General features: G+C 45.3%; 52 protein-coding genes, 1 tRNA gene, 1 pseudogene and 2 riboswitches (1 of these 56 cut by a window edge). Of the genes and pseudogenes, 25 read left to right on the forward strand and 29 right to left on the reverse strand.

The annotated features are described in order from the left end of the window. The coding region (hepT, locus tag DFP81_RS18635; RefSeq protein WP_425453673.1) for a type VII toxin-antitoxin system HepT family RNase toxin at nucleotides 1-206 on the reverse strand (206 nt) is incomplete at its 3' end. Nucleotides 207-318: 112 nt separating this feature from the next. Continuing rightward, complete coding sequence (gene mntA / locus DFP81_RS16560; RefSeq protein ID WP_115899001.1) at nucleotides 319-696, reverse strand: type VII toxin-antitoxin system MntA family adenylyltransferase antitoxin; 378 nt, start codon at nucleotides 694-696, stop codon at nucleotides 319-321. A 312-nt stretch (nucleotides 697-1,008) separates the two neighbouring features. On the opposite strand from mntA (DFP81_RS16560), the gene DFP81_RS16565 reads away from it, so the two are divergent. The 3 genes from DFP81_RS16565 to DFP81_RS18465 are packed head-to-tail and all read left to right on the forward strand — an operon-like array spanning nucleotide 1,009 to nucleotide 3,694. Further along, nucleotides 1,009-1,332, forward strand: coding sequence for a helix-turn-helix domain-containing protein (locus tag DFP81_RS16565; protein WP_425453671.1), 324 nt, complete (start codon nucleotides 1,009-1,011; stop codon nucleotides 1,330-1,332). Next, on the forward strand, nucleotides 1,322-2,671 hold the full coding sequence (locus DFP81_RS16570) for a type II toxin-antitoxin system HipA family toxin (protein WP_115899003.1): 1,350 nt from the start codon (nucleotides 1,322-1,324) through the stop codon (nucleotides 2,669-2,671). Before DFP81_RS16565 ends, DFP81_RS16570 begins: the two co-directional genes overlap by 11 nt. An 18-nt stretch (nucleotides 2,672-2,689) precedes the next feature. Further along, nucleotides 2,690-3,694 (forward strand): YecA family protein, encoded by a 1,005-nt coding sequence (locus DFP81_RS18465; protein WP_115899004.1) that lies wholly within the window; start codon nucleotides 2,690-2,692, stop codon nucleotides 3,692-3,694. A 53-nt stretch (nucleotides 3,695-3,747) separates the two neighbouring features. On the opposite strand, the pseudogene DFP81_RS16580 reads toward DFP81_RS18465, so the two are convergent. Beyond that, a pseudogene (locus DFP81_RS16580) lies at nucleotides 3,748-3,918 on the reverse strand (transposase); the annotation flags it as partial. Nucleotides 3,919-4,065: 147 nt separating this feature from the next. Here DFP81_RS16580 and DFP81_RS18135 point away from each other — a divergent pair. Further along, nucleotides 4,066-4,278 (forward strand): hypothetical protein, encoded by a 213-nt coding sequence (locus tag DFP81_RS18135; protein WP_147299460.1) that lies wholly within the window; start codon nucleotides 4,066-4,068, stop codon nucleotides 4,276-4,278. On the opposite strand, the gene hepT (DFP81_RS18585) is transcribed toward DFP81_RS18135, so the two are convergent. From hepT (DFP81_RS18585) to DFP81_RS16595, 3 genes are all read right to left on the reverse strand, one after another. Further along, nucleotides 4,275-4,565, reverse strand: coding sequence for a type VII toxin-antitoxin system HepT family RNase toxin (hepT, locus tag DFP81_RS18585; protein WP_342769968.1), 291 nt, complete (start codon nucleotides 4,563-4,565; stop codon nucleotides 4,275-4,277). The genes DFP81_RS18135 and hepT (DFP81_RS18585) overlap by 4 nt on opposite strands. Before the next feature lie 112 nt (nucleotides 4,566-4,677). Next, entirely contained in the window at nucleotides 4,678-5,055 is a 378-nt protein-coding gene (mntA, locus tag DFP81_RS16590; protein WP_115899005.1) for a type VII toxin-antitoxin system MntA family adenylyltransferase antitoxin, read from the reverse strand. Between the two features lie 23 nt (nucleotides 5,056-5,078). Continuing rightward, nucleotides 5,079-5,945 carry a YicC/YloC family endoribonuclease gene (locus DFP81_RS16595; RefSeq protein WP_115899006.1) on the reverse strand — a complete coding sequence of 289 codons (867 nt, stop codon included), beginning with the start codon at nucleotides 5,943-5,945 and terminating at the stop codon, nucleotides 5,079-5,081. A 161-nt stretch (nucleotides 5,946-6,106) separates the two neighbouring features. Here DFP81_RS16595 and rph point away from each other — a divergent pair, with 161 nt between their 5' ends. The 4 genes from rph (at nucleotide 6,107) to DFP81_RS16615 (ending at nucleotide 10,941) form a co-directional block, all read left to right on the forward strand. Continuing rightward, nucleotides 6,107-6,829 carry a ribonuclease PH gene (gene rph, locus DFP81_RS16600; RefSeq protein ID WP_115899007.1) on the forward strand — a complete coding sequence of 241 codons (723 nt, stop codon included), beginning with the start codon at nucleotides 6,107-6,109 and terminating at the stop codon, nucleotides 6,827-6,829. A gap of 240 nt (nucleotides 6,830-7,069) precedes the next feature. Further along, nucleotides 7,070-7,867, forward strand: a complete 798-nt coding sequence (locus tag DFP81_RS16605; RefSeq protein ID WP_115899008.1) for a substrate-binding periplasmic protein — start codon at nucleotides 7,070-7,072, stop codon at nucleotides 7,865-7,867. A 19-nt stretch (nucleotides 7,868-7,886) separates the two neighbouring features. Next, entirely contained in the window at nucleotides 7,887-10,319 is a 2,433-nt protein-coding gene (locus DFP81_RS16610; protein WP_181903123.1) for a putative bifunctional diguanylate cyclase/phosphodiesterase, read from the forward strand. A gap of 109 nt (nucleotides 10,320-10,428) precedes the next feature. After that, the gene (locus tag DFP81_RS16615; protein ID WP_245959200.1) at nucleotides 10,429-10,941 is read left to right on the forward strand and encodes a hypothetical protein; all 513 of its coding nucleotides are present in this window, start codon (nucleotides 10,429-10,431) and stop codon (nucleotides 10,939-10,941) included. 92 nt (nucleotides 10,942-11,033) lie between these two features. Here the strand turns inward: DFP81_RS16615 and ushA are convergent, their stop codons facing one another. From ushA to DFP81_RS16650, 7 genes are all read right to left on the reverse strand, one after another. Continuing rightward, the gene (gene ushA / locus DFP81_RS16620) at nucleotides 11,034-12,641 is read right to left on the reverse strand and encodes a bifunctional UDP-sugar hydrolase/5'-nucleotidase UshA (RefSeq protein ID WP_115899010.1); all 1,608 of its coding nucleotides are present in this window, start codon (nucleotides 12,639-12,641) and stop codon (nucleotides 11,034-11,036) included. A 217-nt stretch (nucleotides 12,642-12,858) separates the two neighbouring features. Continuing rightward, entirely contained in the window at nucleotides 12,859-13,968 is a 1,110-nt protein-coding gene (locus DFP81_RS16625) for an ABC transporter ATP-binding protein (protein ID WP_115899011.1), read from the reverse strand. 65 nt (nucleotides 13,969-14,033) lie between these two features. Then, nucleotides 14,034-14,918: a carbohydrate ABC transporter permease gene (locus tag DFP81_RS16630; RefSeq protein ID WP_115899012.1), complete on the reverse strand. Its 885-nt coding sequence runs from the start codon at nucleotides 14,916-14,918 to the stop codon at nucleotides 14,034-14,036. Continuing rightward, nucleotides 14,908-15,840 carry a carbohydrate ABC transporter permease gene (locus DFP81_RS16635; RefSeq protein ID WP_115899013.1) on the reverse strand — a complete coding sequence of 311 codons (933 nt, stop codon included), beginning with the start codon at nucleotides 15,838-15,840 and terminating at the stop codon, nucleotides 14,908-14,910. The genes DFP81_RS16630 and DFP81_RS16635 overlap by 11 nt, the downstream gene beginning before the upstream one ends. Before the next feature lie 71 nt (nucleotides 15,841-15,911). Further along, nucleotides 15,912-17,159 (reverse strand): ABC transporter substrate-binding protein, encoded by a 1,248-nt coding sequence (locus DFP81_RS16640; RefSeq protein WP_115899014.1) that lies wholly within the window; start codon nucleotides 17,157-17,159, stop codon nucleotides 15,912-15,914. Between the two features lie 283 nt (nucleotides 17,160-17,442). After that, on the reverse strand, nucleotides 17,443-18,894 hold the full coding sequence (locus DFP81_RS16645) for an ATP-binding protein (RefSeq protein ID WP_181903124.1): 1,452 nt from the start codon (nucleotides 18,892-18,894) through the stop codon (nucleotides 17,443-17,445). Beyond that, nucleotides 18,881-19,630, reverse strand: a complete 750-nt coding sequence (locus DFP81_RS16650) for a response regulator (RefSeq protein WP_115899016.1) — start codon at nucleotides 19,628-19,630, stop codon at nucleotides 18,881-18,883. The genes DFP81_RS16645 and DFP81_RS16650 overlap by 14 nt, the downstream gene beginning before the upstream one ends. A gap of 191 nt (nucleotides 19,631-19,821) precedes the next feature. On the opposite strand from DFP81_RS16650, the gene DFP81_RS16655 reads away from it, so the two are divergent. Next, nucleotides 19,822-20,790: a carbohydrate kinase family protein gene (locus tag DFP81_RS16655; RefSeq protein WP_115899017.1), complete on the forward strand. Its 969-nt coding sequence runs from the start codon at nucleotides 19,822-19,824 to the stop codon at nucleotides 20,788-20,790. A gap of 72 nt (nucleotides 20,791-20,862) precedes the next feature. Here the strand turns inward: DFP81_RS16655 and DFP81_RS16660 are convergent, their stop codons facing one another. The 10 genes from DFP81_RS16660 to DFP81_RS16705 all read right to left on the reverse strand — a co-directional run bounded on the left by DFP81_RS16660 (nucleotide 20,863) and on the right by DFP81_RS16705 (nucleotide 32,080). Continuing rightward, a complete protein-coding gene (locus DFP81_RS16660; protein ID WP_245959201.1) occupies nucleotides 20,863-21,594 on the reverse strand; it encodes a 3'-5' exonuclease in 732 nt (243 codons plus the stop codon). After that, nucleotides 21,595-23,451, reverse strand: a complete 1,857-nt coding sequence (locus DFP81_RS16665) for a DUF294 nucleotidyltransferase-like domain-containing protein (RefSeq protein ID WP_115899018.1) — start codon at nucleotides 23,449-23,451, stop codon at nucleotides 21,595-21,597. Nucleotides 23,452-23,467: 16 nt separating this feature from the next. After that, nucleotides 23,468-24,031: a TMEM165/GDT1 family protein gene (locus DFP81_RS16670; protein ID WP_115899019.1), complete on the reverse strand. Its 564-nt coding sequence runs from the start codon at nucleotides 24,029-24,031 to the stop codon at nucleotides 23,468-23,470. A gap of 10 nt (nucleotides 24,032-24,041) precedes the next feature. Continuing rightward, a riboswitch (yybP-ykoY riboswitch) is annotated at nucleotides 24,042-24,231 on the reverse strand. 76 nt (nucleotides 24,232-24,307) lie between these two features. Continuing rightward, nucleotides 24,308-25,891 carry a BCCT family transporter gene (locus tag DFP81_RS16675; RefSeq protein WP_115899020.1) on the reverse strand — a complete coding sequence of 528 codons (1,584 nt, stop codon included), beginning with the start codon at nucleotides 25,889-25,891 and terminating at the stop codon, nucleotides 24,308-24,310. Between the two features lie 443 nt (nucleotides 25,892-26,334). After that, nucleotides 26,335-27,513: a radical SAM family heme chaperone HemW gene (gene hemW / locus DFP81_RS16680; protein WP_115899021.1), complete on the reverse strand. Its 1,179-nt coding sequence runs from the start codon at nucleotides 27,511-27,513 to the stop codon at nucleotides 26,335-26,337. Then, nucleotides 27,510-28,118, reverse strand: coding sequence for an RdgB/HAM1 family non-canonical purine NTP pyrophosphatase (gene rdgB / locus DFP81_RS16685; RefSeq protein ID WP_115899022.1), 609 nt, complete (start codon nucleotides 28,116-28,118; stop codon nucleotides 27,510-27,512). Before rdgB ends, hemW begins: the two co-directional genes overlap by 4 nt. A gap of 89 nt (nucleotides 28,119-28,207) precedes the next feature. Further along, nucleotides 28,208-28,798, reverse strand: coding sequence for a methionine biosynthesis protein MetW (gene metW, locus DFP81_RS16690; RefSeq protein ID WP_115899023.1), 591 nt, complete (start codon nucleotides 28,796-28,798; stop codon nucleotides 28,208-28,210). Next, the gene (gene metX, locus DFP81_RS16695) at nucleotides 28,798-29,955 is read right to left on the reverse strand and encodes a homoserine O-succinyltransferase MetX (protein ID WP_115899024.1); all 1,158 of its coding nucleotides are present in this window, start codon (nucleotides 29,953-29,955) and stop codon (nucleotides 28,798-28,800) included. The genes metW and metX overlap by 1 nt, the downstream gene beginning before the upstream one ends. Nucleotides 29,956-30,155: 200 nt before the next feature. Continuing rightward, a complete protein-coding gene (rsmD, locus tag DFP81_RS16700; protein WP_115899025.1) occupies nucleotides 30,156-30,764 on the reverse strand; it encodes a 16S rRNA (guanine(966)-N(2))-methyltransferase RsmD in 609 nt (202 codons plus the stop codon). Continuing rightward, complete coding sequence (locus DFP81_RS16705; RefSeq protein ID WP_115899026.1) at nucleotides 30,764-32,080, reverse strand: insulinase family protein; 1,317 nt, start codon at nucleotides 32,078-32,080, stop codon at nucleotides 30,764-30,766. Before DFP81_RS16705 ends, rsmD begins: the two co-directional genes overlap by 1 nt. Nucleotides 32,081-32,257: 177 nt before the next feature. On the opposite strand from DFP81_RS16705, the gene ftsY reads away from it, so the two are divergent. The 4 genes from ftsY to rpoH all read left to right on the forward strand — a co-directional run bounded on the left by ftsY (nucleotide 32,258) and on the right by rpoH (nucleotide 36,270). Further along, nucleotides 32,258-33,517 (forward strand): signal recognition particle-docking protein FtsY, encoded by a 1,260-nt coding sequence (ftsY, locus tag DFP81_RS16710; RefSeq protein WP_115899027.1) that lies wholly within the window; start codon nucleotides 32,258-32,260, stop codon nucleotides 33,515-33,517. A gap of 78 nt (nucleotides 33,518-33,595) precedes the next feature. Beyond that, nucleotides 33,596-34,267: a cell division ATP-binding protein FtsE gene (gene ftsE, locus DFP81_RS16715; RefSeq protein WP_115899028.1), complete on the forward strand. Its 672-nt coding sequence runs from the start codon at nucleotides 33,596-33,598 to the stop codon at nucleotides 34,265-34,267. Further along, nucleotides 34,268-35,275, forward strand: a complete 1,008-nt coding sequence (ftsX, locus tag DFP81_RS16720; RefSeq protein WP_115899029.1) for a permease-like cell division protein FtsX — start codon at nucleotides 34,268-34,270, stop codon at nucleotides 35,273-35,275. 128 nt (nucleotides 35,276-35,403) lie between these two features. Further along, nucleotides 35,404-36,270 carry an RNA polymerase sigma factor RpoH gene (gene rpoH / locus DFP81_RS16725; RefSeq protein ID WP_115899030.1) on the forward strand — a complete coding sequence of 289 codons (867 nt, stop codon included), beginning with the start codon at nucleotides 35,404-35,406 and terminating at the stop codon, nucleotides 36,268-36,270. Nucleotides 36,271-36,364: 94 nt separating this feature from the next. On the opposite strand, the gene DFP81_RS16730 is transcribed toward rpoH, so the two are convergent. The 6 genes from DFP81_RS16730 to metK form a co-directional block, all read right to left on the reverse strand. Further along, a complete protein-coding gene (locus DFP81_RS16730) occupies nucleotides 36,365-37,225 on the reverse strand; it encodes an energy transducer TonB (RefSeq protein WP_115899031.1) in 861 nt (286 codons plus the stop codon). Between the two features lie 5 nt (nucleotides 37,226-37,230). Beyond that, nucleotides 37,231-38,181 carry a glutathione synthase gene (gshB, locus tag DFP81_RS16735; RefSeq protein WP_115899032.1) on the reverse strand — a complete coding sequence of 317 codons (951 nt, stop codon included), beginning with the start codon at nucleotides 38,179-38,181 and terminating at the stop codon, nucleotides 37,231-37,233. Between the two features lie 134 nt (nucleotides 38,182-38,315). After that, entirely contained in the window at nucleotides 38,316-38,798 is a 483-nt protein-coding gene (locus DFP81_RS16740) for an OmpA family protein (protein ID WP_245959202.1), read from the reverse strand. A gap of 119 nt (nucleotides 38,799-38,917) precedes the next feature. After that, nucleotides 38,918-40,450, reverse strand: coding sequence for a TolC family outer membrane protein (locus tag DFP81_RS16745; protein WP_115899034.1), 1,533 nt, complete (start codon nucleotides 40,448-40,450; stop codon nucleotides 38,918-38,920). Nucleotides 40,451-40,558: 108 nt separating this feature from the next. Next, on the reverse strand, nucleotides 40,559-41,290 hold the full coding sequence (locus DFP81_RS16750; RefSeq protein ID WP_115899035.1) for a 16S rRNA (uracil(1498)-N(3))-methyltransferase: 732 nt from the start codon (nucleotides 41,288-41,290) through the stop codon (nucleotides 40,559-40,561). A gap of 97 nt (nucleotides 41,291-41,387) precedes the next feature. Beyond that, nucleotides 41,388-42,551, reverse strand: a complete 1,164-nt coding sequence (metK, locus tag DFP81_RS16755) for a methionine adenosyltransferase (RefSeq protein ID WP_115899036.1) — start codon at nucleotides 42,549-42,551, stop codon at nucleotides 41,388-41,390. 77 nt (nucleotides 42,552-42,628) lie between these two features. Continuing rightward, a riboswitch (SAM riboswitch) is annotated at nucleotides 42,629-42,704 on the reverse strand. A 212-nt stretch (nucleotides 42,705-42,916) separates the two neighbouring features. Between metK and tkt the strand changes: the two genes are divergently transcribed. From tkt to DFP81_RS16815, 12 genes are all read left to right on the forward strand, one after another. After that, nucleotides 42,917-44,917 (forward strand): transketolase, encoded by a 2,001-nt coding sequence (gene tkt, locus DFP81_RS16760; protein ID WP_115899037.1) that lies wholly within the window; start codon nucleotides 42,917-42,919, stop codon nucleotides 44,915-44,917. 100 nt (nucleotides 44,918-45,017) lie between these two features. Further along, entirely contained in the window at nucleotides 45,018-46,037 is a 1,020-nt protein-coding gene (locus DFP81_RS16765) for a type I glyceraldehyde-3-phosphate dehydrogenase (RefSeq protein ID WP_115899038.1), read from the forward strand. A 50-nt stretch (nucleotides 46,038-46,087) separates the two neighbouring features. After that, on the forward strand, nucleotides 46,088-47,251 hold the full coding sequence (locus DFP81_RS16770; RefSeq protein ID WP_115899039.1) for a phosphoglycerate kinase: 1,164 nt from the start codon (nucleotides 46,088-46,090) through the stop codon (nucleotides 47,249-47,251). Nucleotides 47,252-47,515: 264 nt separating this feature from the next. Next, complete coding sequence (fba, locus tag DFP81_RS16775) at nucleotides 47,516-48,583, forward strand: class II fructose-bisphosphate aldolase (RefSeq protein WP_115899040.1); 1,068 nt, start codon at nucleotides 47,516-47,518, stop codon at nucleotides 48,581-48,583. A 112-nt stretch (nucleotides 48,584-48,695) separates the two neighbouring features. Beyond that, nucleotides 48,696-48,780, forward strand: a tRNA-Leu gene (locus DFP81_RS16780). A 175-nt stretch (nucleotides 48,781-48,955) separates the two neighbouring features. Continuing rightward, nucleotides 48,956-50,047 carry a substrate-binding domain-containing protein gene (locus tag DFP81_RS16785; protein ID WP_115899041.1) on the forward strand — a complete coding sequence of 364 codons (1,092 nt, stop codon included), beginning with the start codon at nucleotides 48,956-48,958 and terminating at the stop codon, nucleotides 50,045-50,047. Then, nucleotides 50,044-52,629: a nitrogen regulation protein NR(II) gene (locus tag DFP81_RS16790; RefSeq protein ID WP_115899042.1), complete on the forward strand. Its 2,586-nt coding sequence runs from the start codon at nucleotides 50,044-50,046 to the stop codon at nucleotides 52,627-52,629. The genes DFP81_RS16785 and DFP81_RS16790 overlap by 4 nt, the downstream gene beginning before the upstream one ends. Further along, complete coding sequence (gene mtnN, locus DFP81_RS16795; RefSeq protein ID WP_115899043.1) at nucleotides 52,622-53,320, forward strand: 5'-methylthioadenosine/S-adenosylhomocysteine nucleosidase; 699 nt, start codon at nucleotides 52,622-52,624, stop codon at nucleotides 53,318-53,320. The genes DFP81_RS16790 and mtnN overlap by 8 nt, the downstream gene beginning before the upstream one ends. Nucleotides 53,321-53,367: 47 nt before the next feature. Beyond that, on the forward strand, nucleotides 53,368-54,312 hold the full coding sequence (locus tag DFP81_RS16800) for a hypothetical protein (protein ID WP_115899044.1): 945 nt from the start codon (nucleotides 53,368-53,370) through the stop codon (nucleotides 54,310-54,312). 105 nt (nucleotides 54,313-54,417) lie between these two features. Next, complete coding sequence (trmA, locus tag DFP81_RS16805; protein ID WP_115899045.1) at nucleotides 54,418-55,521, forward strand: tRNA (uridine(54)-C5)-methyltransferase TrmA; 1,104 nt, start codon at nucleotides 54,418-54,420, stop codon at nucleotides 55,519-55,521. Nucleotides 55,522-55,744: 223 nt separating this feature from the next. Beyond that, entirely contained in the window at nucleotides 55,745-56,974 is a 1,230-nt protein-coding gene (serA, locus tag DFP81_RS16810; RefSeq protein WP_115899046.1) for a phosphoglycerate dehydrogenase, read from the forward strand. 437 nt (nucleotides 56,975-57,411) lie between these two features. Next, nucleotides 57,412-57,671: the beginning of an extracellular solute-binding protein gene (locus DFP81_RS16815; protein ID WP_115899047.1), read on the forward strand. 853 nt of this gene lie beyond the right edge of the window; 260 of the gene's 1,113 nt are visible here — the first part of the coding sequence; it begins with the start codon at nucleotides 57,412-57,414; its stop codon lies off the right edge, out of view.

Here is a 57,671-nt window from a genome sequence, read left to right on the forward strand (position 1 = left end):
AGTGTTTGATAGTCATGCACGGCAATATTGCGAAGCCCGACCATTTTCTGAAGGCTTAGGGCTAGTGGGGCAGAAATAAAGCCAGCTTTTTTGAGTAATTCAAAGCTGTCGCGGCTGCTTTGGGGGATGCCTGTTTGGTGCTGCTTGTTAAGTATATTAGCGGCATCAATGCTTGCTTCGCAGGCGCGCTGAAGGTTCAGGATTATAGAATCTTGGCTGGTGTAATCGGTATCGAACTGCTCTCTTGCAGAGAGTAAACTTCTCGAATGCGTTTCAAACAGCGGTCAATCGTTGCTAACTTATTGATAATTAAGTCATTCATTTCAAGTACTCCTGCAGAATATCCGCTCGCTCTTCATTCAAGTGTTGATACATGGACATGACCTGCATTTCAAACTTAGTTTGCTCGTTTCCGCTACCGAAAAGCAGCTCGCCATTCATGATGACTTGGTTCTGTAAGACCGTTGAGGCGGTTAATAAGTCTACCAAGTCGACATCCTTATCGAGTTTGATGGCAAGGGTTTGCTCTAGGTCGAAACGTGCTACTGGATCTAATTTTTTCTTAAGCAGCACGGCAATATCTATATCACTTGAAGGCGCGGCATTGCCGTCTGCTTGAGAGCCAAACAAATAGACTAGCCGAACCGTTGGCATCAGCTGTTTTATTGCTTGTGTTAGATTCTCTCTGTCCAGCATTACGCCACCTTTCGTTTTATTGATTATTCAATATTTTGGATCTGCTCATTGAGTAGCGGCCTAGACCCTAACAAACTCAATGAGTTATCGAAAATAAACCGTTCAAAAATGCCTGTTTGCCCACCAAACTGCCCACCACTTGCCTATGGCTTTTACTAAATCTTAGTGGTTAGCAATGGAAAAACAGTGCCGTTTTTATGCTGCTGTTAGAGCTAAAACATAGCAGTTTTGAAGGGCTTTATCGAGTGATTTTTCAACACCTCATCCGTTGGTGGATACAATAGTATCCAATTTCTGTTTTATTTCGCTATAATGGATATAACTGTATCCACTCGGTCTTTGCGGATGAATTTTACCTTACTTGATGATGCCGATGTAAGCCAAGCCTATGCGGCTTATTTACGTGAGTTACGCAAGCAGGCAAAGCTGTCACGAGCGGCGCTTGCTGAGCGAAGCTGCGTGCCTGCGGCCACCATTAAGAAATTTGAGCTGACTGGGCAAATTTCATTTCGCCAATTGCTGTTGTTATGGCAGACCCTTGATTCGCTAGATAGGCTTTATCAGCTCACACAACCTAGCAAAGAACGCGCTGCTATGCCCACGAGTATTGATGAGGTGCTAAAAGATGAGTTTTAAACCGATTCAGAAGCTTAATGTTACTCGTACGCTAAGCTCAGGTGAGCAGATCTCTGTTGGAGTCTTGGCGCAGAATCGGCAAGGCGTTTTTTTTCAGTATGCAGACAGCTATTCACAGCAGTTTGGCAATTTATCACCGTTTACCTTGCAAGCGAATACGCAAGTTCAAGCTGCACCTAAAGCGCCGCACCAAGGTGTACATGGCGTATTTGGAGATTGTTTGCCCGATGGCTGGGGCATGCTGTTACAAGATCGTATTTTTCGGCAAAAGGGCATCCTACCTAATCAATTAACGGCGATGGATAGACTGGCCTTTGTCGGTGATAAAGGCATGGGAGCATTGTCTTTTTCTCCGGTGTCTGAGTTTTCAGCCACCACGCATGCGGATATTGATTTAGCAACCTTGGGCTTAGAAGCACAAACGCTGTTCGATTCTTCGATGTCAGATTATATTGATGATAATCACGATGAGTTAGATGGACATACGCAACAGGTGTTGGCCGCATTAGTCGCTGGCGGTAGTTCGGGTGGGGCAAGACCTAAGGCACAAATTTATATGCCTACTGGAGAAACTCAGCATTGTCGAACCTTTGCAAAGCCTGGTGATGAAGCGTGGCTGATTAAATTTACTTCTAAAAATCTCGCACTCGGCCATGAAGAAGGTTTGTGCGAGGCGGTCTATTTACAAATGGCTGAACAAGCTAAGTGTCAACCACCGCTATGGCAACTCATTGAAGCACCACCTACAAGCGGTGCGTCTGCCTGGTTGGCGCTTAAGCGTTTTGATTATGTCACTCAACAGACCAATTTAAGCGGTAATCGCAGTTCAGGTCGCCTGCATATGCACAGCGCTTGCGGGCTACTGGATGCAGACTTTCGAACGCCAAGTTTAGATTACATTGATTTGATTAAAGCCAGCCGTCAGTTGTGTAAATCACCAGCCGCCGGGCAGCTGCAATTTCGCCGCGCCGTTTTTAATCTACTGTCGTCTAATCAAGACGACCACAGTAAAAACTGGGCGTTTTTGCAAGCGGATGACGGTCAATGGGATCCTGCACCTTTTTACGATGTTACCTACAGCCCACATCCATTCAACGAACACGCCACTGCTTTCGGAGGTTATGGCAAAGCGCCACCGCTTAAGGTGATGCAAAAACTTGCTACCAGTGCTGGCTTTTCGAATTGGAATGATGCAAGGCAAGTCATTGAAGAAGTTGCAGAAGCCATCAGCCAATTTACGTATCTGGCACAGCAGCAAGGGATCAGTAAAACAACAGTGTCTGCGATTGCTAAGACATTGGATCAGCGCAAACAGGAAAATGCAGCGCTTTTTCTATAACAATAAGAAGGGACAGCTATGAAGCTCGGTCGTAACGATCCTTGCCATTGTGGCAGTGGTAAAAAATTTAAACGTTGTTGTATGGGCAGCGTTTCCAAGCAACATGCCCAAGTCTTCGATGATGTTGAAACCATGCTGGCAATGAACCCAAATTCGAGCCTTGATGAACTCAATGCTGCTTTACAACACAAAGTTCAGGATCGTAATAATCAACCTCATCCCGATTTTTGTGGTGTAACGCCAACGCAAATGGCCAATTGGCTGTATGCGCCTTTTGCTGAATTACAGTGGGTGACAATCAGCACACCCAACTCTCTCTCAGCCAGCCCAGTGATGCGCTATTTAGCTCTCATTCTTGATGAGGCCATGGCCCAAGAAGGCTCCTTCAAAGCGACCAGTAAAGGTAACTTACCGGCTAAATTAGTCAAACAGGCCAGTGAGTTATTGCCTGAGTTTGCCGTTGCTCAATTCGAACGTGATATAAGTATCAGTGAGTTTGCGGGCAGCAACGAAGACAAGTTCAATGCCTTGCACTACAGCCGAGTGCTAGCCGAAATTAGTGGCATTATTTATCGGCGCAGTGGTCGCTACCATGTAAAAAAATCAGCGCAAAAACAGTATCAAGCGCTAGGCATACAGACCTTTTTCAAACCTATGTTAGAGGCCGCCATCAGCAAATATAATTGGGGCTATTTGGACGGTTTTGAGTTTGATGCCGACTTGCGAACCTTTTGGCTGTTTATGTTGTGGCGCATTCAAAGCCACAACAAGGTGGATCAATTGGTAGAAGAAGTGATGACAGCTTTCCCCGACTTACTACAGGGTTTCCCAGCAGATAATTATTTCTCGCCGGAAAGAAACCTAAGCATGCTCATCGAATCACGGTTTATTGAGCGATTTTTACAGTTTTGGGGATTTGTGAGCATTGATCCAAGGCGTTTTTTAAACACGGAACCTATTGGTAGAACGGTACAGGTACTGCCTTTATTAAAACAAACTTTTCAATTCACAATAAATACATAGCAAGGTCATCGTGAGCGAATATCAATACTATAAATTTGAGCGTCTGGATGGGTAGATTCACCACGGATCTCTGAGCGGAGTTGTCTCACCCATTTATCCATAGTGGATTTGCCCACTCCCATCGCTTCAGCCGCTTCTGCAACACTATAATTTTGTTCTGTAACAAGCTGTGCCGCTTCTAAACGGAATTCAGGGCTAAAATTAGGTTTTCTTGGTTTAGTCATTTGTTCACCTGTAAAGTTATGAGATGGTTTTATCATCTCTAATCAGGTGGCCAAATTCACTATGCCACTACAGATATCGTAAAGCAGTTTTTTTATGCCAAAGCCTTAAAGGTTTATGCTCAAAATGCTGAGGTGGGGAACGCCTTTGTGTTTCCAGGAAGTGGCCCTTTTCATTCTGTTCATATGATAGAGCGAGGTGAAAAAGGAGCCATTCTCGATGAAGATTACCCACCAATTCGTTGTTTCTATCTTGATCCTATGGAGCTTATTGTATGTTATACAACAGGCCAGAAATTAATTGAGCTGAGTCGTAGCCTAATGAACTTAGCTTATGATGAGCAACGGACAGTAGTGGACTAAGCTGTTTTTTTAACGGCCTCAACAAACTCTTCAAAGTCACTCAGCCTATGCTCCACTACATGCTTCACTATCTCTAAGTTAAGTGTTTGATAGTCATGCACGGCAATATTGCGAAGCCCGACCATTTTCTGAAGGCTTAGGGCTAGTGGGGCAGAAATAAAGCCAGCTTTTTTGAGTAATTCAAAGCTGTCGCGGCTGCTTTGGGGGATGCCTGTTTGGTGCTGCTTGTTAAGTATATTAGCGGCATCAATGCTTGCTTCGCAGGCGCGCTGAAGGTTCAGGATTATAGAATCTTGGCTGGTGTAATCGGTATCGAACTGCTCTCTTGCAGAGAGTAAACTTCTCGAATGCGTTTCAAACAGCGGTCAATCGTTGCTAACTTATTGATAATTAAGTCATTCATTTCAAGTATTCCTGCAAAATGTCAGCTCGTTCCTCGTTCAAATGCTGATACATGGACATGATCTGCATTTCAAACTTAGCCTGTTCGCTCTCGCTGCCGAAAAGTAGCTCGCCATTCATGATGACTTGGTTCTGTAAGACCGTTGAGGCGGTTAATAAGTCTACCAAGTCGACATCCTTATCGAGTTTGATGGCAAGGGTTTGCTCTAGGTCGAAACGTGCTACTGGATCTAATTTTTTCTTAAGCAGCACGGCAATATCTATATCACTTGAAGGCGCGGCGCTGCCGTCTGCTTGAGAGCCAAACAAATAGACTAGCCGAACCGTTGGCATCAGCTGTTTTATTGCTTGTGTTAGATTCTCTCTGTCCAGCATTACGCCACCTTTCGTTTTATTGATTATTCAATATTCTGGATCTGTTCTCTCATTTGTTCAATCAGAACTTTCAACTCTACGGCGCTTTGGGTGGTTTCAACGACGATGGATTTTGAGGAAAGAGTGTTGGCTTCGCGGTTGAGTTCTTGCATGAGGAAGTCGAGGCGGCGGCCGATTGGGCCTTTTTGTTGTAGCTGACGACGGACTTCTTTAGTGTGTGTGGCAAGGCGATCCAGCTCTTCGGCTACATCGGCTTTTTGTGCCAGTAGGACGATTTCGGCTTCTACGCGCATGGGGTCGAGGTCGGCTTTGGCGGCTTCGAGTTTGTCGATCAGGTTTTGTTTTTGTGCGGCGATGATTTCTGGCAATTTGGCTTGCACGTCTACGACAATTTGGTCGATGGCGTCTAGACGTTGTTCGATGATGGCTTTCAGTTGTTCGCCTTCGCGTAAGCGTACTTGAATCAGCTCTTCGACCCCTTTTTGAAAGAGTTCACTAACGGCCTTTTTCATCATATCGAAGTCGTTGCCTTCGTTATCCAAAATGCCGGGCCATTGTAATACTTCGAGTGGGTTAGCTGGATTTAAGTCTTTAAACCAAGTGCCTAATTCATTGATGGCTGTTGCTAATGCTTGGGCATTGTTGGCATTGATATTAAGGCTAGACGCGGCTTTGTCGACGGCTTGAAAGCGCAACTGACACTCTAATTTCCCGCGATTGAGTTTTTTGCGCAGCACATCACGAAAGGCAAATTCAAGTTCACGAAAGCTCTCAGGTAAGCGAAAATGTGGCTCTAGGTAACGTTGGTTTACTGAGCGAATTTCCCAGCTGATGGTGCCCCAATCGTATACAGCTTCTTGGCGAGAGAAGGCGGTCATGCTTGCAGTCATGTTAAATACCCAAAATTAAATAGCATATTGATAAAAGAGCCGAAAAAGCCCGAGCGAATAGTGTACCTGATGAGTAATAGTTTCATAGGGAAGGGGCGCAATTTTGTGTAGGTTCGTTATAATTGGCGCTTTGCAATGGTTCAACTAATAGAGAGACAAATATGCGTCCGAGCGGAAGAGAAGCAGACCAATTACGCCCCCTGAAAATCACACGCAACTTTACCAAACATGCCGAAGGGTCAGTATTGATCGAGTGTGGTGATACTAAGGTTATTTGTACCGCAACTGTGGTCAATGGCGTACCACGTTTCTTGAAAGGTAAGGGCCAAGGTTGGATTACAGCGGAATACGGTATGTTGCCACGCTCAACAGGAAACCGTATGGACCGCGAAGCAGCACGTGGTAAGCAAAATGGTCGCACGGTTGAGATCCAACGTTTGATTGGCCGCTCTTTACGTGCCGCAGTGGATCTTAAAAAGCTTGGCGAACATACCATCACGATTGATTGTGATGTGATTCAAGCAGACGGCGGTACTCGCACCGCATCTATTACCGGCGGCTTTGTTGCGTTAGCGGACGCAATGCGTGTGCTTGTTGAAAACAAAAAGATCAAACAAAACCCCATCGTTTCGCAAATCGCGGCCATTTCAGTTGGTGTTTATAAAGGGGTGCCGGTTTTAGATTTGGATTACCCTGAAGACTCTAATGCAGAAACAGACATGAACGTTATTATGAATGATAAAGGCGGCTTTATTGAGATCCAAGGAACAGCTGAAGGTGAAGCGTTTAGCGATGAGCACATGGTAGGCATGTTGGCAGTGGCTCGCAAAGGGATCGCTGAAATTATTGAGCTACAACGCAAAGCACTGTTTGATGGTGAGTAATTAAGAAAGAGGAATTTTTTGCCTTCTTTAACTGTCTAACAGAAAATTTTTTGTTTAAGAAAATCAGCTACGGCTGATTTTTTTTTGGCTAATATTTAAGTTGTCCCTAATTTTCTCGCATTGTTGGTAATAATCTGTGCCTTAGACTTGAGCGTCGGTTATTTATCAGTCATATTGGATGTCATGCATGTAGCTCATGGAAGTATTGTTAGATTAATGAGATAGAAGGAAGTTTCTGGCATGAAGTATCTTAATAAATCTATGATAAATGGTTTGTTACTGATAATAGGGCTGTGTTGCCAAGGTGCCAGCGCAAAGACACAACACATTGTCTTATATGGCGTGCACTTCCCTCCCTATATGATTGACGCATCCATAATGCCCGCGACAGAGAGCGAGAATAAGGGGCAAGCAGTATATGGCATGGATGTAGATCTAGTTCGTCAAGCGTATGCCACTCAAGGGGTAACGGTGACGTTCCAATTGATGCCGTGGAAGCGCAGCATGAGAAATGTAGCGGCAGGGGTTGGGTTGGGCGCAGTGTCTTGTCGACCCTTACTATCTAGAAAAAAATTCGCATTCTTTTCCCAGAAAATTAGCCAATTTCCCAGTGTGTTTGTTACACGTAACGGGTATTTTGAGGCCGGTGCTTATCCAATGAGTATTGCTAAAACTGAGCAAACTATGGCGATGAATGGCTGGGCTCAAGCAACATTATTAGAGCAAGCTCATATTGCTTACCACACCGTCGGCAGTGTGGAGCAGGGTCTTAACTTACTTTTGCATCGTGATCAGAATGTGTTTCTCACGGCGCGAGCTGGTGCAGAGTTTGAGGCTCGTCGGTTGGGCATAGAAGATCAATTAAGTTTCTATGAGGTGAGTGATTTAACGAAGCACTATTACACGGTGTGCTTTAGTAAGCAGTATCCAAATGCCGAGAAATGGCGTGACATTTTAGATAAAGGATTAGATGAAGTGAGGAAAAACGGCGAGTGGCAAGCTATTGTTGGGCGTTATCGCCCTGCGACGGTGCAGTAACATGAAGGAGAAAAGTAGCATGTTAGCACTTCGTAAGAGGCTCTCTTATAAGCAAGCCAAGTGGGCATTGGGCTTGATGTTATTGTTGAGTGTCGTCATGAGTTCATTTCAGATCTTCTCGGATTGGCGAGAAGAAAAGGCCAGTATTCATCAGCGTATTACAGCGGCCTTCAATGCGGTAGAAAGTGCGACTACAGAAGCGGCATACACACTAAATTCCAGACTTGCCGAGCAAATATTAACGGGGTTAATTCAGTCGAATGTGTTTCGTGAGGTGACCCTAAAAGATGATTTAGATAATCAACTCGCGTATTTATATCGACCTGCGAAAGCGTCGCCTTTTCAATGGATATCAGAGTTTTTATTCAGTGACTTAACAAAAAATCTCGAATTTCCCCTGCAGTACGATAACCAGCTAACAGTTGGTACCGTTATTGGCGTTGTGGATGTGGGCGCGGTTACTAGCAGCTTTGTGTCGCGTAGCTTACGGTTAATGGGCACCATATTAGTCATGACATTGCTATTTGGTGTAGCGATGATGACGTTGTTTTACCTACAAACATCTCGCCCATTAAATCGCTTCATTGCAAAGCTGTCTTTATTAAGTGATAACACCTTGGGTAATGATACTTTGAAGTTCGAAGAAGCTTCACGCAATGATGAGCTGGGGGTTTTGGCGAGAACATTTTTAGCCTTATGGCACCAACAGAAGTATGTTGAAAATAAATTAGAAAAGAGCGAAGCATATTTTAAAGCTGTGTTGCATCAGTCTAGCGAGTGTATGCTACTGGCGAATTTGAAAGGCCGTATTTTAGACTGTAATAGTGAAGCTTGTTATTTATTGGGTTATGACCAAGATGCATTATTAACCCTAAATATTCAGGATATTGATCCAAGGCATCGGCTGCCGTCAGTTGCTGTGGACTTCAAGGAAGCAGAAGAGGTTCAAGTCTTTGAAAGCGAATTTTTACGCAGTGATGGTCACTATATTCCTGTAGAAGTACGTAGCAATGTTATTTCTCTTGATGGCAAGCCTCACTTCTTAGCTTCTATGCGAGACATTACAGAGCGTAAAAAAGATCAGGAAAAAGTGAAGTATCTGGCCTATTACGATGCGTTGACAGAACTTCCTAACCGACGCTTTTTCAATGAACGACTGGAACAGGCCGTTGATAACGCCACACACCTTGGAGTGATTGGTGGTCTGTTGTTTATCGACCTGGATCGTTTTAAAAATGTTAATGATTCATTCGGGCATCATGCGGGTGACACAGTCTTGGTACGAACGGCAAAACGAGTGCAGGCCTTATTGTCTGAGCAAGATATGGTGGCTCGTATCGGTGGGGATGAATTTGTCGCTTTATTGCCTGATTTGTCTTCGGATGATGAGAAGGCAAGGGAAAAAGTCACGCGCTTGGCCAATGAAATATTAACGGCATTGAGTCGGCCGATTCATTTGAATCACACGGAAATATTATTAAGCGCGAGTATTGGTATTAGCTTGTTTCCGTTAGAGCAATCGGACGCGATGAGCATACTACAGAAAGCCGATACAGCTATGTATCAAGCCAAAGAAAGTGGTCGCGGCAGTTTGTACTTCTATAATGACGAGATGAGAAATTCAGTCGCTGAGCGACTTGCCATGGAAAAAGCGCTGCATTATGCCTTAGAAAGAGATGAGTTTTATTTGGTGTATCAACCCCAAGTAGACGGCAACGGTAACATCCTTGGCTTCGAAGCATTATTACGTTGGCACAGTAAAGAGCTTGGCCAAGTACCTCCTAGTCGTTTTATTCCCATTGCTGAAGAAACGGGCTTTATTGCTGAGTTAGGTCAATGGGTGTTAGACACAGCATGTCAGCAACTAAAAAAATGGCAAGAAGCAGGTTTGCCGCCATTATTTAAAGCGTTGGCCATCAATATCAGTCCTTCTCAGTTTGCGAAAGACAGTTTTGTAGAGACTATTGAACAGGTGATTGAACGGACTTGCATTGACCCAAGTTTGTTGGATCTAGAGATCACGGAAGGCATGCTGGTAGAAAGCATTAGCTCTGTGGCCGCTAAAATGCGCAGCCTTAAGAAGCAACAGGTGCATTTTTCAATTGATGATTTTGGGACCGGTTATTCTTCCCTTCGCTACTTACAGCATTTACCCCTAGATCAATTGAAAATTGATCAGTCGTTTGTCAGGGACATATCGCACGACCCAAACAGTCACGTCATTATTAACACAATAGTGTCTATGGCCCGCCATATGAACCTGTCCGTTCTGGCGGAAGGCGTGGAATATGTTGAGGAAAAAAACATTTTGACTGGCATTGGTTGTACACGTTTTCAAGGCTATTACTTTTCTCGTCCAGTGGATGTTCAAAGCGCGACAAACTTGTTGGCCAACGCCTCGTGTTTGCCATTGGAGCTTGTTCCTCAAGAGGCGGAAGCGGTTGCTGATTAAGCCTTGTGTGGCGGTTAATGTTAGCTATTGTGCGCGTTTTTGATCCTCACAATGAGAGACTTCTCTGGCATCATCTTGACTACCTAACAATAAGAATAAGGAGGTAGCGGTGAAACAATGGATGCTAGCAGGTGGGTTGCTCATGGGGCTCAGTTCGGGGCTATTGGCGGCGCCAGTAGATGGACAGTGGTACTTGCAGGATGCGGGCACTACTCAAGATAAACTGGATGCTGCGGTAGACAGTGTTGCCAAAGAAATGAATTTCTTTGTGCGTATGGTGGCTCGACCCATTTTGGAGAAAGAAGCCAGAATTTGCCATCAATGGCAGTTAGCGACACAAACGACACAGTGGCAGTGGCAATGTGACGAAGAGCAAGCAGAGACGATTCCCCTTACGGCAAATCGTTTTAAAACAATAGGGGATGATGATCGTGATATTTTTGCGACATTCCACCAAACTTCGAATCAAGTAGACGTAATATTAGAGTCTGAACGTGGTAAACGTACTAACACATGGAAGCGGTTAGACGCGAATACATTGGAGTACACGGCCAAGTTAGAGTCGGAGAAATTACCTAAGCCGTTAACTTGGACCTTGACCTACACTCATACAAAACCGTAAGTTTTTATGCAAGACACAGATAAATAAAAAGAGCAGCTCACTGTGTGGTCTGCTCTTTTTTTCGTTTGTACGCTGAACACATGCTTTGGTTGTTAGCGCTTAATAGCACCTGTTGGCGCGTAGTCTTGTGTCGCCAAAGGAGAATGGCTGTGGATATAGTCTTTCAAGACATCTGCGTCGGTGTAGCCGGAGTTCACAAAGCCTGGATGTTGGGTGATTTTAGGGTAGCCATCGCCGCCACTGGCTGAAAAGTCATTGAGTGCGACTCGATACTGACGAGTTGAATCTAGCGCTTGACCCGCCACCTTAATGTTTGTCGCTTGGCCATTTTCGAGCGTCAATGATACTCCTTGAATTTGTGCAAAGCCGCCGGTACCAGGCGGAATAGACGCCACGGCAGATAAATAGTCGGTTAGCTCCTGTGCGGAAAAGTCGACGTAGGACACCAGATTGCCAAACGGTTGGACTTGAAGCACACTTTTGTAGGTAATAATGCCTTTTGGCAGATCATCTCGAATGCCTCCTGAGTTCATAATACCAATGTCAGCCTTGGTCTTTTCCATCATGGCACGGGTAATTAAGTTGCCTAAATTGGTAGCGCGATAACGCACACTGTGACGATCACCAATAAAGCGTCCTTCTGCCTTACCTAGCTTAACGCTGAGCTCTTTTTGGCCTTTATCTTGATATGGGGTCAGCAAGGCAATCATGCTGGGATCTTCGGCGATTTTGTCATCCAGCAGAACCCGTTGGCTGATGTCTTTTTTGGTTACGCTTTTCTTCTGTAAGTTAATTGGAATTAACTGGTAGTGAGAAGATTCAATGGCGCCGTTTTTAATCATAAGATCAAGGCGACCTAAGTATTTCCCCCACTCATGCGCTTGCAGAATCAAGGTGCCATTTTGTACGTCAGGCTTGAATAATGGGTCTTGAGAGTGACCTCCAACAATAACATCAATACCAGGTACAGCTCGGGCGAGTGCTACATCCCCTGGGGCGTTGCTACCGTGCTGACCATTATCATAATGACCCATATGAGTCACCGCGATGATGAGATCGGCTTGCTCAGCGAGTTTAGGAATCAGCTTTTTGGCGACCTCGATCGGAGAGCGAATTTCGACGCCTTTTAGGTTTTCTGGGTTGCCTTGCTTGACCGTATCGTCTGTGGTGAAGCCAACCACAGCCACTTTAAGGTCACCTTCTTGGAAAATTTTATAAGCTTGAAACAATGGTTTGCCAGTTTTCTCATCAAATACATTGGCCGATAGGAATGGAAAACCAGCCCAAGCTTGTTGTTCTCTTAGAACCGCCAGAGGGTTGTCGAACTCATGATTACCGATCGCCATAGCGTCGTAGCCGAGTAGACGCATGCCTTTAAAATCTGGCTCTGCGTTTTGCAAATCCGACTCAGGCACCCCTGTATTAATATCGCCACCCGAGAGCAACAGTAGGTGACCATCATCAAGAGCCACTTCTTCACGAATGTTATCGACTAAGGTTTTGCGGGCCGCCATGCCGTACTCACCTTGGCGGTTTTTCCAGAAATGCCCATGGTGATCATTGGTGTGTAAAATAGTCAGATGGTATTCCTTGTCAGGCTGCCAATCTGGCTGCCGCGGAGTCATTACGGTACAACCTGCGATGAGAGCGATAACACTAAAAATGATGAGATGTTTGATAACGTGTGAGAGCCGTTTCATGTCTTGCTTCCTTTAAAGTCTTGATAAGGCGCGTAGAAGATTTATAGGCAAGGTAACGTAAATAGACGACGAATTCGAGACACAATGGTGTAAAGAGGGCGAGGTTTGTTTAGCGGCAGGAAAAAGATAAGTAATAACAGGAAGCTAACATAAAAAAAGCCAACCCGAAGGTTGGCAAAAATTACGCTTAGTTACTATCAAAATGAAGCCAACAGCATTAGATATCTAAACGCTGGCCGGTTTTCGGGTCAAAAATAACCGCTTTAGATGTATCAAACATCATATCGATGACACTGCCTGATTCCGCAAGGTAACCCGGGTTAGAGCGACAATTTATCTCGGCATCATTGATGCGAGTGATGATCATGGTATCGGCTCCCATTGGCTCTGTGACTTCCACTTCAACGCCTGTGGTCATGACAAATTCTTGGCCTTCTTTGTGTGGTTGAGGCTCAGTGATCATTTCAGGGCGAAGGCCAAGCAAAACGGTTTCTCCGATACGCTGAGTTAATGAATCTGGTCTAGGAAATGGGATGGCGGAGGTGCGATGGGCTGCCAACTCTAGCATCGGCGTGCCATTCTGCTCGATGACCTTTGCTGGGATGAAGTTCATTGCCGGAGATCCCATAAACCCTGCGACAAATAAGTTTGCCGGATTGTCATAAATCTCTTGTGGTGTGCCTAGCTGTTGTACCTCGCCATCTTTCATGACGGCAATACGGTCAGCGAGCGTCATCGCTTCGATTTGATCGTGGGTTACATAGACTATGGTTGTGCCCAATTTTTTGTGTAATTTTTTAATTTCGGTACGCATTTCGACGCGCAATTTGGCATCAAGGTTAGACAGTGGCTCGTCAAATAAGTAAAGCTGAGGACGACGCGCTAGCGCCCGTCCCATGGCGACACGCTGACGTTGTCCACCCGATAACTGAGCAGGTTTGCGATCCAATAAGTGGCTGATCTGCAGCAGTTCTGCGACCCGTTGTATCTCTGTGTCCCGTTCTGCTTTCGGGACTTTGCGCATTTCTAAGCCAAACGAGATGTTTTGCTCAACCGTCATATTAGGGTAGAGCGCGTAGGATTGAAAAACCATAGCAATGTCGCGGTCTTTCGGGCTGGTGTAGGTGACGTCTTTATCGGCGATTAAAATGCGCCCTTCAGTAACTTCTTCCAATCCGGCGATAGAGTTCATGAGGGTCGATTTACCGCAACCTGATGGTCCCACTAAGATAAGAAATTCACCCGCCTCGATGGAGATGTTAATACCCTTTAGGATTTCTGTTTTGCCGTAGCTTTTTTTAACGTTATCTATGGTTAGGTTTGCCATGTTATTACTCCAAATTCAGTCTATATTACCCGCGCAGTGAAAAGGTGTAGGCGCGGGTATCTTGGTTAGCCTTTGACGGCACCGGCGGTTAGGCCGCGCACAAAATATTTTCCTGCGAAGACATACACGACAATGGTCGGCAAGGCAGCGATGATCGCAGCGGCCATATCCACGTTGTATTCTTTGCCACCAAAACTGGTGTTCACCAAGTTGTTGAGTGCAACCGTAACCGGTTGAGAGTCAAAGCCAGAAAAGGCGACACCAAACAAGAAGTCATTCCAGATTTGTGTAAATTGCCAAATCACAGTCACCACAATAATCGGCGTAGAGACGGGCAAAATAATGCGATAGAAAATCGTGAAGAACCCAGCGCCATCAAGACGTGCGGCTTTCACCAGTTCGCCAGGAATGGACTGGTAAAAATTACGGAAGAACAGGGTAGTGAAAGCAACACCGTAGACCACATGCACAAAGATTAACCCTGTGGTCGAACTGGCAATGCCTAACCAGCCTAAGGTTTGCGCCATAGGCAGTAACACGACTTGAAAGGGAATGAAGCAACCGAGTAGCAAGGCCGCAAAAAATAAATTGCTGCCACGGAATTTCCATAGGGAGATCACGTAGCCGTTAATTGCACCCAACAAGGTCGATATTGCGACTGCCGGAATAACAATTTTAAAGGAGTTTAAAAAATACGGTGAGATGCCGGTACAAGTACTACCAGTACAAGCGCCAGACCAAGCTTTGCTCCAGGAATCAAAATTCAACGAGCCCGGCAAAGATAGCAGTGTTCCATTGCGCACTTCTTCCGCGTCTTTTAACGAGGTTAGTAACATAATAATCAATGGCATAAGGTAGAAAAACGCCATGATCAACAGCACGGAATATAAAGCAATACGCAAGAGTTTCGTGACACCAGATGTGTTACGAGCGGTGCTATTATTTTTCATTTTTATTCCCTCGTAACTCAGAGTACAAGTAGGGTACTAGGATCGCCAAGATGCAACCTAACATAACCATGGCGGACGCTGAGCCCATGCCAATTTGGCTGCGAGTAAAGGTGTAGGTGTACATGAAGTTGGCCGGTAAATCAGAGGCGTAGCCTGGGCCGCCATTGGTCAAGGCTTGAACCAAGTCGAAGCTCTTGATAGCAATATGCGACAAAATCACTAAGGCGCTGAAAAACACCGGTTTTAGTGAGGGCAAAATAATACGGCGATAAGTGGTAAAAGTGCTGGCACCATCAAGGTGAGCGGCTTTAATTAAGTCACCATCTACGCCTCGAAGTCCGGCCAAGAAAAGCGCCATAACAAACCCAGAAGCCTGCCATACAGCGGCGATGACCAAACAATAGACCACCATGTCAGGGTTGGTTAGCCAGTCAAACTTAAAGTTTTCAAAGCCCATGTCTATCATCAGCTTTTGAATCCCATTGGTCGGGTTAAGTAACCATTTCCATGCGGTACCTGTGACGATAAATGAAATGGCCATGGGATACAGGTAAATAGTGCGCAGGGCGCCTTCGGTACGGATTTTTTGATCGAGAAAGATGGCGAGCATTATGCCGAGAAATAAACAGATCAAAATAAACAGGCTGCCGAAAATCCCTAGGTTGGTTAATGCCACTATCCAACGGTCGTTGTTAAACAAACGTTCATATTGGTCCCAACCGACGAATTTGTAAGAGGGCAGCATGCGGGAGTTCGTAAAAGAGAGTACGGCACTCCAAATCATGTAGCCATAGATACAGAAAATAGCAATAAGCATGGTGGGTGCTAGCACTATTTTGGGCATCCAGTCGGCTAGGTTAAAGCGCGCAGGACGTCCTGACTGAGTCTTTTCTGACCCAGAATTGGCAATGTTAGTCTTCATAATAGATGGTCACTACAAAGGAGGAATAAAGAGGCTGACGCTGGGTCAGCCTCGCGAGCAAGTGTGAATGATTAGAGGCTTGCTTTGACCGCTCTAGACAGTTTGTCAGCCGCTTGTTCTGCTGTCATATCTTCAGTGTTGAAGAAGTTGGTAATGACATCAAACATAGCGCCTTGCACCATAGAGTTAACCGACATGCCGTGCGCCATGCTAGGCAATAGGTCGCCCGATGCAGAGGCCGCATTAAAGGCATCCATAGAAGAATCGGCACAGGTATCAAATTTATCTCGAGGCATACCTAAACGCACAGGAATAGAGCCTTTCGCTAGGTTGAATGCTTCTTGGAAAGTCGGTTCAAGAATCAAACGGGCCAAGTCTTTTTGGGCTTTCTGAGTGTCTTCAGAGTCCACTTGGAACATGGCCATTGAATCGATGTTGAAAGTGTACTGACCACTGGTACCAGGCGCTGGAACACAGATGTAATCAATACCTGGTTTTTTACCTGCAGAAGTAAACTCGCCTTTTGCCCAATCGCCCATTACTTGCATGGCCGCTTTGCCATTAATCACCATAGAGGTGGCGACGTTCCAATCACGGCCGGAGAAGCCAGGGTCAACGTACTGACGCATTTTTTTGAAAGTGGTCAGAGCATCGATCATTTTCGGACCCTTGATCGCGTCGTCATCTAGATCAATGAAAGCGGCTTTGTAGAAGTCTGTTCCTTCCGATAAGGCAATCGCTTCGAAGAGTGTCGCGTCTTGCCAAGCTTGGCCGCCATGGGCTAGAGGAGTGAAACCGGCTTTTTTGATTTTGTCGGCAGCGACAAAAAACTGATCCCATGTGGTGGGGATAGAGGCACCCGCTTTACGGAAAACATCCGGGTTTGCCCATAGCCAGTTTACACGGTGTACGTTGACGGGAGCGGCAACATAATGGCCATCGTATTTCATGACTTTACTGACAACAGGTGGGAGAATTTGATCCCAGTGACCGGCTTTAGCAACATCGTCTATGTTGGCGAGGAAGCCTAAGTCACCCCATTCTTGGATGGTAGGGCCTTTAATTTGTGCGGCGGCAGGAGGGTTACCAGCAATGGCGCGCGATTTTAGTACTGTCATGGCAGATTCACCACCACCGCCAGCTACCGCGAAATCTTTCCAGGTGTTGCCTGCGTCTTCCATTTCTTTTTTCAATACATTAATCGCGGTCGCTTCACTGCCTGATGTCCACCAGTGTAGCACTTCTACTTCGCCTGCTTGGCTATTGGCCGCCGCCAACGCAAGAGCAACAGTAGATAAACCTAATGCAATTTTTTTCATGATAGTAACCTTTGTTATTTTTATGGTATCTAAGCTCTGCTGGCTTAGCTTAATGGTTTGCTTGAAGGAGCCTTCGCAAGGCACCTATCAAGAGTCTCAATTTAGCAGAGCGCTTGCTGTTGATGGGTAAGATAGAGCAACCAAATGTAACAAAGTCTTGCAAAGTGAGGGAGAATGGCACAGAAACGGATAGTAAATGGCGAAATAATACGCTTTTTTTGAGCTCTTCTGGTTGCTAGCGTGCCGAAATGTGCACGATAGCGAATCTAAAAATACACCTTGTTTAATGCCTCGGCAGCCTTAATTTGGCTTCTAAGCCACGCTCCGGTAAGTTACTTAGCACCACTTCACCACCATGGGCACGGGCAATGTTGCGAGCGATACTTAGGCCTAATCCCATGCCGCTTGGGTGCCCTGCATGGTCGGGAGTGAGGCGAGTATAAGGTTGGAACATCTTGTCAATTTGCTCGCTGGGAATCCCCGGCCCTTGATCACAAATGCAAATGCACAGCTCGTCCTCGCTGTCAGCTATTAAGACGGTGGCGCTGGCTCCATAATACAACGCGTTGTCGATTAGATTGCCTAAACAGCGTTTGATGGCCAGTGGTTTGCCTATATAAGGGTGATTTAATTGCCCACGAATAGTCAGTCTCTCAGTGCTTAGGTTGGCCGCTTCTTGAATGTCTTTGAGCATGCGCAAAATATCCAGTTCGACGCGATTTTCATGAATATCTGTTTCTTTTACACTCTGTAGCGCACCTTTAACCAACATGTCTAAATCTTCTAGGTCTCGAATCATTGCTTCGCGAGTGTCGTCTTCGTCAAGCAATTCTGCCCTTAGGCGTAATCGAGTAATAGGGGTTTTTAGATCATGGGAGATCGAGGCAAAGAGGCGTTCACGGTCATTCAAGTAGCGCTGAATACGAGCCTGCATGTCGTTAAAAGCGCGGGCGGTATTGCGTACCTCTACACTGCCGTATTCTTTTAGGGGCTTTGAATCACCTTGGCCAAAACGTTCAGCGGCTCTGGCGAGCATCGCGAGTGGACGGGTAACTCGACGAAGAATCAATAAACTGAGCAACAATACAGTGATCACTGAGATCGTCATCGTAAAAAGGCGTTCGCCGCTGAGAGCAGAAGTGCCATCTAAAAAGTAGGGATCTGGCATTAAGCTGGCAAGATACAGCCAGTCTTTATCATTAATAGCAATTTGAATGACAATGATAGGCGGCGTTAGCGGTTTAACCAATAAGCTGTGATTTCCCCAGCGTTCAGGTAAATCGGTTAATAAGGTGTGGTTGTTGATAACGTGCAAGTCGTCTGGGCTGGAAAAAGCTATTTTGGCGTTATGGATCCCTAGTTGTTTGATTAAGGTGGATTCGACTTGGTTTTTCACTACGTCCATTAATGGTGAGTCATGGAGTTCGTTAATGCGGATTTCTTCTCGGTTGAGTGTGACAAAGAAACGTGTGCCGCCCATGCTTTGCAGTTGATCAATGACAATGTGACGATAATTACGTGGTAAAGACGTAAAGTAGCTTACCGTTGAGGCGATGCGATACGACATGTGTTTAGACACTTCGAGGACGTTTGTTTCTGTATCTGAGTTAAGCTGGCGTAGCCAGATGGACGAACTAATAAACTGGGCGCTGGCGACGCCTAAGGCCATGATGATGAGAATTTGGCCGGTTAGCGAATTGGACCAACGCTTGATGCGTTTATTAATGCTGCTCATCCGCATCAACCGTGTCAGATGCCAGTACATCAGCAGTCAAAATGTAGCCTTGACCACGCACTGTTTTAATCAATAGAGGTTGTCTGGCGTCTTCACCAAGGCGCTGCCGTAAGCGACTCACATGCACATCAATAAAACGATCTAAGGGGGCACTGTCGCGACCGCGAGTGTTTGCGGCGATGTGTTCTCGGGTCAAAACTTCACCAGGGCTTGCTAAGAAGAGCATCAGCAGATTGTAGTCTGCGCCTGATAATGACGCCTTCTCGTCTTTGTAGTGCAGCTCCCTTGACAGCGTGTCGAGGGTAAAATGTGAGAAATGATAAAAGCGTTGCGCCACTGTAGGGGCTTCAGCAATTTCTGTGTGTTCCATGCGCCGTAAAATCGCCTTCATACGCGCGAGCAGTTCACGAGGATTAAAGGGTTTGGCCAGATAATCATCGGCCCCGATTTCTAGGCCAATAATACGGTCCATTTCATCAGAATTTGCGGTTAGCATGATCACCGGAACCTGTGACTGAGTACGCAGCGAACGGCACACAGAAAAGCCATCTTGCCCAGGAAGCATGATGTCTAAAATCACTAAATCGACGTCTTGAGCGGGCTTGAAATCAGCCAGAAATGCTTCGCCAGACTCTGCGGTAAAAACCTGAAATTGGTGCTTCTCGAGGTAGGTTTTTAGCAAGGTGCGAATGTCGTCATCGTCATCAACGACGTAGATGCATTTGGCTTTCGTCATTATTATTCTCAGTGACAGGCGGAAGATTATTTAGAGACCTTCCAGTCTAGCAAGAATCCTAAAGGGAACCAATTGCTACAATGATCGAGGTTGGCCAACTCAATTAAATAAATTAAATTGATTTAAAGTTCATCTCGCTGCATAATTTTTCACCTTTCAAGACCACGTAGCTCAACATAGAGAATGACAAGATGACGACAAAAATAATGGCGTTCGGCGAAGCCCTGATCGACTTCCTTTCTAACGGTGCGACCCAAGCAGGCGAGTTGGAATCTTTTACAAAATTTCCAGGCGGTGCACCAGCGAACGTTGCTGTTGCCGCAGCACAACTTGGTGGTAATAGCCATTTTGCGGGACAAGTAGGAGATGATGCTTTTGGCCATTTCCTAAAGAATTCTCTTGAAAGCTACGGGGTGGTCACAGACAGCATGTTGATGACCAACGAAGCCAAAACGGCGTTGGCATTTGTCAGTCTAGATGATACGGGTGAGCGGAGTTTTGAGTTTTACCGCAATCCTTCTGCGGATATGTTGTTCCGTGAAGAAGATTTTAAACCCGCTTGGTTTGAAGGCCACGGCGTGTTCCATACTTGCTCCAATACGTTAACTGATGAAGCTATTACCCAAGCAACCTTGGCAGGTATTCGCTTAGCGCGTGCTGCGAACTGGGTTGTCAGCATCGATGTAAACTTGCGTATCAATCTATGGCCTGACCATAAAGTAGACACTCAGCGCGTTATTGATTGGATGCAAAGTGGCGATGTTGTCAAAGCGAGTTTAGAAGAGTTGGCAGTATTAGCAGAAGACCCGTTTGCATTGATTGAGGCAAGTCTAGCCGCTGGCGTGACCTTGTTTGTATTAACCGATGGCGGTAATTCGATTCGTTTTTACAGTAAGCGCCAAGGTAATGGCGAAGTTGTGACGCCAAAAGTCGATGTGAAAGATACAACGGCAGCAGGTGATGCGTTTGTTGGAGGCTTGTTGTATCAACTAGCCGAACAAGGTGGCGACAGTGCGTCTTTGGCTGAATTATCAACACAACAATTGACTGATATTATTCGCTTTGCCGCAGCCTGTGGTGCTGATTCGGTGACGAAATTGGGTGCTTACCCATCGTTACCTACATTAGAGCAGGCCCAAGCGCGCCTTAGTACTTTCTAGTCGACCCCATCAATCGGTGAACTGATTGTATCAAGCCCAGTGTGTGATATTTCACGCACTGGGTTTTATGTTTTAGAGCCAGTAGTTTGAGATCGGGGCGTTAGGGTCTAGGTGATAACTGATTTGTGCTTGCAAGAGCTCAGCAGAAGAGAGGGCATCAGTAAGTGCATGGTGCGCTTTGTAGCGCGGCAGATGATAGCGTTGTCGGCAAGCGTCTAATCGCAACGATGGTTTGCGCGCAATGATACGCTTCCACCAAGGTGTTTTGTCTTGGGCAAGATGCTCTATGTGCATGGTATCTAAAACCGGAAAATACAAAGGAAAACCATAGACATTAAGTGCGGCTTCTCGCAGAAACTCTCGCTCTATGGACACACAATGCACCACCACAACTTTGCCTGAGAGCACGCTAAGGATTTCATTGAGAATACGATGTAATGGCGGTGCTTCAGCGAGTTCTGTGTGGGTAATCTCATGGATGGTGACCGACTCTGCATTCAGAGTTCTTTCTGGTTTCGCCATCCAATAGCCTGCGCCATTGCAGCGAATAATACGATGATCCATCGGCACACAGCCTAAACTAATAATCTCGTCTTTTAATGGATCAAGCCCAGTAGTCTCTAAATCTAACGCTAATAAAGGGGTGTCTTTTAGTGGGCTATCCAGAGCAATGGTGCCCGCTTCATAATAGCGTTTGAGTGGGCCTTCAGGTGCTTCTTTGGCCCACTTTGCAAACATGGCTTGCCAATCTTGGAGCGGCTGTTTCTGCGTTCCTTTCAAGGCTGTCATGAGTCGTTTTAACATCTAATTGCGTTTCCCTGCGTAGCGGAACTTAATAAATTCCTGCTGTCTTTCAACTATGTGGAAAGCGTCCCGTAAATGACGCTTCTCAAATGAGGACAAGTGAGCAGGGTTAACATGATTGGTGGGCGCTTCTTCTTTCTCAATTTGATCTTTCTGACTGCGAATACGCACCATACCGATCATTTCTAAGGCAAGCGCCAAATCTTTTGCTCGACCATCTGGTAGTAAACCTGCGTTGTCGATATCTTCTAAGCGCTCCAATGTGTTCAGCTTATCACTGCCGCAGGCGAGGGCATGGACGCGGACAATATCGATAATAGGAGCAATTCCTCTTTCTTTAAGGTTAAAGGTGCGAGATTGTTTGCCTTCGCCATCCAAGACAAACTGTCGGAAGAAGCCAAGAGGTGGCTTACGCTGGTTAGCATTACGTGCCATGAAAGTTAAAAAGCCCGGATTGGCTTTTGCTTCCTTACGTATATGTCGGTTTAAGTCTTTTGCTAAATATTTATCGCCGTGTACCCCTTTTAAATCAAAGAAAATAGACAAGCGTAATAACGCTTCTGCTTTAGGTTCTTTGATCCATTCACTGAAATATTTTTTCCACTGTTGAAGCGGCTGGCGCCACATGGTATTGGATGCCATGACATCGCCAGTACATAAAGGGTAGCCACACATATCAAGATTTTTACAAACCCAGTCACTTAAGCTTCTGAAGTATTCACCGTGTATTTGAGGGTCGTATTGGTTGCTTAAAATCAGCGCATTATCTTGGTCTGTTTTAATCGTTTGCTCTTCACGTGCTTGTGAACCTAATGCGACAAAGCAGTAAGGGACGGGAGGCTTACCAAATTTCTCTTCACCAAGTTGTAACAAGCGCTTCACAAACGCTGTACCAATGTGGGACATGGCATTACCAATCATTTGAGTGTTGGCATCCGCGAGTACTAGTTGAGTAAAGGTGTGAGTCATCTTGTGACTGATCGCTTGCAAGCCTTCAATGCTCGTTTGTTTATAAATGTCGCTAATTAGGTAAATACTACCATGGCTTTCTGCTTGAATAATGTCGCCGGTACTGACAACACCAATCGGTTTATTTCCTTTAAGGATAGGAATGTGGTGAATGTTCTTTTCCATCATTTTTAGGACAGCTTCAGCGGCGTAATCGCCACTGTCCATAGTAACCGGGTCTACGGTCATTACCTTGCCTACCGGTGTGTCGTAGTCTAAACCGGCTGCCACTACGCGGTTGCGTAGGTCGCGGTCGGTTAAGATGCCAACGAGGGCATCATTTTCCATAATTAATAGGCTAGATACCTTGTTGTCGGCCATCATTTTCGCCGCTAGACGAATGTTGCCATCGATAGCGATAGTGATGGGGTTTCGGCGTAACAGGCTGACAATTGGGCAGGTCATCAAAGAGAGGCCGGAATTTTGTGATTCCATCGCCACTTTTAGTCGAACTTCCTGATCTAGCTCGAAAAAATCTGAAAAGCTGTCGTTTTCTTCGTAAAGCTTTAAAAACCAACGGGCTGGAATACGATAGAGCAAGCTGTCTTCGATCACGCGCATAGACTGAGAAGACTTACCGCCTCGCAGTAGTGATGCGTAGCCAAAGAGTTCGCCTTCGTTCATGCGACGAATGAGCTTTTGTTCTTTGCCTAGGGCTTCAACAGCGCCACTACGGATGAAGAACAGAGTGTGATTGAGCACGCCAGGCTGAATGGCCCATTCTCCTGCACGCAGGTACTGAACTTCGACTTCTTTAACCATGTCATTCAGTTGTGGGTCATCAATCAGCTCGCTAAATGGAGCATGTTGGCAAAGTGCTTCTACTATCTCTGTTAATTCGACATCCATAACGTATTCCTAGTGATTAAAGCAGTGGTGATAAAATACTGACTAACCCCATTACCAAAAACAGTAAACAAGCTAGTCGGCGGGTTAATGTGGGATTGATACGGTCCATGATCCAGTTCCCTGCAAAGACAACGGGCACATTGGCGATCATCATACCAATGGTTGAACCAAATAAAACAAGGCCAACCGAGCCATAATGTGCTCCTAATAATACGGTAGCGATTTGAGTCTTGTCTCCAATTTCTGCTAGGAAAAATAAGATAAAAGTGGCCATGAATGCGCCATACTTGAGCATCAAGCCTTCTTCACTATCGTCTTTGTCTGGAATAAGTAGCCATAAGCCAACAATAATAAAGCTCAAGCCAACTACCCAGCCAGTCCAGTGAGCAGGAATCAAATTCGCGGCTTCAACACCAAACCAAGCAGATAAAGCGTGATTTAATAAGGTGGCAAACAAAATGCCCATTACAATGGCTGTTTTTGAGGAAAATCGAGCGGCAAGGAACAGAGCAAGAAGCTGTGTTTTATCGCCCATTTCAGCAAGGGCAACGGTAGAAATAGAGGTTATGAATGCTTCCATTATTGGGAATTCCTAGGTGGGCAAATAAACAAAAGACAACGAACCTGTGCCCACCTGAGCCAAGTTATTGTCTTAAGTCTCATCAATCCTATTCGACTCTAGTTCGAACTAGGACTTCTTTGCCACGAGCATGGGGCTCAATTATGTTGACAAAGAATCTTTGCAAAACGCAAAGAAGATTACTCCCCTAAGAGGACGCGAATAATAAAGGACTTCTTCGCGTAAAACAATACGAGCGGCCAAAGCCGCTCGTATTAACACTGTTTACTGGTGGTCTTATTTATAAAGATGCATGTCGCCACGCAAACCTTTAAATAGGGCAACACACATAATCAGCATCAGTAGGGTAAACGGTAAGCCGATAGTCACTGCTGCCGCTTGAATGGCTGACAAGGCTTCTGAGCCACCACCAACAAGCAAAGCAATGGCAATCACGCCTTCTAATACCGCCCAGAAGACACGCTGAATCATTGGTGCATCTGTTTTACCGCCGGCGGTAATACCGTCGATAACCAGAGAGCCTGAGTCAGAGGAAGTGACAAAGAATACCAAGACCAAGACGATACCAATGAAGGAGGCAAGAGAAGTTAGCGGCAAGCTCTCAAGCATTTGGAACATGGCCAAGGAAGCATCGGTTAGGCCGCCAGCTAAAGAGCCTGTACCGTTGGTAATTTGATCTAACGCAGAGCCACCGAAAATAGACATCCAAACAAGAGAGACTGCTGTTGGTACTAGCAAGACGGCAGTTAGGAATTCACGAACGGTACGGCCACGAGAAACGCGCGCGATAAACATACCAACAAATGGCGACCAGGAAATCCACCAAGCCCAGTAGAAGATAGTCCAACCGTGATAGAAGGTTTGGTCTTCACGGCCAATCCAATTACCTAGCGGAATAATGTTCTCTACATAACCTAAGAAAGTTGTGCCCATGGTGCCGAAAATAGCACCTGTGTTGCCCACGATCAGAACAAATGCCGCAAAGACTGCAGCGATGACCATGTTGACATTACTCAATAATTTAACGCCGCCTTCAAGGCCACGAGCTACCGAGAAAATAGCCACCGCGGTAACACCACAAATCACCACAATTTGAGTGGTTAGCGTGTTAGGGATATTGAAGAGGAAGTTCAGACCACTGGCAGCCTGTTGTGCACCAAAGCCAAGAGATGTCGCCAAACCAAAAATAGTCGCGATTACCGCAAGTGTATCGATGCAGTGACCAATCACGCCCCATACTTTCTCACCAAAAAGAGGGTAGAAAGCAGAACGAATAGTCAGCGGTAAACCTTTGTTATAAGCGAAGAAAGCCAATGATAAAGCGACAACAGCGTAGATCGCCCAAGGGTGAAGACCCCAATGGAACATGGTTGCGCCCATTGCCATTTTCACGGCTTCTGGGGTGTTGGCAGTAACATTAAGCGGTGTGCCGTACCAGCCTGTGTAATAAGCAACTGGTTCTGCCACACTCCAGAACATCAAGCCAATACCCATACCGGCAGCAAACAACATGGAGAACCAGGTAATAGTCGAGTGCTCGGATTTGGCTTCACTGCCGCCTAAGCGGATTTTTCCCATTGGTGAGAGGATCAGCGCCAAACAGAATAGAACAAAGATGTTGCCAGAGATGATGAAGAACCAATCAAAGTTGTTGATGGCCCAAGTTCGCGCGCCCAACAGAACTTCTTTCGCGTCGGTTGGGAACATGATAGTTGCAATAATAAATGCAAGAATGATGATTGCGCTGGTACTAAATACAGGGTTTAGGATGTCCATTCCTAGGAAACGAATATTGTCCTGTCCCACCGTATATGAGGTATTGTATTCCTGCCGGCCGTTGCTCGGCGCCTTGTTTTTCATAGATCTCTCCTGAATAAGTAAACACTTTTCGAATCTTTCTAAACAAACTTCGTGCAGCCAACTGGCTTTTGCTTGACCAATCCAACTTTTATCATAAAAAAAGTCTGGAGAAGAACTGTTCTTGTTACGTCATGAATTGTCCTATTTTCCCTTTACCGCGAATGCTTAGGTAAGCATTGTTGGCAACAAAGACAAGCAATCGATCCGCAGTTTTGCGGAGCTAAAGACAATATCAGGTCTTTAATAGCAATTAGATGACACAGGCAAAACCGTTCAGTGGCGCTGATTTTATTGTTTAGATGAAGGTGTTTTAGATAAACACGCTATGTCGTGTTTATCTAAAACCAGAATAAAGAAGGACATTCTCCGTGTCCGTCTCATAATTAGCGGCAAGATTTACATTTATTTGTTTAGATGTCAAACTATTGTCAAAAAAGAGGACGCTAAGCAAGAAAGAGTTCAAGCAGCTCATTTAAGAATAATTTGCCCTTTTCTGTGGTTTTCACTTTTCCTATTTGCCACTGTTCAGCGTCAAGAAATCCTTTCTTAAGCGCCGTTTTACAGGCTTCTAATAAAGCTTGCGGTAGAGGCTGATAGGTATAGCGCTGATAATCTTGCAAGTCAAAGTCTTCAAATAGACGCAGACGATTCATCATAAATTCCAATGGTAAATCTTCCTGCTCTATGGATTCTTTGATGACTAATGCTTCAGCGAGATTATTCAGGTAGTGATTCGGATGGCGAGTTTTACGGCTGCGAAAAATTTGCCCATCTGGTAATGTGATTTTGCCATGTGCGCCTGCACCAATACCAAGATAGTCCCCAAAGCGCCAATAGTTTAAATTATGAGCGGCTCGATGATTTGCTTTAGCATTGGCGGATACTTCATATTGTGCGTAGCCATGTTTTTCTAGCAGTGCCTGACCTGCGTCTTGAATTTCCCATAAGGTATTGTCTTCGGGAAGACTTGGTGGGCGCCGATAAAATTCGGTATTGGGTTCAATTGTCAGCTGGTACCAGGAAATATGCTCAGGGTTAAGCTGGACCGCGAGCGTTAAGTCTTCCATAGCCATATCTAGGCTTTGGTCGGGGAGGCCATGCATTAAATCAATGTTGATATTATCGAAGCCTGCGAGGCGAGACTTATCCACAGCATGGATAGCTTCTTCTCGGTTGTGGATTCTTCCTAGGGTTTTCAACAGGTTTGGCTGAAAACTTTGAATACCAATGGACAATCGGTTAATGCCAGCTTGACGGAAATGACGAAACTTCTCTTGCTCAAAGGTGCCCGGGTTTGCCTCCATGGTGATTTCGGCATTATCAACCCAGGTTAGTTTGTCACGTAGAGCGTCCATTAAACGGTAATAAAAGTCCTCGCTCATTAAGCTTGGTGTACCGCCACCAATGAAAGCGGTCTGGATTGGTCGACCTGCCACATAAGGCATATCTGCGTCTAAATCCGCTAATAACTGTGCTAAATAGGCGTCTTCAGGTAGTTTTCCGTCTTGCTCAAAGCGGTCAGCTTGGTGTGAATTGAAATCACAATAGGGGCATTTCCGCACACACCAAGGCAAATGAATGTACAGGCTAAGTGGCGGCAAGCTGGCCGTATGATCTGTCATAGAGAAGTTCTGCGTTGTTGGAAGGCGGTAACCAGTTGTCTTAGGGCTTGGGCACGATGGCTGATTTGGTTTTTTACTTCTTTTGGTAGGCTAGCAGCACTACAGCCACATTCTGGCACATAGAAAACGGGATCGTAACCAAAGCCTTCTTGGCCTTCTGTTGAGGTTAAAATGCGCCCCTCCCAAACCCCATGAAATACCAAAGGAGTTGGGTCATTTTGGTGGCGTAAATACGCCAGAACGCAATGAAAGCGAGCACTTCTCTGAGACTCAGCTACGCCGTCCAGTTTTTCTAGTAATAGTGCATTATTGGCTTCGTTGTTACCGTGATCCCCAGCAAAGCGAGCCGAGTAGATACCAGGTGCGCCATTAAGGAAGTCGACTTCGATACCAGAATCATCTGCCAAGGCTGGTAAGCCAGTATGTGCGCAAGCATGACGCGCTTTTAAAATGGCATTTTCAATAAAGGTTAGGCCTGTTTCATCTGCTTCAGGCACATCAAATTCGTTTTGTGGTTTGATATCAAAGCCAAGGTTTCCTAGTAAGGCATTGAATTCTTTAATCTTACCAGCGTTGTTGCTGGCCAATACGATGGTTTGGCTCATCGTTTTTCCTCTGCAGTATAAATGCGCTGTTGGGACGTAAAAGGCGGCAGAAGAGCCGCCTTTTTCATGGTGTCGAGATGACGTTCAGTTTAGCGCGTAATGTGAAAAATAGCCGTCTCACTAAACATATTAGGCATAGTACGAATCCACCAATGGTCGCGTAAATGACCGTCGACTGCTGCCCAACGTAAAATCTTAATGCCTTTTTCATTACATAGGCGCTCAAAATCTTGGAAAGTAAAAAAGTGAATGTTGGGCGTGTCATACCAATTATAGGGTAGGAAATCAGACACTGGCATACGGCCTTTGAGTGCCAGATGCAGACGGCTGCGCCAGTGGCCGAAATTTGGGAAGGTGATAATGCATTCCTTACCAATACGCAGCATTTCGTCGATGAGTAGGTCCGGGCGGCGAAACTGTTGTAGAGCATGGGTCATCAACACTAAATCGAAGCTGTGGTCTTCAAAGTTTTGCAAACCTTCGTCGATGTTTTGCTCTAAAACAGGGATGCCTTTTTCAATACAGGTGTTCAGGTCATCTTGGCCTATCTCTAGGCCATATCCTGTAATTTGTTTGTTGTTTATCAGGTGATGGAGGAGCTCACCTGGGCCACAAGCCAAATCAAGAACATGTAAGTTAGGCTGAATCCATTCATCAATCATTTCTAAATCAGAACGCATTATAAAGCCTCCGAAGTGATGCTTTTACCGACACGCGTTAAAAAGCTGTTTAATGTTCTCATATAACGGGGGATAGGAAACAAGAAGGCATCGTGGCCTTCTGCTGCTTCTATTTTTGCATAGGAAACGTGTTTCCCCGCCTTTACTAAAGCATTCACAATTTCTTCACTGCGCTCGGGAGAGAAGCGCCAATCGGTCGTGAAGGAAACCAATAAAAATTCACACTGCGCGCGTTTTAATACGGCGGCCAAATCGCCACCGGTTGCTGCTGCAGGGTCGAAATAGTCGAGTGCTTTGGTCATCAGCATATAGGTATTGGCATCAAATCGTTTGGTGAAGGCCTCACCCTGGTAGCGCAAGTAGCTTTCTACCTCAAATTCAATGCCATAATTGTATTGGTATTCTTCATGACGCATCTGACGGCCAAATTTTGAGCCCATAGCATCATCGGATAAATAGGTAATATGACCGAGCATTCTGGCTAATCCAAGGCCATTGGTCGGAACGGATTGTTGGCTCAAATAGCGACCATCATGAAAGTCTGGATCACGTCGAATAGACTGACGAGCGACTTCATTAAAGGCAATGTTTTGAGTCGATAAATTCGGTGCAGAGGCAATAATTACAGCGGCTTTTAAACGCTCTGGAAAGCGAATACTCCATTCTAGTACTTGCATGCCTCCTAGGCTTCCGCCAACGATGGCAGCAAAGGTCTGAATGCCCAGCTTATCAGCCAAACGGGCTTGGCTTTCGACCCAATCTTGCACGGTTACTAAAGGGAAATTCTCGCCCCAAATCTCACCGTTTTCAGGGTTGATACTGGTCGGGCCTGTACTGCCGGAACATCCGCCTAAATTGTTTAAGCTGATGACAAAAAAGCGTTCTGTATCGATGGCTTTTCCAGGCCCAATGGCACTGTCCCACCAGCCAGGTTTTTTGTCCGACATGGCGTGATAGCCCGCCGCATGATGATCGCCACTTAAGGCGTGACAAATCAAAATGGCATTTGAAGCAGAGGAATTTAACTTGCCATACGTTTCATAAACAAGTTGATAGCTAGGTAACTCTTGGCCACAAGAGAGCCTAAGAGGCGTCTCAAACTGTGCAGTCTGTGGCGCAACAATACCAACAGAATCGGCTGGGATAGCGTCCGGCATAAGCTTTTGATGTCCTGGTGAAAATTATCGCGCTTTGCACTAGCAAAAAAGCGGACAGGGTGAATCTAGAGGCACAGTCTAGCGGTTGCGGCAGACCTCATCAAGAGAGCGGAGAAGAAATGCGAGATCCGTCTAGTATGGGCGGCCGATCATTGCTTTGGCAATCGACCAACTGCCCATACTAGACGCGCAGAATAGTGCTAAGCGGTTATTTGGTTCACTGCAAATAAGCGGTATACCAGCTGTCCTGCTGTTTTTTCTTTCTCTAAATGCCAAGCTGGCGGCAATTCAGGAAGGGCCGCTTCTTTTTCCATTTCGATATACACCAGCGCTTTATCTGCTAACCAGCCATTTTCGAGCAAAGGAATGATTTGCGCCAACCAGTTTTTACGAAACGGAGGGTCTAAAAAGATGAGGTCGAGCGGCTGTGGGGTCGCGGTTGCCAGAAATTCAGCGGCATTTTGCTGTATTACTTGATAGTTTTCCGCTTTCAATGTGGTGAGGTTATCAGTCATCTGTTTTGCTACGATTTTTGAATTGTCGACAAATAATGCGCTTTTAGCACCACGAGATAATGCTTCTAGTCCCAGTGCCCCAGAGCCACAAAACAGGTCGGCGCAACGAGCACCAGGAACCTCATAATTGATCCAGTTAAAGAGCGTCTCTCGGACCCTATCTGGCGTAGGTCTGAGCCCCTCTATATTAGGAATGGGTAATTGCCTTGAACGCCACTCACCAGAAATGATACGCAGTTTTGAAGCTCGCTCTTTTGATTTTGTGGAGGAGTGAACGCTGATTTTCTTTTTCATTAGTAGACCTGAATCTCTTGGTAAGATGACGTGATAAACAACGCGTTTAATGCGTTTTTATAGTCGTCTTGGTTAAACGTGTCGATTGCATTTTGATATTGATTGGCAAACTGAGTTAAGGTCAGCGAGCCGTTTTCTTGGGTGACGCTAGCCGCGAGATGGCTCCACCAACTAGGGCTTAAGGTGCGTTGGGCTAGCTGGTTTTTTAACTGATCGAGTAATGCATTAAAGTGTGCTGAGTCTTGCACGGAAGGTATGCTTGCGGCATCTATCATGCTGCGTGCGGTTACGCCCTTAGCATCTTGGTTTGTTGTCGATGTGGCCAATACCGGTTGGCTGTGTTGTGCTCGCCAATAGAGCCAAGGGTGTTTGCCGGAAAGGGTTAAATTGAGTCGTACATAACCAAGGGTCCCTTGGTGACTTAATGTGTTGATCAGATCTGCCCCCCAAATTTGTAAACTCAACCATTGTTTCACTGAGGTAAGCGAGTTTAAAGCCAATATACTTTGGGTTTCTTTGGGGAACGCAAGGTGAGATGGTTGGCTAGCCTTGTTGAGTTTTGCGCTTTGCCAAGTCATAGCTGACAAGTTGCTTGGGTCATTTGCGGCCGGAGCGAAGTGCTCACTAAGAGTGTTCAAACTGGCTTTGATTGATTGTTGAGCCTGTTTGCTCATGCCGCCAATAATAAAAATTGCCGAGGTATGCTGAGTCAGCTGTTGATAATAATGGCTGACAGTCTGCTGGGTAACCTTTGTGTTCTGTTGAGGAGCGCTGGAGACCGAAAACAAATGTTCTTCTAGTGTTTGCTGGGTATGGTTAGCTTGATTAAATTGTCTTTGCCAATGATCAAGCGCTCGGGCTTTAAAAACTGGAGCGGTTAACCACTGAGAAATGAGAGTTAACGTTGGCATTAAATACGCCGGCTCGCTATTTAACGTCAGAGCAATGGTTTGGCTCTGGTAATCATAATCACTGCTTACCTTTGCCGCTAATGGTGCGAGGCGCTGGTTGATGCTGGCTGTACTCAAAGGCAATGAATCCGCCATCAGTAAAGCAAGGGTTGCATCCGTTAACTCAGGCAAACGTGAGGGGGTATTGAAAAGAAAGCGCACTTCTAGTTTGTTGGTATTGGCCCACTTATCTTGCGCCAGCCAAATCACAGGAATGCCGGAGTGAGTTTGCCACTTTTCTATTTTAGGGGTTGGATATGGAGAGTCTGGAGCGGTTAAATTCAACACCCAGATAATCAGTGTCGACAAGACCATGACGGCAGCCAAAGCAGGGCGGCTAAAAAGAGGTTTTTTGCTGTTAAACATATCGAACCATAAGAAAGACGGACGCGATGTGTGGCTTTTCCACAAAACTAGACCTGTTTGCCAATAGGAATGATGATAAAATCACCGCTTTCAGTGCCAATAATAGTGGCCGCTGTATTGAATAGTAGCATTTCACTGGTGTAAACAGCACCAGTCTAGACATAAGAGACCGACTTGATGGAATTTGTTAACCAGCTCATTGCTTTATTAACTCCGTATCTTGGTGAGTATGCCCGGTATGCGCCGATTGTCATTGGTACTGCGTTGGCCATATTAGCGATCATTATTAAGCGCCGCGTAGTCAAAGGGATGGGTGCAGATATAAAGTCTGCTAAGAAAAAGGGTATAGAAGGCGAGAAAGCACAAGCGACAGAAGAAGAAACGTCGAGTTCTGCACCAGTAGACGGTGAAGAGCTGCCTAAACAAGCCAGTGATACCGTTATTGAAGCAGAAGTAGAGGCAAAAGTAGAGACAGAAGCGAAGGTAGCAGAAGAAGTGCCACCTGCTGCCCCCACACTTTCTTGGTCGCAACGGATTAAATCAGGTTTGTCGCGTACTCGAAATGGCTTAGGTAGCGGTTTATCTTCGATTATTAGCGGCAGCAAAAAAGTAGATGAAGACTTATTAGAAGAGTTAGAAACCCAGCTTTTAGTAGCCGATGTAGGGATTGATGCGACACAATCATTAATGGCTGAGTTGACTGACAAGCTAAAACGTAAAGAGTTGAAAGACTCAGATGCTTTGTTGGCACATTTGAAGGCACAGATGCAGAGTATTCTCGTTTCCTCCGAAAAAGAACTGGTGCCAGAGAATCAAGAAGGTCCGTTTGTTATTCTTATGGTCGGTGTGAATGGCGTGGGTAAGACGACGACCATCGGCAAGCTGGCGAAAAAGTATCAGGCAGAAGGTAAGAGCGTGATGCTGGCGGCAGGAGATACTTTCCGTGCAGCCGCGGTGGAGCAATTGCAAGTATGGGGTGAGCGTAACCAAGTTCCGGTCGTCGCTCAGCATACAGGTGCGGATTCTGCCTCTGTTATTTATGATGCTATCGAGTCCGCTAAAGCCAAAGGGGTGGACATAGTGATTGCAGACACCGCAGGGCGTTTGCAAAATAAAACGAACCTGATGAATGAGTTGTCTAAAGTCGTTCGTGTTATGCAGAAGTTGGATGTACAGGCGCCCCATGAAGTAATGTTGGTATTGGATGCAGGCACCGGACAAAATGCTTTAAGCCAAGCTAAGTTATTTACAGAGGCGGTTGGCGTGAGTGGTATTACTCTAACCAAGCTAGATGGTACAGCGAAAGGTGGGATTATTTTTGCCATTGCGAAGCAATTTGGGCTACCGATTCGTTATATTGGTGTGGGTGAGCAAGCAGACGATTTACGGCCTTTTGTGGCTGAAGAGTTTATTGATGCCCTGTTTGATAGTGAATAAATACCGATTTCTACTGGGTATTAAATAGGAATAGATGGGCGCCTTAGTTGGCTAATGACATAAGGATACTGAAGCAGCGTGGAAATTGAATTTCAGCGAGTTGGAAAGAAATACGACAGTGGACAAGAAGCCTTATCGCAGGTGAGTTTTCATTTGCAGCAGGGTGAAATGGCATTTCTAACTGGCCATTCAGGCGCTGGTAAAAGTACCTTAATGAAACTCATGATGATGATTGAGCGGCAAACTTCAGGACAAATCTTAGTCGACGGAGTGGACTTACGTACGCTAAGCCGCCGGGCTATTCCTCAGCATCGCCGTCGTGTCGGTGTGGTGTTTCAAAACCATCAATTATTGTTTGATCGTAGTGTTTTTCATAATGTTGCTTTACCACTACAAGTGAGTGGTGCTGATCATGAGCAAACGGCAAAGCGAGTACGGGCAGCATTGGATAAAGTTGGCCTGTTGAGCAAGGAAAAATACAACCCAATGGCGCTGTCCGGTGGTGAGCAACAACGTATTGGCATCGCGCGCGCTGTGGTTAATAAGCCTCAACTCTTATTGGCAGATGAGCCAACTGGTAATTTAGACCCTCGACTGTCGGCCGAGATTATGAACCTCTTTCAAGAGTTTAATAATGTTGGGGTAACCGTGCTGGTCGCGAGCCATGACTTGGCGTTGGTGGCGCGGATGCGTCATCGAGTGCTGACGTTAAATCAAGGCCGGATGGTGAACGATGGAGGGTTTAGTTAAATGTCTCAAAAACCTTCTCAGCGCGGCGCAACCCGACAATCGGTAAAAGCCACAAAGCATAATTGGCCCAGCCGACCTGCATTTAATGTAAACCTGTACCTACGTCAGCATCAAGCGACATTAGCAGAAAGCTTTATGCGCTTGGTTCATTACCCACTGGCGACTTTGATGACGGTCATGGTGATCGCCATTGCGTTATCATTACCAGGTGGTTTGTATGTGTTACTGAAAAATGTTCAGTCGGTTACCGATAATTGGGAGCAGCAATCCGTTATTACTTTGTACCTGTTTCCTCAAGTGGACGATACCAAAGCCTTGGCGTTATCCCATCGGCTATCATCTCGACCAGATGTTGCAACCGTTGACTATGTTTCAAAAGAAGAAGGGTTACGCTATTTTGAGCGTTCCAGTGGTTATGAGCAGATTCTTTCGTCATTGCCTGAAAACCCATTACCGATTGTCTTAAAAGTAATACCAAAAGAAGCGGTTAACTTGCAGTCGCTTGCCTTGCTGCAGTCGTTGCGTGACCAGCTCGCCGGACAAACTGAGGTAGAATATGCGGAATTGGATGCACAATGGTTACAGCGCCTTGCCAATATACTGAGTTTTGGGCAGCGTTTTGTCTATGCGTTATCCAGTTTATTAGTCATTGCGGTATTGTTGATAGTTGGGAATACCATACGGATGGCGGTGGAAAGTCGTCGTGATGAAGTTTTGGTGATGAAGCTGGTTGGTGCAACGGACAGCTATATTCGTCGACCATTTTTGTATATGGGGTTTTGGTTTGGAATCTTAGGTGGTGTGTTTGCGACCCTTTGTATTCTGGTGCTTAGCTGGTGGGTAAGCGCTCCAGCAGAGCGGCTAATCGAGCTCTATCATGGTGGTTTTCAGCTGCAGACTTTTAATGCAGATGAGATTGTTTTATGTTTAACTATAAGTGCATTAATTGGCGTATTAGGGGCATGGATTGCGGTTAATCGTCATATTGCACATATAGAATTACAGTGACACAAATCACGTTTTCTTGCAGTGAATAGAAACGACACGCTTTATTCACATTTGTGTCACACACAACAGAAATTAACTTGCTAATATCGATTCATAGTGAATATGAACTTAAGAAGGTGGAAATAGAGATGGGTAAAGCTCTCCAGCCTACAGACATGATGATTCCAGGCCAGAACCTAGAATCTTACGTACAGGCCGTCAGCAGAATTCCAATTTTGTCAGCCGATGAAGAACGGGCGCTGGCGGAACGTCTTTATTATAAAGAAGACCTTGAAGCCGCTCGTACACTGGTAATGTCTCATTTGAGATTCGTGGTACATATCGCGAAAAGTTACTCAGGCTATGGCTTGGCACAAGGCGATTTGATCCAAGAAGGTAATGTTGGCTTGATGAAGGCGGTAAAACGCTTTAACCCTGAAGTGGGTGTTCGCCTTGTTTCCTTTGCGGTGCACTGGATTAAAGCAGAAATTCATGAATTTATTCTGAAGAACTGGCGTATCGTAAAAGTGGCGACAACCAAAGCCCAACGCAAAATGTTCTTTAATTTACGCAGCGCCAAAAAAACCTTGTCTTGGTTTAGTAACTCCGAAGTAGAGTCTGTAGCAAGCGATTTAGGTGTTACGCCAGCCGTTGTGCGACAGATGGAAGGCCGTTTAAGCGCTTCTGATATGGCGTTTGATGCCTCAGCAGATGACGATGATGAAAGTGCTTTCCAAGCGCCTTCTCAGTATTTGGAAGACCACTCCCATAACCCTGCTACATTGCTTGAAAATGGCAACTGGGAAGCGGACTCCAATAGCCGTCTTGAAGAAGCGATGTCAGACCTTGATGAGCGTAGCCGTAATATTTTAGTGCAGCGTTGGTTATCTGATAGCAAATCCACATTGCATGAACTGGCGGATGAATATGGCGTGTCAGCGGAACGTATTCGTCAATTAGAGAAAAATGCGATGAAGAAAATCCGCATTGCAATGGGAGACGGTCAGTTTAGCTGATCCTTTCATTGGTTGTGTTGATGAAAAGCTCTCCTAGTGAGGGCTTTTTTTGTTTTAGGGCCACCGTGCTTTTTAGCAGATAGATGCGAGCAGGCTATTGGCTCTGCAGTTCATTGCCAGGAAGGAATTGCCAAGTTCGGATAATTTCTAACTTATCGACTTCTTTTTTCAGCGCGTCAGGAAAGGCTGCAAAAGGAGCCGCAAGACGTACAATCCTCATAGCGGCATCATCTAATACGCGAATACCTGAAGAATGCAAAACCTCAATGCCATCCACTTGGCCATTGGGTTGTAGCATGACGGCCAAACGCAATTGACCGTATAAGTGATTGCGTTTTGCTTCAGCAGGATAATGAATATTACCAATGCGCTCGATACGGCGGCGCCACTCATCTAGGTATTTCGCGTCCACCGCGGCTTTCGCTGAAACCGAAGTGAGGCGACGGATTCTCGGTCGTTTGGCATACTCTTGGCGTTGTCTATCTAGTAACGCCTCAAGGGTCGAAATATCCGCTGATAAGTGGTCTGGAACTTGGGTTTCGCCTTTAAATCGTTCTTCTAGTGTTTTTTGTTGCTGAGCTGGGACTTTTTTAACTTTAAAAACAGCATCCGCTTGAGATGTCGCTAATAAAGGCTGCTCTTCAATGGGTTCGCTAGAGGCAATTTTAGGCTGCAATGGCGGGGTAATCTCTTGGATGTTATCCGATAAAAAACGGGCGCTTTCTGTGGTGGTTAGTTTATGCTTTCGCAGCTCTGTACCACTGGCTTGTTGATTCGCCTGAGCAATAAAGTCGGCTTCTTTCGGCGCATCTGAAGAATGTTGAACTAGGGTGATTTCTAACGTTTTTGGTTTTGGGCTGGGCAGCGAGAAGTCGAAGCCAACGAACATTGCCATTAGCACATGAGCACTAATGGCAATGAAGAGAGCAAAAGTAAATCGATCCGCTACCCGCATTGTGATCAGGACGCTAAACGGGCTTCTATTGCATCCATTAGCACCTTAGCGATATTCAGATCAAACTGAGTGTCCAGTTCTCTTACGCAGGTAGGGCTGGTGACGTTGATTTCTGTTAGATAATCGCCGATAACATCTAGGCCGACAAACATAAGCCCTTTTTCTTTTAGAGAAGGGATCACTTGATCACAGATCCAGCGGTCACGCTCAGAAAGCGGTCTGCCTTCTCCGCGGCCGCCTGCGGCTAGGTTTCCGCGGGTCTCACCGGCTGCAGGAATACGCGCTAATGCGAAAGGAATAGGCTCTCCATTGACCACAAGAATACGTTTATCACCTTGTTTTATCTCTGGAATAAATTTCTGAGCCATAATTTGCTCAGTGCCCATCTTGGTCAGTGTTTCAATGATAACACTGACGTTCGCATCGTCTGCTTTAAGACGGAAGATAGAGCTACCGCCCATACCGTCAAGAGGCTTAAAAATGACATCGCCATGCTCTTCATGGAAAGCTTTCAGAAGGTCTGCACGACGAGTAACCAATACCGGTGGGCAACACTCAGGGAATTGTGTAGCAAACAGCTTCTCGTTGCAGTCTCGTAGGCTTTTCGGATCATTAACAACCATGGCGCCATCGCGTTCAGCTTGCTCAAGAATCATGGTGCTATAGACAAATTCACCATCAAATGGCGGGTCTTTGCGCATCAAGATGACATCTATATCGCCTAATGCCATTTTGCTTTCTTCCCCTAAGTCATAAAAATGCTCTGGATCTTTATGAACTTGAAGAGGGCGTGCCATAGCGTAGGCTTTCCCGCGGTCTAAAAATAGGTCTTTTTGTTCCATGTAAATGAGCTGCCAGCCTTTTTCTGCAGCGGCCCAAAGCATAGCTAAAGAAGTGTCTTTCTTGTAATTAATGGATTCGATCGGATCCATTACAATACCAAGTTTAATTGTCATATGTCGTTTCCTGCAGCGATGAATCAAGTGAAAGAATGAAGGTATCGCCTATCATCAGTTATTAGTGGTTGATGCTATAGAAATATGGGGCCACTGAGAAGAAAAAACACCCTGTATCTGGCAAACATAAAGGATTATTGGATGTCTTGATCAACGCTATATATTGTCCATTTCTTTAATTGGCGCGTTTGATTAGACAAGACCTCAGCGACCACGCGACGATTTTTCATCTGTCCTTCCGGTGTCTCGTTACTGGCAACAGGTTGGCTATCACCATAACCAATTGCGGTCACTCTGTGTGACGCTATTTTGAATTTATCTATCAAAATATCGCTAATGGCCTGCGCTCTGTCTTGTGACAGCTGTTGATTGTCCGCGGCACTGCCCCTATTGTCAGTGTGGCCTTCGATACGAACCTTGGTATCAGGATGGCTTCTTAAAAAGTCTGCTAATTGTTGGATCTTGCCATAAAAACGCGGGCTGACTCTATAGGAATTGGGTTTAAAAAGGATTTGCATGTCCATGGAGAGAAGCGAGTTACTTTCTTCTGGACAACCTTGTAGCGTCACTAAAGCGCCTTTGGGCGTGTTGGGACAGGCATCACGGGCATTAATCACGCCGTCATTATCATCATCTTGTAATGACTGTGGTTTAAAGTTTTTTCCATAAAGAGAAACGTCATCAGCCGCGAATAACGCTAAACTGATGACGCTTAGGAAAAGGGTCAGAAGGTATTTTATTGCCAGCCTCCACCTTGTTCATCAGCCTCGAAAAACAATTGTTCTTCGAGGCTTTTCTCATTCTCTTTTTTAACTGGCGTTGCAGGTTGAGGCGCCGGTTGATTGATTTTGAGTATCGATGGTTCTGGTTTTGTTTGTATCGCTGACTCCGCCGCCTTTAGCTCTTCGCTAGGAGACTGGTTTTTAACCGGAGCCTGCTCATCGTCAAAATGATCTTCAAAGCCAAGTAGTGGTGGACGATAAATTCTAAACGCCGTCATCAAATCGCCTTTGGCATTGAACAGGCGGAATTCAGAAAAGAGTTCATCGTAATCTGCATTGACGTAATCTTGGCGAGCTTCGAACAGTTCGTTCTCACTGTCGAGCAAATCCAGTAAGGTGCGTCGACCTAAGCGAAATTGCTTTTCATAGGCAACTTGAGACTCTTTCGTGGCTACCACATAATCTTTAATGTGTTCTTTTTGGCCTGTAGTCGCTTCATAAGCAGCCCAGGCTAAGCGCACTGTTAACTCGGTATCTCTTAGTGTCTGGCGGCGAATCTCAGAGGCTTGAGTGATTTGTTGCACCGCAACCTCTTTATTGCGTTTGTAATTACCACCGCTATATAGGTTGTAGTTCAAACGTATCATCGCTTGTAAATCTTCATCAGGTCCTTCTGAGCCATCGATGTTTTTATTCCAAGTTCGCTCGACAACGAAGTTAAGCGTAGGGTACTTAGAGCCTTCGACTGACTTTTTGAAGTGCTCGGTGGCTTTAATATCCCATTTAGAGCCTTCCACCGCTGGGTTTTTTGCTAGGGATTGCTCAATGGCATCATCAAGGCTTTTGGGCAATAAGGTTTTGTCTGGCACCGGATAAATCATATCTTTGGGTGGCAGCTCGCCAACGATGTTTTTGTAGTTGCTTTCAGCATCTCTAAGATTGTTTATTGCCGCCAATCGATTGGAATACGCTTTCGCGAGGCGGGCGGTAATTTGGCTTAAATCCGATTGCCTACCAACGCCGGTGTCGCTTTTTAATTTGATTTGACTGTAAATACGGTTGTGAGTTTCTAGGTTGAGATCGGCCAATGCAACTAATTCGCGAAAGCGTAGGACATTGGCGTAGACCTGAGCGACGCTTAATGCCGTATTTTCAACACTCACCAAAGCGTTCCAGCGATCTGCTTCGGCTTCACTATCTAGACGTTTAACATCATAGGTGGAGGCAAAGCCATCAAACAAAGGTTGAGTGAGCGACAAAGACAGTTCACGCCTGGTTAGCGTTACGTTTTCTGCGGTGCCTGAATCGGCATAAGTTCTTTCTCTGCCTGTTCCTGCGGCAAGGTCGATACTTGGGTAAAAGCCAGTATGTTTTGAGATCTCTGTGTTTTGCAGATCTTCTCGGTATTGGGCAATAGCTTGCCTTACCGTGGGGCTATTATTGATGGCGGTATAAGTGGCTTCTTCAAGAGTAATGGCGTACAAATTAGCAGAAGAGAGAATGATTCCCAGATAAGTCGCACGTGATATAAGAGTTCGCAATAACATGTCTTATTTATCCTTTGAATTCATCTTCTGCTGATGCTAAATCCATTTTAGCCATTAATCTGTAGTGGTTGTGTTACATTAACAGGAATATCTTTTTAGATAAAACAGTTAAACGTCACCCCAAAGTAAATTTAGTGCGGTTAGTGCCACAACAGGAGCCGTTTCTGTCCTTAACACTCTTGGCCCTAAAGCTATTGCATTAAACCCGTGAGTCCTTGCCGTTTCTACTTCCTGTTCTGTTAGCCCCCCCTCAGGTCCAATCAACAGAGCAATCTGATTATTGCTGGGCTGTTGGTATTGAGATACGGGTTTGGCACTATGATGATGCAGTGTCAGCTTTAACATATCGTTACAACTTGCGACCCAGTCAATAAGGTTCATGGGTGGTTTTATGTTTGGCACTATTCCACGGCCAGATTGTTCAGCGGCGCTGATGGCAACCTGTTGCCAATGCTGTAAGCGTTTCTCTAAGCGGTTATCCTGTAGTTTTACTTCGCAGCGGGTACTAAATAAGGGCTGAATTTCATAGGCCCCTGACTCCACGGCTTTTTGGATTGCATAATCCATGCGCTCTCCTCGAGAGAGCGTTTGGCCAATAGTGACTTTTAAAGGAGATTCATTTTGTAGTGCTTCGTAGTGAGACAGCTGAACGCAGGCGGAGCGTTTTTCTACGTCACATAACTCACCATGGTATTGTCCGCCTTGACCATTAAACAGGCGTACAGGGTGAGCGTTTTTTAAACGGAGAACTTTGCAAACATGCTGAAAGGCAGAATCCGGTAGCTCGACTTTAGAATTTTCAGCCAACTCTATATCAACAAAAATTCGTGGAATTCGCATCTGTTTTTACGCTCCGTCAGTATCAAAAAGCCAATAAAAGAATGGAGCAATAAAAAAGCCCTCTATAGAGAGGGCTTTATACTGGAAATGAGCAAGATTATAAACCCGCAGCGCGACGTAGCGCCTCTGCTTTATCTGTTTTTTCCCAAGTGAAGTTGTCACCGGTGCGACCGAAGTGGCCATATGCAGCTGTTGGTAGGTAAATAGGACGTTTCAAATCAAGCATTTTTACCAGTCCTGCTGGGCGCAGTTCGAAGTGCTCGCGAACTAACTGAGAAATCAAGGCATCGCTTACTTTACCTGTACCAAAAGTATTGATACTGATTGAAGTCGGCTCAGCAACACCAATAGCGTAAGAGATTTGAATTTCACATTTGTCTGCTAACCCTGCCGCTACGATGTTTTTCGCAACATAACGACCAGCATAAGCCGCTGAACGGTCTACTTTAGATGGATCTTTACCTGAGAACGCGCCGCCACCGTGACGTGCCATGCCGCCATAAGTATCTACGATGATTTTACGTCCGGTTAGACCACAGTCACCAACAGGGCCGCCAATAATGAATTGGCCAGTTGGGTTGATGAAGTATTTGGTTTCTTTCGATAGCCATTCTGCTGGTAGCACTGGCTTGATGATTTCTTCCATTACCGCTTCGCGCAGATCCGCTTGTTTAACACTTGCGCTGTGTTGTGTAGAAAGTACTACTGCATCGATAGCACAAGGCTTGCCGTTTTCATCGTAACGGAAGGTTACTTGGCTTTTCGCGTCTGGGCGAAGGAAGTCTAGTGTGCCGTTTTTACGTACTTCTGCTTGGCGTTGAACCAAACGATGTGAATAGGTAATAGGTGCTGGCATTAGTACATCGGTTTCATTTGTCGCAAAACCGAACATTAAGCCTTGGTCTCCGGCGCCTTGCTCTTTCTCGCTGGCTTCATCAACACCGACCGCGATGTCGGCAGATTGTTTACCAATGGCGTTCATTACCGCACAAGACTCCCAATCGAATCCCATATCAGAACTGTTGTAGCCAATCTCACGAATCACGCCGCGAGCGATCTCTTCGATGTCGACCCAAGCGTCGGTACGGACTTCACCGGCAACAAGTACCATGCCTGTTTTTACTAGGGTTTCACACGCGACACGTGCTTCTGGGTCTTTTTCAAGAATGGCATCTAGGATGGCGTCAGACACTTGGTCTGCGATTTTATCTGGGTGACCTTCAGAAACGGATTCTGAGGTAAATAAAGAATACTCTGACATGTTTAGGGCCTCTATCAAAAATGATGGATAAGCGCCAAACAGGCATAAAAAAACCCGCTTAGCATTGAACGCAGCTAAACAGGTGATACTGATTCTGTTTAGCTGCTTTTATATAGCGTCCGCAAGCCGAAACAAATCGACGCTGTAAGTGCGATAAATGATCTACTACCTAGGCTAAAAATTCAAGTTAACCACGCCATATTAATGAGTAAATGGCGTTCTTTTTTGCTAGGATGGTTCAGAAGTCACGCTGTTTCGTTTTTCTTGCTTTATTTTGGTGCGTAAATTGCCGGTGGATCGCAAGACTAACTCACAGCATAAACATATTTTTTATTGTTCGTTGAGCTATCAGGAGTGGAATAACAATGCCGTCTCGTAAAGAACTTGCTAACGCCATACGTGCTCTGAGTATGGATGCTGTACAAAAAGCTAACTCAGGCCACCCAGGTGCCCCAATGGGTATGGCAGACATTGCAGAAGTGCTATGGAACGACTTTCTAAAGCATAACCCAAATAATTCAAAATGGGCTGATCGCGACCGCTTTGTCTTGTCTAACGGTCATGGCTCTATGTTGATTTATTCTTTGCTACACCTTTCTGGCTACAACTTGCCAATCGAAGAAATCAAACAATTCCGCCAATTACACTCTAAAACACCTGGTCACCCTGAATACGGTTACACAGATGGCGTTGAAACAACGACTGGTCCTCTAGGCGCTGGTATTAGTAATGCAGTAGGTATGGCAATTGCTGAGAAAACCCTAGCGGCGCAATTTAACCGAGAAGGCCATGCGATTGTTGATCACAATACTTATTGTTTCCTAGGCGATGGTTGTTTAATGGAAGGTATCTCCCATGAAGCATGTTCATTGGCTGGTACGCTAGGTCTTGGCAAATTGGTTGCATTCTGGGATGACAATGGCATTTCTATCGATGGTCATGTTGAAGGCTGGTTTACCGATGACACGCCGAAGCGTTTTGAGTCTTACGGCTGGCATGTTATTTCAGGCGTAGATGGACACGATCCAGAAGCAATTAAAGCGGCAATCGAAGCGGCAAAAGCGGAAACGTCTAAACCAACTCTGATTTGCTGCAAGACGATTATCGGTTTTGGTTCTCCAAACAAGTCTGGCAGCCACGACTGTCATGGTGCGCCACTTGGTGATGCTGAAATCGCCGCTGCACGTGAGTTCCTTGGTTGGAAACACGCACCATTTGAAGTCCCTGCTGATGTTTATGCTGGTTGGGATGCAAAAGAAAAAGGTGCTTCTGCTCAAGCAGAGTGGGAAGCTTCTTTTGAGGCCTATAAAGCGGCTTACCCTGAGCTGGCAGCAGAATTTGATCGTCGTGTGTTAAAAGGTGATCTTCCTGCTGATTTCGAAGAAAAAGCACAAGCTTTCATTCAAGAATGCCAAGACAAGGGCGAAAGCATTGCTAGCCGTAAAGCGTCACAAAATGCCATTGGCACTTTTGGTGCGATGTTACCTGAATTACTAGGTGGTTCTGCCGATTTAGCGGGTTCTAACTTAACGCTTTGGTCTGGTTCTAAAGGTATTCAAGACGACGCTGCTGGTAACTACATCTATTACGGTGTACGTGAATTCGGTATGAGTGGCATCATGAACGGTGCGTCGCTACACGGTGGTTTTATTAACTACGGTGCGACTTTCATGATGTTTATGGAATACGCACGTAATGCGGTACGTATGTCTGCTCTGATGGGCATTCAAAACGTCTTTGTTTACACCCATGACTCCATTGGTCAAGGTGAAGATGGTCCTACGCACCAACCTGTTGAGCAGCTAGCGAATTTACGTATGACACCAAACATGTCTGTTTGGCGTCCATGTGATGCAGCGGAAACAGCAGTGGCTTGGAAGGCTGCTATCGAGCGTCGTGATGGTCCGACATCTTTGGTATTCTCACGTCAGGGGCTACCAGCACAAGCCCGTACGGCTGACCAGTTAGCCAATGTTGCTAAGGGTGGTTACGTACTAAAAGATTGCGCTGGTACACCAGAGTTGATCTTGATTGCTACTGGCTCTGAAGTAGGTTTGGCGATGTCTTCTGCTGAAGCCTTAACGGAGAAAGGTACGAAAGTACGTGTTGTTTCTATGCCTTCAACCACTGTATTTGATGCTCAAGATGCAGAATACAAAGAGTCTGTATTGCCAAGCACTGTGACTAAGCGTGTAGCGATTGAAGCTGCGCATGTTGATTTCTGGTGCAAATACGTTGGTTTCCAAGGTGCAACTGTTGGAATGACAACATTCGGCGAATCTGCTCCGGGTGGTGATCTGTTGAAACACTTTGGTTTCACGGTTGATAACGTCGTAGCGACGGCAGAAAAACTGTTGTCTGCTTAAGTGTTACGTTAAGCAAAAGAGGCGCGCCGATCAGCGCGCCTCTTTTTTCTACTGTTTGTGAAGGGCAATAACACGCCTTTTATTGTGATGAAGTAGGGCTATGTTACGAGTTGCAATCAATGGTTATGGTCGAATAGGGCGCTCTGTATTACGCGCTTTATATGAAAACGGCTACCGTGATCACCTTCAGGTGGTGGCGATCAATGAATTGTCTGATATTGAGACAATGAGCTATCTTACGCGCTATGACACAACGCATGGGCGATTCCCCAAGCCTGTAAACACCCGCAATAACTCACTGCTAATTGGCGATGATGAAATCCATTGCTTTCATTGCGAAACGCCTGATTTATTGGCGTGGGATGCATTGAATGTTGATATGGTATTGGAGTGTTCTGGGAGTTTTTCTGAGCGCGAAGGCGCGCAAAATTATCTAGATGCAGGGGTACCCCGTCTATTACTTTCCCAACCTGCTGCCGCGGATGTGGATGCGACAATTGTCTTTGGATTCAATCAACATCAAGTGACTGCTGAGCACTCCATCGTGTCGGCGGCTTCATGCACGACAAATTGTTTGATTCCTGTGTTAGATACGATTAAAGCATTTGCAGGGGTTGAACATGGCGTTGCGCAGACGATTCATTCGGCGATGAATGACCAGCCGGTGATCGATGGTTATAACCCGAAAGATTTGCGTTTAACTCGCTCCGCTTTAAGTTCAATTATCCCTGTTAATACCGGCTTATCCCGCGGTATTGCCCGCTTGATGCCTGAGTTAGAAGGAAAAATTGGTTGCAATGCCGTACGAGTACCGACGTTAAATGTTTCTGCGATTGACTTGGTTTTACGTACAGAAAATGCAGTGACCAAGGAAGAGATTAATCAGCAATTACAGCAAGCTGCGACCTTGAAGTATGCTGGTTTGCTTGGTTTTACCAATGAGCCTCATGCGTCGGTGGATTTTAACCATGATCCGCGCTCGGTGATTATTGATGGCACACAAACCCATGTTATTGATGGGCGTATGGTAAAGCTATTATGCTGGTTTGATAATGAATGGGGCTATGCCAACCGTATGTTGGATGTGGCCAAACATTGGGCTGATGTCATCATCAGATAATGTTTCTAAAATTCGATGTTTATAGCTGTTAAATGACGAGGAAATCGTGCATGACCGTAATTAAAATGAAAGAACTGGAATTGGCTGACAAGCGCGTACTTATTCGTGAAGATCTCAATGTACCAGTGAAAGATGGCAAGGTGACAAGCGATGCGCGAATTCGTGCCGCATTGCCAACCATTAAGTGGGCATTAGAAGCGGGTGCGAAAGTCATGGTGATGTCTCACCTAGGGCGCCCAACGGAAGGTCAGTATGAAGAAGCCTACTCGCTTCAACCGGTCGCGACACACCTGTCTAGTTTGCTCGGCCAAGAAGTGCCACTTATAAAAGATTGGCTGGATGGCGTCGAGGTTGCAGCGGGACAATTAGTGCTTGTTGAGAACGTGCGCTTTAATGTGGGTGAGAAAAAAGACGATGACGAATTAGCGCAGAAAATGGCGGCCTTGTGTGATGTGTTTGTAATGGATGCATTTGGTACTGCTCACCGTGCGCAAGCATCAACGCATGGGGTGGCGAAGTTTGCTCCAGTGGCGTGTGCGGGTCCGTTGCTCGCTAATGAGCTAGAGGCGTTAGAAAAAGCATTGGCAACCCCAGCGCGCCCAATGGCAGCAATTGTTGGGGGCTCTAAAGTTTCTACTAAGCTGACTGTGCTTGAATCTTTGTCAGACAAAGTGGATCAGCTTATTGTGGGGGGTGGGATTGCAAATACCTTCTTAGCTGCTGCAGGTTACCCGATTGGTAAGTCTTTATATGAAGAAGATTTGATTCCACAAGCCAAAGCCTTGATGGCAAAAACCAGTATTCCATTACCAGAAGATGTGGTGGTTGCAACCGCGTTTTCAGCAGATGCCGAAGCCATCATTAAAGACGCCAAAGATGTGGCTCCTGATGATATGATTTTGGATATCGGGCCAAAAGCGGGAGCTGCTTTTGCCGCCTTGCTCGAAAGTTCACAGACGATTATCTGGAACGGCCCTGTCGGTGTGTTTGAGTTTGACCAATTTGGCAGTGGCACGAAAGCATTAGCAATGGCGATCGCCAAGAGCGAAGGTTTTTCTATTGCTGGTGGTGGTGATACGTTAGCCGCTGTTGATAAGTATGATATTACGGATCATGTTTCTTATATTTCGACAGGTGGCGGTGCATTTCTTGAATTTGTTGAAGGAAAAGTGCTTCCAGCGGTTGCCATGCTAGAGAGTCGCGCGCAAAATTAGTACGATAGAACGACAAAAAACGTTCATTATAATAAAGGCGTAAAGCCAATCACGTTGACCGGATCGTTTAGATGATGAGTTAACGGATAATAAAACCAGAGAGTGACTAATCTCGGCACATGTGTCGAGAATGACAATAACGATAAGGCGTAAGCCACATGTCGCTAGTAATAGCGTCTATGAAAAAATAAATAACCAGAGAGTTCGCCATAACTCCGTCTTCTATGATGTTCATAGAGGATTATTGTCAGAGGAAAACCTTTTATGCCTTTAATTAGTATGCGTCAATTGTTAGATCATGCGGCTGAGCACAGCTATGGTCTTCCTGCTTTTAATGTGAATAACATGGAGCAGGTTAAAGCCATTATGGAAGCCGCCAATGAGGTGAATTCTCCTGTTATCATGCAGGCCTCTGCAGGAGCGCGTAAATACGCAGGGTCTCACTTCCTTCGCCACCTTATTGCGGCGGCTATTGAAGACTTTCCGCATATCCCAGTTGTGATGCATCAGGATCACGGCACGTCACCTGCAATTTGCCAGCGTTCGATCCAGCTAGGGTTTTCATCCGTTATGATGGATGGCTCTTTAATGGCAGATGGTAAGACGCCAGCCAGTTATGATTACAATGTGGACGTGACACGCCGTACGGTTGAGTTTGCTCATGCTTGTGGTGTTTCTGTTGAGGGTGAGTTGGGCGTGCTAGGCTCATTAGAAACAGGCCAAGCAGGTGAAGAAGATGGCGTGGGTGCTGAAGGCATTTTGTCCCATGATCAGATGCTAACCGATCCTCAAGAAGCGGTTGATTTTGTTAATGCAACGGGCATTGATGCATTGGCTGTTGCGATCGGCACAAGTCACGGTGCTTACAAGTTCACTCGTCCACCGACTGGAGACATTCTAGATATCGAGCGTATCGCGAAGATTGTAGACCTGTTACCTAATACTCATATTGTGTTGCACGGCTCTTCTTCTGTGCCGCAAGATTGGTTAGAAATCATTAATGAGTTTGGTGGTGACATTCCAGAAACTTATGGTGTTCCAGTTGAAGAGATTGTGAAAGCCATTCGCTATGGTGTTCGTAAGGTCAATATCGATACAGACTTACGTCTAGCGGCAACGGGTGCAATTCGTCGTAGTCTTGCTGAGCACAAAGGCAATTTTGACCCTCGTAAGTATTTGACTGAAAGCATTAAAGCGATGAAGGCTGTGTGTATTGATCGCTATGAAGCTTTTGGTTGTGCTGGCCAAGCATCTCGAATCCATACTATGGATCTTGAGGAGATGGCGGTACGTTATGAGCGTGGTGAGTATCTAAATGGTCGTAATTTCTAATTGAGACCACAGTGTAATGGCGGCAAGGGCAATTGTTTTACGCTTTTTATTAAATAATTTAAAAAAAGTGTTGACCAGAAAAATGATTTGCCTATAATGCTCGCCATTCCTTGCGGGAGTGGTGGAATTGGTAGACACGCTGGATTTAGGTTCCAGTGCTTCACGGCGTGAGAGTTCGAGTCTCTCCTTCCGCACCATATTTTAAAAAAAGCTGACTTTATGTCGGCTTTTTTTATGTCTAAAATTTGTCTCAACGGCAATTCATTCGTATTTTCTCTGGTGATCGCTTGTGTTGCTTGGTGATACCGCTTATCTTTTTTGTTGCTTACTTTTAATACGGCTTCTTTTATAGAGGCGTTATCGGATCAAATAATGCGACGACTACCTTTCAAGCTGTTTGTAATCGTTATGATTGGCTGGCTAATCCCTTTACAAGCCGCTAACGTACAGTCGTTTACGATGGACAGCCATCACTTTTATTCTTTATTTCCCGCTCAACAATCACTTAGTGAGCAGTTTTCTGCTGTGATCAACGCGCCACCTGACCCTGTCGATATTCTTCAACGTCGCCCCGTACATATCACGATATTATTGTTTGGGCGTGCCAATAATCTGAAGAATCTCTCTCTGGTTGATGCTGCTCAACGCCGCTTAAATGAACTAAAAATAGACTATCGCCTAGAGACGGTTTATGGAAAACGAAATCATTATGATGTGATCGAATATGAAAAGTTAAAACGCTCTCGCCCTGATTATGTGGTGATGACTGAGCTGGATATGGTGCAAAGTCGCTACATCGAGCAGTTGCTTCGCGATACACATGTCAAAGTGATCTTTTATGATATGGCGACGCCTTTGTCTAATTGGCAGTACCATGCCCCTTTTATGTATGTTGGCTTCGATAAGATAAAAGTCGTCAATATGCTGGTTAGTTACCTGCATCGTCAGTTGCCTGCGAAGGCTAAAATTGCGGCTTTCTTAGCAGACTCCAGTGCGTTAGGGGACCTTAGGTGTGATGCCTTTCTAGACGCCATGGCTGCCCTAAATCGGCCAATTCAGAGCATTCAAACAATGGACAGTACGCGCCAAAGTGGGCGTGCTGCGGCGCGTGTTTTACTAGAAGCAAAGTCAGTCGATTTTATTTTCAGCTGTACGCAAAATATTTCAGATGGTGTGGTCTCTGCACTAAAGGAATTTCCTAACCAAAAGGTACGCACCAATAGTTGGGGTTTTTCGGATAACGAATTGTCTAATTTGACCAGTCAGCGAGTATTGGTCAGTACTTTATTTCGCTGGGACGATCTGGCCATTGCTATTGCTGAAGGCATAAAAAGCGACATTGAAGGCGAGCCTGTTCCTAAGCTCTACATGGCGAGAGCTTCTTTAATATCGTCGGGTTTGGACCTAGATAGCTTGAAACTACTTATTGGTCGAGCGTATCGATATTCAGGGGAAGGGTTGTGAAAGAAGCCATCAGCCTACAAAAAACGGCGTTCTATCGCATACTGCTGTTGTTTGTTTTAGTGTTTGTGCTCATTGGCTTTGTGTCCATTTTAGCGATAGAAGGCGTCACTCGTCATGCTGAGAAATCGAACTTATTGGTTCGTAGTCATGTTGTTGAGCAAGGCTTAAATAGCTATTTAACCCGAGCCGAATATGAAATGGGCTATATTAGCCAAGATTTGGTGTTGGGTGACTATCAGCCTGGCCATGAGTTAGACATGTTATTTTCCCATCATGAGGTGCTCTTCTTCGGTGGACTGGATTTTTTCTACATCAACTGGGAAAAGCGCAAAGGGGCGACCGATCCAAGGGCGCGGGTGTATACCCAAAGTAATTTGTCTGAATTATTAGTTCACGGAAAAATTAATCGTTGGGTCAAGGTCGTCACAACGGATGACGCGATTCTTTTAATGTATAAGAAAAAGTTGCTGTCTAAGAGCCGAGAGTTGCTTGGGTATCTTTATGGCTTTATCTCTTTAAACAATAACCTCACCTTAGCCAGTGAGTTATTAGGTGGCGCAAAAGCAGATCTAGTCAGTCTATATGACAGTGAAACAGGGGCTTTGTTATTACAAGAAAGCCTGGTTGGTTTTGACCCTACTGATAGCGTTGTGTCTGTGATGAGCGATATTGAGGCGCCGGTATATGGTAGCCAGTTTCGTTTGAGCCTGTCGAAGCACGTGCCTATATCTGACTCTATCTTATCGGCTTGGATAAAGGTTTTAGCGTTTGTTCTTCTGGTTCTTGTTGGTCTTTATGGCTTCTTGGTATTTTTGGTGAAGCGGCTTGTTTTTAGTCCCATCAGCATGATTGCTCAGTTCCCTGAAAACGATCAAACAATATACACTGAATTACAACCTATTCAGACCAAAAGTTTACAATACCGTGGCCTTCTCACTGCCAAAGAGAGTCGTTTTCAATTGCTGTTGGAGGCGACTCATACGGCCATCATTTTTTGTAATGAAATGGCGGAGGTTGAAGAAATAAATCACGATGCTATTCGCCTTTTTCCCCAGTACCAAAATACCCGAACGATTTTCGATTTTATGCCGATCTCCTGCCATAAAGCGATTCAAGAAGTATTGAAGGGCGGTGTTGGTATCGCTTTTGAGCTGACTCTGAGCCAGTTAAATAAGATCTATTATTGGCGTGCTCATGCATTTATTAATGAAAATGGCTTTCGAAGTATTGTACTGGTGGGGCGTGATACAACGTTAGAGAAACGACTGTCTTGGCAGCTTGAGCAATTAAAACCGTCACCGCTCGATTTGAATCAGAAGCTGGAAGTCGAAGTCTTAATTAGTGAGATGACACAGTTGGCGCAGTTACCACGCCATTTACCTGTTGGTTATTTGCAAGGTTGGCTAGGCCTTGTAGTTGAAACGTTAGAAGGGATTCAGATCTCAGACAAAGTGACAGAGCAGATGTCAGTTGGGCAGTTGTTAAGTCAGGAAAGCCATTATATTTTGCATAAGCTTGGGTTAACCGCATCTTCTTTGCAGATTGATTGTCCGGTGGAGTCTGGCGCAGTGGTAGTGACGGTTAATCGTCATGTAAAAAGCTTACTGCACCTGGTGTTCATGATGGCAATCAGTAATACCAGCCAGGACAAAAGTATCAACATTCGCTTTCAAACTGGGGTTTTGGAAATTGTCGTGAACAATGACATGGTGTCACGACCTTTCTTTCAGTGGGTGTCCATGGCGGTGTTGAAGTCGCTTTCTGGGCAATACCATAAACTGCGTGATCATGGCTTACGTATCCATGTTCCATTCGAGTTGTATGCAAAAGAAAATGGCGCATTGTCTAGTGGATTAGTGGTTGCTTGGGTCATCAACGACTATCCTGATCCAGAGAGGGTCAAGCAAAGCTTATTGCGTTTGGGCGTGCAGCTTAAGGTCTTTTTATCAGGTGAAGACTTTTTTATACAAGCCGCGTCAGTGGAGCGTTTTGATAGCATTATTATTGGTTGTGGTCAGGCGTTAGAAGAACAATTGTCCATGGTTGCAGAATTGGAGTCCCAATATAACCGTTCTCAACTGCCACTTATTTGTTTAAATGCACAAGCTGTTGAACTTGGCGATTATGATGTGATTTCAATAACGAGTAGCGTGTTTGATTACGCTCTTCACCAAGCTCTACTGAAGACAACTCAACGTAACGCAATTGTGCCAGCCGATGTTGAGTTACAAGGTGTATCTTGGCTAGTGGTCGGCGGCAGTCGAGTGGCTAAAGCTATTTTGTTTGCGGAGTTAGAGCAGCGTTCTGTTTCGGCTCAATGGTTAGAAGATCTTTCTGAATACGATAGCGTATTGCCTTACCACTCAGATGCCGTGATCATTTTATTGGAGCCGCAAGCCAGTAGTGTATTAATGCGGGTTCAAAATCATTACCCCCAAGTGCGCTGTTTGACGGTGCAAGATTGGCTAGAAAGACCGCAACATGTCGTATTATTTGAAATGAGTTTCCCTTATACAGGGGAGCAAATAAGTGCATTGAAGGAGTTCATTCAATGCCAATTATTAGGAGAAATAGATGAGTAAGGTGATTGGTTTAATTGGGGCAATGGATGAAGAAGTCGCCGTTATTAAATCTTGGATGAGTGATGTCCGCAAAGAGAGCATTGCAGGCTGTGATTTCTTTATTGGTCAGTTTGAAGGGAAAGACGTCGTGCTGCTACAGTCTGGTATTGGTAAGGTCAATGCCGCTTTATCGACGACCTTATTGTTATCAAAATTTGCTCCAGAGTACGTTATTAATATTGGTTCGGCGGGCGGTTTTGCTGAAGAACTGAATGTGGGCGACGTGGTCATTTCCGATCAAGTGGTTCATCATGATGTGGATGTCACAGCGTTTGGTTACCCGATGGGGCAAGTGCCCAGTATGCCACCAACTTATGAGGCCGATGCAGGGCTTATCCAGCGTGCGCAAGCAGCGGTTAAGGAAGTCGACCGTGTTAAAGCAAAAATTGGTTTAATCGGAACCGGCGACAGTTTCATGAATGACCCTGTTCGAGTGGAAACGGTGAGAGTGCAATTTCCTGATATGGTGGCAGCAGAGATGGAAGCCGCGGCTGTAGCGCAAGTTTGCTTTAAGTTCTCAACGCCTTTTGTTGTTGTTCGTTCTTTATCAGATATCGCCGGTAAAGAGTCACCACAAAGCTTTGAGGAGTATCTAAAAGTAGCGGCTGAGAATTCCTCGTTGATGATTCAACAAATGTTGAGAAATAGCTAACGATGATATTAAGCAAGGAGGCTTTGCTGTTGTCAGGGTGCCTTCTTGTGTCTTTACCTTTGATAGCAGACGAAACAGACCTTGCGCGAGATGAGCAAGAAAAGCGTCACCAAGAATCTCTCGAAAAGGGGTCTTGGTGGCAATCAACACATCGATCTGTGTCAGAAACGGTAGACGATTGGTCACGTAATATCGATGCCTTTTTGTCAGGTAAGCAACACGTATTATCCAATGAAAGCTACATGCGTTTACGTTTCGGTCCAATCTTGAGCGACGATGGCGCAGACGGTTTTTTCGATTTTAATGCCCGCTTGAAACTCCCCAATACAAAAGACAGGCTGCGTTTTGTGATTGAGTCTGATGGAGATCATCTCACCAGCGATAATGAAGTCACGGAAACATCACGGGACAGCAGTGTAGTGAATTCCGTAGCCAACTCTAATGTCTCTGCGGCGGTACGCTATATTAAAAAAAGCTGGGGCGCAGATTTCGATGGGGGTGTTTTATTGGCCTTTCCATTGAATCCTTTTTTACGCACACGTTTTTCTCAAGGTCAGCGTTATGGTCAATGGCGTTGGTATCAACAAGAAGAGGCATTTGCTTATTATACAGAAGGAACAGGGCTGCGTTATAAATTGGGCTACGCGCACCAGTTGGGCGACGATTTTCAATATGGAAGCCGGTTTGGAACAACGTGGTTTGCTCAAGATGATGAAATATATTACCGCGAAGACTTCTTCTTAAAGCAGTCGCTCAATGAAAAAAGCAAATTGCTGTATCAGCTGAGTTTCTTGCAGGCCGATGGCGACGATACTGACGGCAATAGCTTTCTATACTTTGTTGATTACAGCCGACACTTGTATAAAAACTGGTTAATAGGCCATGTTAAACCGCAAATGACGCATGAATCAGACAATGATTATCAAGCTGATTTCTCCCTGACACTGTCATTGGAAGTGCTTTTTGGTAACCCCTATTTAGGGACTAAGTGATTTCCTACTTTTAGATAAAAAACCCTGATTAGATTTGTCGGATTGGAACTCGTATAATGCCGCGCACAAAGTGGTGAGTTTCCATTGTTTTTAAGAGAATGTGTCATGAGACCGGATCAAATCCAACCTGAATTATACGAACAGCAGCTTGTAGAAAAGCAGCTTGAGCTCACTCGCCTAATGGCTGACTTGTCATTGCCTGAACTAGAGGTGTTTGCGAGTAAGCCAACTCACTACCGGATGAGAGCAGAATTCCGTATTTGGCATGAAGGCGATGACTTGTATTACGCCATGTTTGACTCTGCGGATCCAAGAACACCGATTCGGACGGATCAGTTTCTGGCCGCTTCCACTCTTATTAACGAATTGATGCCAGCGCTGATTGAAGCGGTGCGTGATGTGCCTGTGCTGCGTCACAAATTATTCCAAGTGGACTTTCTGACCACTACCACAGGCGAAGCTCTGATTAGCTTGCTGTACCATAAGCCAATTGACGAGGAGTGGAATCAAGCTGCTCGTTTAATGAGTGACGCGTTTCCAGCTTGTCATTTCATTGGTCGCAGTCGTAAGAAAAAACAAATTCTAACGCGCGATTTTGTTATGGAAACATTGACGGTACACGGTCAAAAGTTCCATTACCAACAAGTTGAAAACAGCTTTACTCAGCCGAATGCCGGCATCAGTGAAAAAATGTTGGAATGGGCGCTGGATGTCACCGAAGGTCAATCCGGTGATTTGCTAGAAATGTACTGTGGTAATGGTAATTTTTCTATTCCATTGGCGCGTCGGTTTGATCGCGTTGTTGCTACCGAAATATCCAAAGTATCGGTGAACTCTGCACAACTTAATATTGCGATGAACGGCATGCAAAATGTTCAAGTTGTAAAAATGGCCAGTGAAGATGTTTCGGCGGCTTTAAACGGTGATGTCGAGTTGCCAAAAAGCCTACTGCAAGCAGGTGTAGATGCTTTGTCACCGGCGGTTGTTTTGGTCGATCCACCTCGAGCAGGGCTGGATGATGCGACCGTTGAACTGATTCGAAAAGTAGACCGTATACTGTATATTTCTTGCAATCCTGAAACATTAAAAGCGAACTTGATTGCATTAGCGAGCACCCATAAAGTGGTTCGTTACGCGATGTTTGATCAGTTCCCTTATACCCATCATGTAGAAGCTGGCGTTTTCTTGGAGCGCTTAGAAAGCGCATAATGATAAAAAGGGGCTATCGAGTCCCTTTTTTCTTGATGGCATTATTTCATTATTTTGTTGGTTCTTTGAGCAATGCGCAGAAAAGAAGAAAACGGGCATTTACATGAGTTTTGCTCTTAACAGAATGAACGACATTCTTGTATCTTGAATACGACATAGAATGATCTGTGTTAACATATTTATACAATTTCCCCCCCACCATAATAGAGAAGTCGAACGAGCCATGAGCAACACCTCATTAGACAAAGACAAAATTAAAATCTTGTTATTAGAAGGCGTGCACCAGTCTGCACTGGATGCATTACATGCCGCTGGTTATACCAATATCGAGTACCATAAAACGGCACTGGCTGAAGAAGAGCTTATTAGTAAGATCTCCGAAGCGCATTTCATTGGTATTCGCTCCCGCACACAATTAACAGAAAAAGTGCTTTCCCATGCCAATAAACTGGTAGCGATCGGCTGTTTCTGTATCGGCACAAACCAAGTGAATTTGGAGGCAGCCAGCGAGAAAGGGATTGTTGTCTTTAACGCCCCTTACTCGAATACTCGTAGTGTGGCAGAACTGGTACTAGGTCAGTTGATTTTGTTATTGCGCGGTATTCCTGAAAAGAATGCGGCTTGTCATCGTGGTGGTTGGATTAAATCCGCGGTAGGTTCGTATGAAACTCGTGGTAAGCGTTTAGGTATCATTGGATACGGTAGCATTGGTACACAACTTAGCGTATTGGCTGAGTCCTTGGGTATGGAAGTGTGCTTCTACGATATCGTGACTAAGTTGCCTCTTGGTAATGCTCGTCAGATTAAGAGCTTGAACGAATTGCTAGCAACCTGTGATGTAATCAGTTTGCATGTGCCAGAAACCAACTCTACAAAAATGATGATTGGCGCCAATGAAGTCGCACAAATGAAGAAAGGATCTATCTTCATTAATGCTTCTCGTGGCACAGTAGCAGATTTGGGTGCGGTTGCTGAAGCGATTAAAGCTGGCGATTTGAGTGGCGCTGCAGTTGATGTATTCCCAGTTGAGCCTAAGGGCAATGCAGAAGAGTTTGTTTCTCCTCTGCGCGGTCTAGATAATGTTATTTTGACGCCTCATATTGGTGGTAGCACCATGGAAGCACAAGAAAATATCGGCATCGAAGTGGCTGAGAAGCTGATTAAATACTCTGATGTTGGTACCACGATTGCGGCAGTTAACTTCCCAGAAGTGGCTTTGCCTTCACAAGCAGACAATCATCGTATTCTTCATGTTCACGCTAACCGTCCTGGTGTGTTGTCTAAGATCAATGCCATTTTCTCTGAAAATGACATCAACATTACTGGCCAATACTTACGTACCACTGAAAAGTTAGGTTATATGGTCATGGACGTGTCTGCTGATGCAGGTGAGATGGCCCTAGAGAAATTAAAAGAAGTGGACGGTACTGTTAAAGCCCGCGTACTTTTCTAAGTCTTCTTCTTACTAAAAAAGCCAATGCCGTAACATGCTGCGATCAAGCCTGTTACGGCGTTGGTTTTTTTTTGCCTTGAAAGTCATTTGTGATAACAAAAGTGTAGCCTGTTTTAAGAAAAGTATTGAAACATTCCTATCTGGATCTCTAGGGAAAAAGGGGGAGACTGGGTCTTATGCGCTGAGTTAATTTACTTAATATCGCGGGAAAATATCACTTTACTTTAAAAGCGACAAAAATTTGACCAAATGCGACCTTCGAAAAAGCTTTAATCGCTAATCTGTAACAATATTGCCATTGTTTTGTATTATGGTTTTTTATTGACTACTCATTTAATAAAAAAATAAGAGTCATGTAGGCGTCTGTTTGGCTTAAAGGCGTTAGGTAAAACTTCTGCACACCAAATTATAATTGCACCACTACAAGGAGCTCTAGAATGACCCTTTCACGTCGTCAGTTTATCAAAGGCGCTTCCGCCGCAGGCGCGGTAGCCGCTACCCCTTTTTCTATTAATCAGGCACTTGCTGCAAACAAAGAACTTCGTATCTACGCGTGGGCTGGATACATAACAGATGCTATGTTGTCTGATTTTAAGGCAAAAACTGGAATCAATGCGACCTTTACCCCGTATGGTACCAACGATGAGTTAATGAACTCTCTACGTGCTACGGATGGTACAGGCTTTGATATTATTAT

The sequence above is a fragment of the Marinomonas pollencensis genome (assembly GCF_003387375.1).
Taxonomy (GTDB): Bacteria; Pseudomonadota; Gammaproteobacteria; order Pseudomonadales; family Marinomonadaceae; genus Marinomonas; species Marinomonas pollencensis.

Coding starts and splice junctions, on each gene's coding strand:
- mntA (WP_115899001.1), bottom strand. CDS start 696: ATGCTGGACAGAGAGAATCTAACACAAGCAATAAAACAGCTGATGCCA.
- DFP81_RS16565 (WP_425453671.1), top strand. CDS start 1,009: ATGGATATAACTGTATCCACTCGGTCTTTGCGGATGAATTTTACCTTA.
- DFP81_RS16570 (WP_115899003.1), top strand. CDS start 1,322: ATGAGTTTTAAACCGATTCAGAAGCTTAATGTTACTCGTACGCTAAGC.
- DFP81_RS18465 (WP_115899004.1), top strand. CDS start 2,690: ATGAAGCTCGGTCGTAACGATCCTTGCCATTGTGGCAGTGGTAAAAAA.
- mntA (WP_115899005.1), bottom strand. CDS start 5,055: ATGCTGGACAGAGAGAATCTAACACAAGCAATAAAACAGCTGATGCCA.
- DFP81_RS16595 (WP_115899006.1), bottom strand. CDS start 5,945: ATGACTGCAAGCATGACCGCCTTCTCTCGCCAAGAAGCTGTATACGAT.
- rph (WP_115899007.1), top strand. CDS start 6,107: ATGCGTCCGAGCGGAAGAGAAGCAGACCAATTACGCCCCCTGAAAATC.
- DFP81_RS16605 (WP_115899008.1), top strand. CDS start 7,070: ATGAAGTATCTTAATAAATCTATGATAAATGGTTTGTTACTGATAATA.
- DFP81_RS16610 (WP_181903123.1), top strand. CDS start 7,887: ATGTTAGCACTTCGTAAGAGGCTCTCTTATAAGCAAGCCAAGTGGGCA.
- ushA (WP_115899010.1), bottom strand. CDS start 12,641: ATGAAACGGCTCTCACACGTTATCAAACATCTCATCATTTTTAGTGTT.
- DFP81_RS16625 (WP_115899011.1), bottom strand. CDS start 13,968: ATGGCAAACCTAACCATAGATAACGTTAAAAAAAGCTACGGCAAAACA.
- DFP81_RS16630 (WP_115899012.1), bottom strand. CDS start 14,918: ATGAAAAATAATAGCACCGCTCGTAACACATCTGGTGTCACGAAACTC.
- DFP81_RS16635 (WP_115899013.1), bottom strand. CDS start 15,840: ATGAAGACTAACATTGCCAATTCTGGGTCAGAAAAGACTCAGTCAGGA.
- DFP81_RS16640 (WP_115899014.1), bottom strand. CDS start 17,159: ATGAAAAAAATTGCATTAGGTTTATCTACTGTTGCTCTTGCGTTGGCG.
- DFP81_RS16645 (WP_181903124.1), bottom strand. CDS start 18,894: ATGAGCAGCATTAATAAACGCATCAAGCGTTGGTCCAATTCGCTAACC.
- DFP81_RS16650 (WP_115899016.1), bottom strand. CDS start 19,630: ATGACGAAAGCCAAATGCATCTACGTCGTTGATGACGATGACGACATT.
- DFP81_RS16655 (WP_115899017.1), top strand. CDS start 19,822: ATGACGACAAAAATAATGGCGTTCGGCGAAGCCCTGATCGACTTCCTT.
- DFP81_RS16660 (WP_245959201.1), bottom strand. CDS start 21,594: ATGTTAAAACGACTCATGACAGCCTTGAAAGGAACGCAGAAACAGCCG.
- DFP81_RS16665 (WP_115899018.1), bottom strand. CDS start 23,451: ATGGATGTCGAATTAACAGAGATAGTAGAAGCACTTTGCCAACATGCT.
- DFP81_RS16670 (WP_115899019.1), bottom strand. CDS start 24,031: ATGGAAGCATTCATAACCTCTATTTCTACCGTTGCCCTTGCTGAAATG.
- DFP81_RS16675 (WP_115899020.1), bottom strand. CDS start 25,891: ATGAAAAACAAGGCGCCGAGCAACGGCCGGCAGGAATACAATACCTCA.
- hemW (WP_115899021.1), bottom strand. CDS start 27,513: ATGACAGATCATACGGCCAGCTTGCCGCCACTTAGCCTGTACATTCAT.
- rdgB (WP_115899022.1), bottom strand. CDS start 28,118: ATGAGCCAAACCATCGTATTGGCCAGCAACAACGCTGGTAAGATTAAA.
- metW (WP_115899023.1), bottom strand. CDS start 28,798: ATGCGTTCTGATTTAGAAATGATTGATGAATGGATTCAGCCTAACTTA.
- metX (WP_115899024.1), bottom strand. CDS start 29,955: ATGCCGGACGCTATCCCAGCCGATTCTGTTGGTATTGTTGCGCCACAG.
- rsmD (WP_115899025.1), bottom strand. CDS start 30,764: ATGAAAAAGAAAATCAGCGTTCACTCCTCCACAAAATCAAAAGAGCGA.
- DFP81_RS16705 (WP_115899026.1), bottom strand. CDS start 32,080: ATGTTTAACAGCAAAAAACCTCTTTTTAGCCGCCCTGCTTTGGCTGCC.
- ftsY (WP_115899027.1), top strand. CDS start 32,258: ATGGAATTTGTTAACCAGCTCATTGCTTTATTAACTCCGTATCTTGGT.
- ftsX (WP_115899029.1), top strand. CDS start 34,268: ATGTCTCAAAAACCTTCTCAGCGCGGCGCAACCCGACAATCGGTAAAA.
- rpoH (WP_115899030.1), top strand. CDS start 35,404: ATGGGTAAAGCTCTCCAGCCTACAGACATGATGATTCCAGGCCAGAAC.
- DFP81_RS16730 (WP_115899031.1), bottom strand. CDS start 37,225: ATGCGGGTAGCGGATCGATTTACTTTTGCTCTCTTCATTGCCATTAGT.
- gshB (WP_115899032.1), bottom strand. CDS start 38,181: ATGACAATTAAACTTGGTATTGTAATGGATCCGATCGAATCCATTAAT.
- DFP81_RS16745 (WP_115899034.1), bottom strand. CDS start 40,450: ATGTTATTGCGAACTCTTATATCACGTGCGACTTATCTGGGAATCATT.
- DFP81_RS16750 (WP_115899035.1), bottom strand. CDS start 41,290: ATGCGAATTCCACGAATTTTTGTTGATATAGAGTTGGCTGAAAATTCT.
- metK (WP_115899036.1), bottom strand. CDS start 42,551: ATGTCAGAGTATTCTTTATTTACCTCAGAATCCGTTTCTGAAGGTCAC.
- tkt (WP_115899037.1), top strand. CDS start 42,917: ATGCCGTCTCGTAAAGAACTTGCTAACGCCATACGTGCTCTGAGTATG.
- DFP81_RS16765 (WP_115899038.1), top strand. CDS start 45,018: ATGTTACGAGTTGCAATCAATGGTTATGGTCGAATAGGGCGCTCTGTA.
- DFP81_RS16770 (WP_115899039.1), top strand. CDS start 46,088: ATGACCGTAATTAAAATGAAAGAACTGGAATTGGCTGACAAGCGCGTA.
- fba (WP_115899040.1), top strand. CDS start 47,516: ATGCCTTTAATTAGTATGCGTCAATTGTTAGATCATGCGGCTGAGCAC.
- DFP81_RS16785 (WP_115899041.1), top strand. CDS start 48,956: ATGCGACGACTACCTTTCAAGCTGTTTGTAATCGTTATGATTGGCTGG.
- mtnN (WP_115899043.1), top strand. CDS start 52,622: ATGAGTAAGGTGATTGGTTTAATTGGGGCAATGGATGAAGAAGTCGCC.
- trmA (WP_115899045.1), top strand. CDS start 54,418: ATGAGACCGGATCAAATCCAACCTGAATTATACGAACAGCAGCTTGTA.
- serA (WP_115899046.1), top strand. CDS start 55,745: ATGAGCAACACCTCATTAGACAAAGACAAAATTAAAATCTTGTTATTA.